A 46,255-nucleotide genomic window follows, 5' to 3' on the forward strand; every position below is an offset into this window, starting at 1 on the left:
CATCGGGACTGAAGTCCCTCCCACAGGGGCCGGGCGGCGAGAAAAATTCGCGGCGGGGTCAGAGCTCGCCGAGGCCTTCGGCGATGCCGTTGGGACCGACCTTGAGCAGGCGCAGGGTGTTGGTGGCGCCGTGCAGCTCCATGTGGTCGCCGCTGGTGATGATGACCCGGTCGTCCTCGGCCAGGAGGCCGGCGTCGAACAGCTGGCGGATCGCGCCGCGGGCGGCCTCGCGGGTGGCCAGGCCGGTGCTGTCGAAATGCACCGGGAACACGTCGCGGATCATCGCCATGCGCCGACGCGCGCCGTCGTGGCGGGACAGGCCGTAGATCGGCACCGCCGAGCGGAAGCGCGACAGGTAGCGGGCGGTGCCGCCCGATTCGGTCAGCGCGATGATGGCGCGCACCTGGATGTGCTCGGCCAGGAACATGCTGGCCATGGCGATGGCCTGGTCGGCGGCCTGCAGGTTGCGCGGCGCCTTCTCGAAGTCGGTGTCGTGGTCGAACTGGCGCTCGGCGCCCAGGCAGATGCGCACCATCGCCTCGACCGCCTTCACCGGGTAGTTGCCGGACGCGGTTTCGGCCGACAGCATCACCGCGTCGGTGCCGTCGATGACCGAGTTGGCGACGTCGAGCACCTCGGCGCGGGTCGGGATCGGGTTGTCCACCATCGACTGCAGCATCTGCGTGGCGGTGATCACCACCCGGTTGTGCTCGAGCGCGGTGCGGATGATCTTTTTCTGCAGGCCCGGCAGCTCGGCGTCGCCGATCTCCACGCCGAGGTCGCCGCGGGCCACCATCACCACGTCGGAGGCGATGGTGATCTCGACCAGGTTCTCGATCGCCTCGGCGCGCTCGATCTTGGCGACGATGAAGGCATCGCTGCCGGCGGCACGGGCCAGGGCGCGGGCCTCGTCCATGTCGGCGGCGGAGCGGCAGAACGACACCGCCAGGAAGTCGACGCCCAGCTTGGCGGCGATCTCGATGTGCTCCTTGTCCTGGTCGGTGAGCGCGCCCAGCGACAGGCCGCCGCCGAGGCGGTTGAGGCCCTTGCGGTTCGACAGCACGCCGTCGGTCAGCACGCGGGTGCGGATGTGGGCGCCCTCCACCGCGGTGACCTCGACCGCCATCAGGCCGTCGTCGAGCAGCAGGGTGTCGCCCGGGTGCACGTCGTTGACCAGGCCCAGGTAGCTGACGCCGACCTGGCGGGCGTCGCCCAACGGCGCGTCGGCGCGGCAGACCAGGGTGAAGTCCTGGCCGGCCTTGAGCAGCACCTTGTCTTCCTCGAACTTCTCGATGCGGATCTTCGGGCCCTGCAGGTCGGCCAGGATGCCGACCTCGCGCCCGGCGCGCGCGGCGGCCTCGCGCACCGCGGCCACGCGCGCGGCGTGGTGGGCGGGCGTGCCGTGCGAGAAGTTCAGGCGGACCACGTTGACGCCGGCGCGCACCAGCTCGTCGAGCACGCCCGGGGCGTCGGTGGCGGGGCCGAGGGTGGCGAGGATCTTGGTGCGGCGCAGGGCGTGGCTCATGGGCTTCGCGGGTGTCGTTGTTGTCTCGCTGCCACGCTAGCACACCGGCATGGCGGCGCCGCGGGGTTCAGCCGACGAAGAACTGCACCAGCTGGCCGGGCCTCTCCGCGAGCCGGGTGGCGCCGGCGTGGCGCAGCTCGTCCTCGCCGCCGAAGCCCCAGAGCACGCCCACCGAGCCCATGCCGTGGTGCCGGGCGCCGTCGACGTCCATGTGCCGGTCGCCGATCATCCACGCGCCCTCGGGCGACAGGCCGAGGCGCTGCAGCGCTTCGGCGATCAGCTCCGGCTTGTGGCTGAGCCGGCCGCAGTGGGTGGCGCCGATGACGTCCTCGAAGGCGTGGCCGAACGGCAGGTGGTCGATGATCTTGCGCGCGTGCGGTTCGTTCTTGGCAGTGACCACGGCCAGGCGGTGGCCGGCCGCGGACAGCGCCAGCACGGCCTCGCCGATGCCTTCGTAGACGTCGTGCTCGGCCCAGCCGTGGGTTTCGAAGCGGTCGCGGTAATGCTGCACCGCGGCCTCGGTGCGCTCGGCATCGCCCAGCAGTGGGCCAAAGCTGTCGCGCAGCGGCGGGCCGATCCAGCGGCGCAGCGCCGCATCATCGGGCACCGGCTCGCCCAGCTGCTCGAGCGCATGCGCGACGCAGCGGGTGATGCCGACGGCCGAGTCGATCAGGGTGCCGTCGAGGTCGAAGAACAGCGTGGCCATCAGCCCGCGCGCGCCTTCAGCGCCGCGACCGCCGGCAGCTCCTTGCCTTCGCAGAACTCGAGGAAGGCGCCGCCGCCGGTGGAGATGTAGCTGATGCCGGCCTCGACGCCGTACTTGTCGACCGCGGCCAGGGTGTCGCCGCCGCCGGCGATCGAGAACGCGTCGGAGTCAGCGATGGCACGGGCCAGGGTCTCGGTGCCCTTGCCAAAGGCATCGAACTCGAACACGCCGACCGGGCCGTTCCAGATCACGCTGCCGGCCTGGCGGATCATCCCGGCGTAGCGCGCGGCGGTTTCAGGGCCGATGTCGAGGATCATGTCGTCGGGGCCGACGTCGGCGACCTTTTTCACCGTGGCCGGCGCATCGGCGGCGAAGGCCGGGGCAACCACCACGTCGGTCGGCACCGGGATGTCGGCGCCGCGGGCCTTGGCGTCGGCCATGATCTGGCGCGCGGTGTCGAGCAGGTCGGCTTCGCACAGCGACTTGCCGACCGGGTGGCCCATCGCGGCGATGAAGGTGTTGGCGATGCCGCCGCCGACGATCAGCTGGTCCACCTTCGACACCAGGTTCGAGAGCAGCTCGAGCTTGGTGCTGACCTTGGAGCCGGCGACGATCGCGATCAGCGGGCGCGCGGGCGCGAGCAGCGCCTTGGCCAGCGCGTCGAGTTCGGCCATCAGCAGCGGGCCGCCGCAGGCGACCTTGGCGAAGCGGATCGCGCCGTGGGTGGAGGCCTGGGCGCGGTGCGCGGTGCCGAAGGCGTCCATGACGTAAACGTCGCAGAGCGCGGCGTACTTCTTCGACAGCGCCTCGTCGTCGGACTTCTCGCCGACGTTCATGCGGCAGTTCTCCAGCAGCACCAGCTGGCCGGGCGCGACCTGCACGCCGTCCACCCAGTCCTTCACCAGCGGCACTTCGCGACCCAGCAGTTCGCCCAGGCGCGCGGCGACCGGCGCCAGCGAATCCTCGACCGTCCACACGCCCTCCTTCGGGCGGCCCAGGTGCGAGGTGACCATCACCGCGGCGCCCTTCTCCAGCGCCAGCCGGATCGTCGGCAGGGCGGCGGTGATGCGCTGCTCGGAGGTGATCACGCCGTCCTTGACCGGCACGTTGAGGTCTTCGCGGATGAGCACGCGCTTGCCGGCCAGGTCGAGGTCGGCCATGCGGAGGAGGGTCATGGGTGGCTCCGGGAACGGGGAAGACCGGCATTTTCCCCCGCCCGCACCGCCCGGGGCAAACCCGGCGGCGACCGTGGGAGAATGCGCCATGCCCGACCGGTCCCTGCCCCTGCCCGTCCTGGAGAGCGAGCGCCTGCGCCTGCGGCCGCTGCGCGCGGACGACGTGGACGCCGTGTTCGCGCTCTACAGTTCGCCCGAAGTCACGCGCTACTGGAGTTTCGGCACCTGGACCGAGCGCGCCCAGGCCGAGGCCTGGCTGGCCGAACGCATGCCCTGGGGGCCGCCCTCGGTTTATGGCTGGGCCGTGGCCGACCGGGGCGACGACCGCCTCATCGGCACCACCGCGCTGTTCGCGCTGGCCGGGCCGATGCACCGGGCCGAGCTGGGCTATTCCCTGCTGCCCGCGCGCCAGGGCCAGGGCCTGGCGACCGAGGCGGTGCGCCTGGCCCTGGGCCACGCCTTCGGCGTGCTGGGGCTGGAGCGCATCGAGGCCGACGTGGATCCGCGCAATACGCCCTCCTGCCGCCTGCTCGAGAAGCTGGGCTTCCGGCGCGAAGGCGTGCTGCGCGACCGCTGGCGCGTGGGCGGCGAATTCGCCGATTCCGTGATCTTCGGCCTGCTGCGCCGCGAATACGCGGGGGCCGCATGAGCACGCTCGACCGGGCGCTCGCGGCCCTGCGCGCCGGCGAGGCCATCGGCCTGCCGACCGAAACCGTCTACGGCCTCGCCGCCGACGCGGCGCGCCCGGACGCGGTGCGCAAGATCTTCGCCCTGAAGGGCCGGCCCGCCGACCATCCGCTGATCGTGCACGTGGCCGGCGCGGACGCGCTCGATGCCTGGGCCCGCGAAGTCCCCGACGCGGCCCGCGGATTGGCCGCGCGTTTCTGGCCCGGCCCGCTGACCCTGATCCTGCGCAAGCAGCCCCACGTGCCCGACGAGGTCACCGGCGGCCAGGCCACGGTGGGCCTGCGCTGCCCCGCGCATCCGCTGGCGCTGGAATTGCTGCGCGCCTTCGGCGGCGGCCTCGCGGCGCCGTCCGCGAACCGTTTCGGCCGCATCAGCCCCACCACCGCCGCGCACGTGCGCGAGGAATTCGGCGCCGCGGTGCCGGTGGTGCTCGACGGCGGCGAGTGCGAGGTCGGCATCGAGAGCACGATCCTGGACTTGTCCGGCGAGACCCCGCGCATCCTCCGGCCCGGCCGGATCTCGCGGGCCGAGCTCGAGGCCATCATCGGCCCGGTCGAGGCCGGCGCCGACGCGCACAGCCCGCGCGCCTCGGGCACGCTCGAAGCCCATTACGCGCCGCGCACGCCGCTGCTGATGCTGGCGCGCGCCGCGCTGGAATCCGAAGCGACGGAGCAACAAGCGCTGGGCAAGCGCGTGGCGGTGCTGGCGCTCGGCACGCTGCCAAGCGGTGTCGAAGGCCTGGCCCTGCCCACCGACGCCACCGGCTACGCCCACGGCCTCTACGCCGGATTGCGCGAACTCGACGCCCGCGGCGTCAACCTGCTGCTCGCCGAACGCCCGCCCGAAGGCGAGGCCTGGCTGGCGGTGCACGACCGCCTCCGCCGCTCCGCCGCCGGCGCCGGCCTGCCCGACGACGCCCCCTGAAAAAATTGTGGGAGGGACTTCAGTCCCGATGCTTTTGATCCAAAAGCATCGGGACTGAAGTCCCTCCCACAAGCCTTGCGCGTCTGACAGGATTACTTGGCGGCCATCAGGGCCAGGGTGGTGTCGAGCATGCGGTTGGAGAAGCCCCACTCGTTGTCGTACCACGAGCAGACCTTCACCAGCGTGCCGCCCATGACCTGGGTCAGGGTGCTGTCGTAGACCGAGCTGTGCGGGTCGTGGTTGAAGTCGATCGAGACCAGCGGCTTGCTGTTGAAGCCGAGGATGCCCTTGAGCTTGCCCTCGCTGGCTTCCTTGATGATCGCGTCGATCTCTTCCTTGGTGGTGTTGCGCGCGGCCACGAACGACAGGTCGACCACCGAGACGTTGATGGTCGGCACGCGCATCGAGAAGCCGGTGAGCTTGCCGTTGAGCTCCGGCAGCACCAGGCCGACCGCGGCGGCGGCGCCGGTCTTGGTCGGGATCTGCGACTGCGTGGCCGAGCGGGCGCGGCGCAGGTCGCTGTGGAAGACGTCGGTGAGCACCTGGTCGTTGGTGTAGGCGTGGATGGTGGTCATCAGGCCGTGCACCATGCCGATCTTCTCGTGCAGCACCATCGCCAGCGGCGCGAGGCAGTTGGTGGTGCACGACGCGTTCGAGATGACCGTGTCCGAGGCCTTGAGGTTGCCGTGGTTGACGCCAAAGACGACGGTGTTGTCCACGTCGGCGCCGCCCGGGGCCGAGATGATCACCTTCTTGGCGCCGGCGGTGAGGTGCGCCGAGGCCTTGGCCTTCGAGGTGAACAGGCCGGTGCACTCCAGCACCACGTCCACGCCCAGCGCGCCCCAGGGCAGCTTGGACGGGTCGCGCTCGGCGCAGACCTTGATGCGGTCGCCGTTGACGATCAGGTCGCCGCCGTCCACCGACACGGTGCCCGGGAACTTGCCGTGGGCGGTGTCGTACTGGGTCAGGTGCGCATTGGTCTCGGCATCGCCCAGGTCGTTGATGGCCACGATGGTGATCTCGTGGTTGCGCTTGGCTTCGTAGAGCGCGCGCAGGATGTTGCGGCCGATGCGGCCGTAGCCATTGATGGCGACCTTGATGGACATGGAGGCTCCTGGTGCCGGCGACGCGCCGGGGGGGTTGGGGTGGAAAGCCCGGCATTTTAGCAATCCCGGGCGCCCGGCACGACCCGCGGGCGATTTGACCCGCCTCAAATGGCCCGGCCCGCCCCGGGAGGACACTGGCGCCCGTTCCCCACTGGAGTGCTCCGAATGCGCCTTTCCACCCGTTTCGCCCCGCTGGCCGCGCTCGCGGCCCTGGCCCTCGCCCCCGCCGCCATGGCCCAGGAGGCCGGCGACTGGACCTTCTCGGTCGGCGCCCATGTCGTGGATCCGGCCTCGGACAACGGCACCCTCGCGGGCGGCGCGCTGGCCACCGACGTCGGCAGCGACTGGCGCCCGACGATCACCGCCGAGTACTTCTTCAGCCCGCGCCTGGGCCTGGAGGTCCTGGCCTCGCTGCCGTTCGAGCACGCGATCCGGCTCAATGGCGCCAACGCCGGCTCGACCAAGCACCTGCCGCCGACCGTGACCCTGCAGTACCACTTCGAAGGCAGCCCGCGGGTCAAGCCTTTCATCGGCGCCGGCCTGAACTACACGCTGTTCTTCGAGGAAGAGACCCGCGGCCCGCTGGCCGGCACCAAGCTCGCGCTCGACGATTCCCTCGGCCTGGCCGCGCACGCGGGCCTCGACTTCGCCGTCGGCAAGGCCAAGTGGCTGCGCGTGGACGCCCGCTGGATCGACATCGACACCGACGTGAAGGTCAACGGCGCCGACGTCGGCACGGTGGACATCGACCCGGTGGTGTACGGCGCCGCCTTCGTCTGGGCGTTCTGAGCCGCTCGGGATAGCCGGATTCATGGCCGCTGGCGTAAAGTCGGCGGCCATGAAAAAGACCCTTTCCGCACTTCTGCTCCTGGCCCTGTCGGGCCAGGCCCTGGCCTGGAGCAAGCAGGGCCACCAGCTGGTCGGCGAACTGGCCGAGCGCGAACTCGACCCGGTGGCGCTGGCCGAGGTCCGACGCCTGCTGGCAGGCGAGCCCGACCCCACCCTCGCCGGCGTCTCGGTCTGGGCCGACGAGATCCGCGCCGAAAGCCGCACCACCGGCAACAAGCTGGGCGAACTCAGCAGCCGCTGGCACTACGTCAACTTCCCCAGCGAAGGCTGCGATTACCAGCCCGCGCGCGACTGCCCCGACGGCAACTGCGTCATCGGCGCCATCAACGCGCAGGCCGCCATCCTGGCCGACCGCGGCCGCAGCGACGAAGACCGCCGCAATGCGCTGAAGTTCGTCGTGCACTTCGTCGGCGATGCGCACCAGCCGATGCATGCCGGGTTCGCGCACGACCGCGGTGGCAATAATTTCCAGGTCAACTACCGCGGCAAGGCGCTGCCCGAGGGCCAGGGCACCAACCTGCATGGCGTCTGGGATTACTGGATCCTGCAGAGCGCCGGGCTGGACAACGCCGCCTACATCGAACGCCTGCTCCAGTCACCGGTGCCGGCCGATCCGGCGCGCGCGGCGCTGAATCCGGCGCTCGAATGGACGCTGGAATCCTGCCGCCTGATCGCCAGCGAGCAGGCCTATCCGCCCAAGCGCCGCCGTAACCTCGGCGATGCCTACCTCGACAAGCATCGCCCCACCGCCGAGCGCCGCGTGCGCCAGGCCGGCGACCGGCTGGCGAAGCTGATCAACGCCGCGCTCGCCCCGAAGCCCTGAGATGCCGGCGATGGGCGAGGTGGAATGGATCCTCGCCGGGCTGTTCCTGCTGGTCGCGGTGCTCTACTCCTCGGTTGGCCACGCCGGCGCCAGCGGCTACCTCGCGGCCATGGCCCTGCTGGGCTTCGCGCCCGAGCAAATGCGCCCCACCGCACTCGCGCTGAACCTGCTGGTCGGCGGCATCGGGCTTTACCGGTTCCATCGCGCCGGGCTGGTGGATTTCCGCAAGGTGCTGCCCTTCGTGCTGGCCTCGGCGCCAGCGGCCTATTTCGCAGCCCGCTACCCGATCGACAAGGCCAGCTATTCGCTGCTGCTGGGCGGCCTGCTGCTGGTCTCCGCGGTCGCGGTATGGCGCAGCGCCGCCCGGCTGAGCGAAGACGATGCCGGCGTCGTGCTGCGTCCCGTGCGCTGGCTGCCGGCGCTGGCCGCGGGCGCGGCGATCGGCACGCTGTCCGGCCTCACCGGCACCGGTGGCGCGATATTCTTGACTCCCCTGCTGCTGCTGATGCGCTGGACCCACTCGCGCGAAGCCTCCGGCGTCTCGGTGGCCTTTGTCTGGATCAACTCGGCGCTGGGCCTGGCCGGCCTGTGGTCGGCCACCGGCGCCTTGCCCGCCGCCCTGCCGGGGTGGCTGCTGGCCGTCGGCGTCGGCGCCCTGCTCGGCACGCAGCTTGGCATCCACCGCCTGCCGCTGAAGGGCCTGCGCCAGGCCCTCGCGCTCGTGCTGCTGGTGGCTGCGGGCAAGCTGCTGCTGGGCTGACGGCCGGCGCGCGGTGCGATACTGCCGGCAACGCCCGGGGAGAAGGCAGGCATGCACCGACCGCTCGCACTGGAATCGCTCGACGCCTGCGTGGATGCGCTGCTCGCCGCGACCGGCCCTTCGCTGGTACTCGCCGCGCCGCTGGGGCTGGGCAAGCCGCACCGGCTGCTCAACGCGATCACCCGGCGCGTGGCCGCCGATTCGTCGCTGTCCCTGAAGCTGCTTACGGCGCTTTCGCTGACGCCGCCGCCCGCCGGCCAGGGGCTGCAGAAGCGCTTCCTCGCGCCCTTCCTCTCCCGCCACTTCGGCGATGACTTCCCGGCGCTCGATTACGCGCAGGCGATGCGCCGCGACGTACTGCCGCCGAACCTGGTGGTCGAGGAGTTCTACATGCAGTCGGGCGCCCTGCTCGGCTCTCGGCAGGCGCAACGGCACTACACCAGCCTCAACTACACGCACGTGGCGCGCGCCGTGGCCGAGCGCGGCGCGAACGCCGTCGTCCAGAAGGTCGCGCGCGAACCCGGCGGCACCCGGCTGAGCCTGAGCTGCAACCCCGACCTGACCTTCGACCTCCTCGACGAAACGGCGCGGCTGGGCAAGCCGCGGCCCTACCTGGTGGCCGAAGTGGATCCGAACCTGCCCTGGCTGGACGGGCCGTGCGCGGTGCAGGCGCACTTCTTCGACGCCGTGCTCGACCTGCCGGGCGAGGCGCCGAAGCTGTTCGCGCTGGTGCGCGAGCCCGTGGGCGACGCCGACTACGCCATCGGCCTCTACGCCAGCACCCTGGTGCGCGACGGCGGCACGCTGCAGATCGGCATCGGCTCGCTGTCGGATGCGCTCTGCCACGCGCTGGTGCTGCGCCACACGCGCAACGCCGACTACCTGGCCGCACTCGAGGCACTGTCGCCCGGGCTGGCGGCGTCGGAACTCGTGCGGAGCTCCGGCGGCACCGAACCCTTCCGCCTCGGCCTGTACGGCGCCAGCGAAATGGTGAACGACGGCTTCCGCCGGCTGGCCGAAGCCGGCGTGCTGTCGCGCAAGGTGATCGACGAGACCGCGGCCATGGCGCGCCTCAACCGCGGCCAGGCCACGCCGCATGACCTCGAACGCCTCGACGCCGAGGGCCGCTACCTCGACGGCGCCTTCTACCTCGGCTCGCATGCGCTCTACGGCTGGCTGCGCGGGCTGTCGCCGGCGCAGGCGCGCGGCATCGGCATGACCCGCGTCTCGCACATCAACGAGCTGTACGGCAACAACGAGGCACTCGAGCGCGAACAGCGCCGCGACGCGCGCTTCTTCAACACCTGCATGATGATGACCGCGCTCGGCGCGGCGGTGTCCGACGGCCTGGCCGATGGCCGCGTGGTCTCCGGCGTCGGCGGCCAGTACAACTTCGTGGCGATGGCGCACGCGCTGCACGATTCGCGCTCGGTGCTGATGCTGCGCGCCACCCGCGGCAAGGCCGCCAACATCGTCTGGAACTACGGCCACGCCACCATCCCGCGCCACCTGCGCGACGTCGCGATCACCGAGTACGGCATCGCCGACCTGCGCGGCCGCAACGACGAGGACTGCGTGCGCGCGATGCTGGCCATCACCGACGCCGCGCACCAGGCCGCGCTGGCCGGCGCGGCACTAAAGGCCGGCAAGCTGGGCGAAGGGCGCGCGCTGGTGATCCCGGAGAACAACGCCGCCGCCCTCTCGCGCCGCCTGGCGCCGCTGCGCCGCGCCGGCGTGCTGCCCGACTACCCGATGGGCAGCGACTTCACCGAGGTGGAGCAGCGGCTGGTTCGCGCCCTGGCCTGGCTCAAGCCGCGCGCCGCGGGCCTGTCCAAAGTCCGCCTGCTGCTGCAGGCGCTGGCCGGCGGTGCGTCGACCGATGCCGAAGCGATGGCGCGCATGGCCCTCGACGCGCCGCGCGGCCTGTCGGAGAAACTCGAGGCGCGCGTGCTGGCGCTGGCGCTGCGCCGCACCGCCGCCGACTGACGACCCGGCATCGCGACGGCCACTGGCAGGGCGCCCGCGGCTCGACGGCATTAGACTGGCCACCAGCCGAAACAGGAGCCGCCGCCATGCCCGCGCCCGACGTCCAGCCCTTCTTCCACGAAGACAGCGGCACCTGGACCTACCTGGTCACCGACCCGGCCACGAACGAAGCGGCGGTCATCGATCCGGTGCTCGACTTCGATCCCAAGTCGGGGCGCACGTCCACCGCGTCGGCGGAAAGCCTGCTCGCGGCGATACGCGAGCGCGGCGCCACGGTCCGCTGGCTCCTGGAGACCCACGCCCACGCCGACCACCTCAGTGCCGGCCACTGGCTGAAGGCCGCGCTGCCGGACGCGCGCCTCGGCATCGGCCAGGGCATCCGCATGGTGCAGAAGACCTTCCGGCCGATCTTCAACCTCGGCGAACACTTCCCGGTGGACGGGTCGCAGTTCGACCATCTGTTCACCGACGACGAGCGCTTCGCCATCGGCGTGCTCGAGGCGCGGGTGATCCCGGTGCCCGGCCACACCAGCGACTCGGTGGCCTACCTGGTCGGCGACGCGCTGTTCACCGGCGACTCGCTGTTCATGCCCGACGGCGGCACCGCGCGCTGCGATTTCCCGGGCGGCGACGCAGCCACGCTGTACCGGTCCATCCAGCGCCTGTTCGAACTGCCCGGCGACACCCGCGTCTTCGTCTGCCACGACTACGGCCCCGGCGGCCGCGACGTGCGCTGCGAAACCAGCATCGCCGAACAGAAGCGCGCCAACATCCACGTCCGCGAGGGCACCAGCGAGGCGCAGTACGTGCAGATGCGCACCGCGCGCGACGCGACCCTGGCCATGCCGACGCTGATCCTGCCGGCGGTGCAGGTGAACATCCGCGCCGGCGCCCTGCCCGAGCCCGAGGACAACGGCGTGCGCTACCTCAAGCTGCCGATCGACGCGCTTTAGGCACCCAACTGCTGCCGCGTCCAGCGCACGATGCCGTTGGCGTCCATCGCGCCGGACTGCCGCGCGATCTCGCGGCCGGCCTGGAACAACACCAGCGTGGGGATGCTGCGGATGCCGTAGCGCTGGCCCAGGGTCGGCTGCGCCTGGGTATCGACCTTGGCCAGCCGGACGTGCGGCTCGAGCATCGCCGCGGCGCGCTCGAACTGCGGCGCCATCATCTGGCAGGGGCCGCACCACGGTGCCCAAAAATCCACCAGCAGCGGCAGTTCGCTGCGGTCGGCGTGGATGCGGAAGTCGTCCACGCCCAGCGCCATCGGCTGGCCGGTGAACAACGGCGCGCGGCAATGGCCGCAAGTCGGCCCCTCGCCCAGCCGCGCCGGCGGCACGCGGTTCATGCCGTGGCAGTGCGGGCAGGCCAGCACCAGGTTGTCGTTCATGCGGGGGCTCCTTGCTTGCGGGCGCGCGCGCTGAGCAGCACGAAGTACAGCAGCGGGATCACGACCAGCGTCAGCAGGGTCGAGACCAGGATGCCGAAGATCAGCGCGATCGCCAGGCCGTTGAAGATCGGGTCGTCGAGGATGAAGAACGCGCCCGCCATGGCCGCCAGGCCGGTCAGCGCGATCGGCTGCGCGCGCACCGCGCAGGCCTCGATCACCGCGTCGGCCAGCGGCTGGCCTTCGGCGATCGACTGGTTGATGAAGTCCACCAGCAGGATCGAGTTGCGCACGATGATGCCAGCCAGCGCGATCATGCCGATCATGCTGGTGGCGGTGAACTGCGCGCCCAGCAGCGCGTGGCCGGGCATTACGCCGATCACGGTGAGCGGGATCGGCGCCATGATCACCAGCGGCACCAAGTAATCACGGAACTGCGCCACCACCAGCAGGTAGATCAGCAGCAGGCCGACCGAATAGGCCAGGCCCATGTCGCGGAAGGTCTCGTAGGTGATCTGCCACTCGCCGTCCCACTTGATGGCGAAGCCCAGACCCGAATCCGGCGCCGACAGGAAGCGTTGCTCCAACGGGGTGCCGGCCAACGGCGGGTCGCCCACCTGCCCCACCAGTTCGAACATGCCGTACAGCGGGCTGTCGAGTTCGCCGGCTTCGTCGCCGGTCACGTAGACCACGGGCAGCAGGTCCTTGTGGTGGATCACCGGCTCCCAGGGCAGGCGCACCACCTGCACCAGTTCCGACAGCGGCACCAGGCGCCCATCGCCGGCGCGCACGCGCAGGGTGAGCAGCTGCTCGAGGCTGGCCTGGTCGCCGGCCGGCAGGCGCAGGCGCACCGGCACGGCGTACTTCGACGCACCGTCGCGCAGGTAGGTGGCGTCGCGGCCGCCGACGCCAAGCTGCAGCGCCTGCGCGATCGCCGCCTGGCTCACGCCCAGCTTCGCGGCCAGGCCGCGGTCGATGAGGGCGAGCTCGCGCGGCGCGTCGGCCTCCAGCGAGCTGTCCACGTCGACGATGCCTTCGGTCGCGGCGAAGCGCGCCTGCAGGTCGCGGGCGATGGCGCGGGCGCGGGCGCCGTCGGGACCGTAGACCTCGGCCACCAGCGGCGACATCACCGGCGGGCCGGGCGGCACCTCCACGACCTTCACCGAGGCGCCGTAGCTCGCACCGATCGCGGCCAGCGCCGGCCTCACCGCGCGGGCGATCTCGTGGCTCTGGCGGTCGCGCTCATGCTTGTCGACCAGGTTCACCTGCAGGTCGCCCACGTTCGCGCCGGCGCGCAGGTAGTACTGGCGCACCAGGCCGTTGAAGTTCACCGGGCCCGACGTGCCGGCGTAGCCCTGCATGTCCAGCACCTCGGGCACCGTCGAGAGTTCCTGCGCCAGTTCGAGCAGCAGCGCGTTGGTGCGTTCGAGCGGCGTGCCCTCGGGCAGGTCCACCACCACCTGGAACTCGGACTTGTTGTCGAAGGGCAGCATCTTCAGCACCACCAGCTGCACGACCGCCAGGCCGGCGGCGGCAACCACCGCCGCGCCAATGCCCAGGAACAACCTCTTCCGGCGCCGCGCGCCCTGCTGCTCATGCAGGAAGGGCCGCAGCACGCGCTCGAACAGGCGGCGCAGGCGAGCGGACTGGCCCTCCGCGGCGTGGCCCCCGGAGGGGCCGTGCGGGCCGCCGTGCGCATGGCGCGACAGCAGCTTCAGCGACAGCCACGGCGTGACCGTCAGCGCGATCGCCAGCGACAGCAGCATGCCGACCGAGGCGTTGATCGGGATCGGCCGCATGTACGGCCCCATCAGGCCGGACACGAAGGCCATTGGCAGCAGCGCCGCGATGACGGTGAAGGTGGCCAGGATGGTCGGGCTGCCGACTTCATCCACCGCTGGCGGGATCGCTTCGCGCAGCGACTTGCCGCCCAGGCGCATGTGCCGGTGGATGTTCTCGACGATCACGATGGCGTCGTCCACGAGGATACCAATCGAAAAGATCAGCGCGAACAGCGACACCCGGTTGATGGTGAAGCCCATTGCCCACGACGCGAACAGCGTGAGCGCGAGCGTGAGGACGACGGCGCTGCCGACCACGATGGCCTCGCGCCAGCCCAGCGCGAACAGCACCAGCAGCACCACCGACAGCGTTGCGAACACCAGCTTCTGGATCAGCTTCATCGCCTTGTCATTGGCGGTGTAGCCGTAGTCACGGGTCAGGCTGACGTTCACGCCCTCGGGGATGTGGGTGGTCTTGAGGCCTTCGAGCCGATCGCTGATGGCGCGGGTGATGTCCACTGCGTTCGCGCCCGGCTTCTTGGCCACGGCGATCGTGACTGCGGGCGCCACGCCACCGGCCGGGCGCGCCTTGCCCGCGGGCGCGGTGTACCAGGCGTACTGCGTCGGCAGGTCGGCGCCGCGGCGGATCTCCGCGACATCGGAAAGATAGACCGGGCGGCCGCCGGCCAGGCCGATCACCAGTTCGGATACTTGCTGCGCATCGGCGAGGTACTGGCCCGCCGTCAGCGGCAGCACCTCGCCCGCGGCGACGCGGTCCCCGGCCTGCGTAACGGTATTGGCGGCGGCCAGGGCGCCGGCCAGGTCGTCCACGGTCATGCCGTGCGAGGCCAGGCGCGTGGCGTCGAGTTCGACCACCACCGCACGTTCGGGCGCGCCGAGGGTGTAGACGTCGCGGGTGCCGGGCACGCGCTTGATCTCGGCTTCGAGCGAGTGCGCGACCTCGGCGAGTTCGGTGGCGCCGCGCGCCGGGTCTTCGGTCCAGAGCGTCAGCGCCATCACCGGCACGTCGTCGATGCCCATCGGCCGCACCAGGGGCTGGCCGACGCCGAGGCCGGCCGGCGCCCAATCGGCGTTGGAATAGACCTGGTTGTATAGCCGCACCAGCGCCTCCTGGCGCGGCACGCCCACCGCGAACTCCACCGTGATCAGGGCCGAGCCGGTGCGGCTGGTGGAATAGACGTGCTTGACGCCTTCGATCTCGGACAGCACTTGCTCGAGCGGATAGCTGACCAGGTTCTCCACGTCCTCGGCCGGCGCGCCCGGGAAGGGCACGATCACGTTGGCCATGGTCACGTCGATCTGCGGCTCTTCCTCGCGCGGCGTGATCACCGTGGCGAACAGGCCCAGCAGCAGGCCCGCGATCGCCAGCACCGGCGTCAGCGGATTGGCCTGGAAGGCGCGGGCAAGGCGGCCCGAGAGGCCGAGGCGCGACTCAGCCATCGTCGCGCGCCCCCGTCGCGGCGAGGTGGGCCAATGCGGCCACCGGGTCGGCGGCGATGCGGTCGCCGTCGGCCAGGCCCGCCAGCACTTCCACGTCATCGCCCTCGCGATGGCCCAGGCGCACCTGGCGCAGCGCCACGCGGTCGCGCGCGTCCACCACGTACACCGCCGTCACTTCGCTGCGCGTCACCAGCGCCGAGCGCGGCACCCACAGGTGGCGCGCATCGCCGGTCTTGAAGGCGGTCTTCACCGTCATGCCGGGCTGCAGGCCGGTGTCGGCCTGCGGCAGCTCGACCCGAACCTTGAAACTGTGAGTCGCCGGATCGGCATAGGGGAAGACGACCACGCGCTCGGCGTCGATGCGGCGCCCGTCGGGCAGCAGCACCGCGGCGGCACCGTGCTCGCGGATCGCGGCGATGTCGCTCTGCGGCACTTCGACATGGATCCGCAGGCGATCGAGCGACAGGCCCGACACCAGCGGCTGGCCCGGGCGCACCGCCTCGCCGACCTCGACGTGGCGCTCGGTCAGGATGCCGGAGTACGGGGCGCGGATCACGGTGTAGTCGACCTGCTCGCCGGCCTCGCTGACGCCGGCGCGGGCCGCCTCGAGCGCGGCGCGCGCGGCGTCGCGGCGGGCGCGGGCCTGGTCGAGCGAGGCGCGGGCCAGCAGCTGCTTCGCCACCAGCGCCTCGGTCCGCCTGAACTCGGCCTCCGCCTCGGCGGCGGCGGCCTGCGCGGCGCTCACGGCCGCGGAGGCGCGGCGCTGCGCCGAGACCTGCTCGACGTCGGTGAAGCGAACCACCACCTGGCCCGCCTCGACGTAATCGTTCACGTCGAAGGGCAGCTCCAGCACGCGGCCGGCGGTCTGCGCCGACAGCGTGGCCTGGTTCACCGCCTCCACCACGCCGTCCCAGCGGCGCTCGCGCGCGCTGTCGCGCGCCTGGACGACGAGGGTTTCGAAGGCCACCGGAGCGGCCGTAGCGGGCGCAGCCGGCTCCCCACGGCAGCCTGCGAGGGCCGCGGCTGCGACTGCGGCGAGCACGAACGGGCGCAGGGGCGTCATGGTCTCAACTCACCTGAAGGCGCAGCCGGACTTGAGGCCCAGCTTGCCGAAGAACATGGCCGCCGGGCAGAAGCCGGTGAACGCCGCCTGCAGCAGGTTGAGGCCGACGAAGGCGGTGAGCAGCAGCCACAGCGGGCTGAAGAAGTAGGACAGCGCCACGCTGGCGAGGATCATCACGCCGGCGAAGGCCATCACGGCACGGTCGATGTTCATGGGAGGGGCTCCGGAATAGGCGGGACCGGCGACTGCACCGGCGCCACGTATATTAGTGATATCTTAATTAGGCTTCAAGCATAATGTGGCCGTCCCCATCGAGGTGCCCCGACATGCGTCAAACCGTCCAACAGCTGCTGGCCGAGGCCAAGGCCAAGATCCGGGAAATCGACGCGGCCGAGCTGCGCGCCCTGCAGGCGCGCGGCGTCCCGGTCGTGGATGTGCGAGAACCGGCCGAATTCGGCGCCGGGCGCATCCCGGGAGCCAGCAACATCCCGCGCGGCGTGCTCGAGTTCGAGATCGACGGCCATCCGGCCGTGAATGGCACGCGCGACCCGGCCCTGGCCCATCGCGACCAGCCGATCGTGCTGTATTGCCGCAGCGGCGGCCGTTCGGCGCTGGCGGCCGAGGCGCTCAAGCGCCTGGGCTTCGCCGAGCCGTTGTCGCTCGCCGGCGGCTACCTCGGCTGGACCGAAGGCGGCGGCAAGGTGGAAGGCGCATGAGCCCTTCCCGCGCCAAGGCCCCGGCCACCAGTCCCGGCCAGCAGATGCAGGCCCAGGCCGAAGCGGCGTCAGAGCTGCTCAAGGCCATGGCCAATCCGCAGCGCCTGCGGGTGCTTTGCCTGCTGATCGAGCGCGAGATGTCGGTGGGCGAGATCAACGCCCTGGTCGACCTGAGCCAGTCGGCGCTCTCGCAGCACCTGGCGGTGCTGCGCGAGAAGAACCTGGTCAGCACCCGGCGCGAGGCCCAGACGGTGTACTACGCGGTCAGCGACGGCCTGGTGCACGACATCATCGAGACCCTGCACGCCGCCTTCTGTTCACCCGGCCGGACCGGCTGAGCCGGCCCGCCGGGCGCGCCTTCAAAGCGCCTTCGCGGCGGCGACGACGGCGTCCGCGGAGATGCCGAAGTGCGCGTACAGCTGGTCGGCCGGCGCGGAGGCACCAAAGGTATCGATGCCCACCACGGCACCGTCCAGGCCCACGTATTTGTGCCAGAAGCCGGTGACGCCGGCCTCGACCGCCACGCGCTTGCGGCACCACGACGGCAGCACCGCCTCGCGCCACTCCAGCGGCTGGCGGTCGAACACCTCGGTGCTGGGCATGGAGACCACGCGCGCCTTGATGCCGTCACCGGCGAGGCGGCGCATCGCCTCCATCGCCAGCTCGACCTCGGAGCCGGTGGCGATGAGCAGCACGTCGAAACGCGCCTCGCCCGGGTCCGACAGCACGTAGCCGCCGCGGGCGATGTCGGCCACCTGCTGTGCGGTGCGCGGCTGGTGCGCCAGGTTCTGGCGGCTGAAGACCAGGCAGCTCGGGCCATCCGCCCGCGCGATTGCGGCCTGCCAGGACACGGCCGACTCGACCGCGTCACAGGGGCGCCAGACGTCGTTGTTCGGGATATAGCGCAGCGCGGCCAGGTGCTCGACCGGCTGGTGGGTGGGGCCGTCCTCGCCCAGGCCGATCGAGTCGTGGGTGAACACGTGGATGGCGCGGGTCGGGATCAGGGCCGACATGCGCAGCGCATTGCGCGAGTAGTCGGAGAACACCAGGAAGGTGGCGTCGTAGGGAATGAAGCCTCCGTGCAGCGCCAGGCCATTGGCGATGGCGCTCATGCCGAACTCGCGCACGCCGTAGTGCACGTAGTTGGCGTTGGCGTCGTCGGACGTCACCGACTTGCTGCCCTTCCAGAGCGTGAGGTTGGAGTGCGCGAGGTCGGCTGAGCCACCGATCAGCTCCGGCAGCAGCGGCGCGAAGGCCTCGATCGCCATCTGGGAGGCCTTGCGCGAGGCCACGACCGGGCCGTCGAGCTGCAGCTTCTCGATGTAGGCCCGGGCGGCCGCCTCGAACTCCTCCGGCAGCTCGCCGCGCGAGCGGCGCACCAGCTCGGCGGCCTGCGCGGGGTAGGCCTTGGCGTAGGCATCGAACAGGCGGTTCCACTGCTCCTCGCGCACCAGCCCGCTGTTGCCCGCGCGCCAGCCATCGGAGATCGCCTGCGGGATGTCGAACGGCGCGTGCGGCCAGCCGAGCGCAGCGCGGGTCGCGGCCACCTCGTCCTTGCCCAGCGGCGCGCCGTGGCTCGATTCCTTGCCGGCCTTGCCCGGGGAACCGAAACCAATGGTCGTGCGACAGCAAATCAGGGTCGGCTTGCCGGTCTCGGCCTGCGCGGTCTTGATGGCCTGGGTGATCTCGACCGGGTCATGGCCATCCACCTTGCGGATCACCTGCCAGCCGTAGGCCTCGAAGCGCGCGGCGGTGTCGTCGGTGAACCAGCCCGAGGTATCGCCGTCGATCGAGATGCGGTTGTCGTCCCAGAACGCGATCAGCTTGCCCAGGCCCCAGGTGCCGGCCAGCGAGGCGGCCTCGTGCGACACGCCTTCCATCAGGCAGCCGTCGCCCAGGAAGACCCAGGTGTGGTGGTCGACGATGTCGAACTCGGGGCGGTTGTAGCGCTGCGCCAGCAGCTTTTCCGCCAGCGCCATGCCGACCGCATTGGCCAGGCCCTGGCCGAGCGGACCGGTGGTGGTCTCGACGCCCGGCGTGTGGCCGAATTCGGGGTGGCCCGCGGTCTTGCTGTGCAGCTGGCGGAAGCGCTTGAGCTGCTCGATCGGCAGGTCGTAGCCGCTCAGGTGCAGCAGGGCGTAGATCAGCATCGAGCCGTGGCCATTGGACAGCACGAAGCGGTCGCGGTTGAACCACTTCGGGTTGTTCGGGCTGTGGCTCAGGAAATCGTTCCAGAGCACCTCGGCGATGTCGGCCATGCCCATCGGCATGCCGGGATGGCCCGACTTGGCGGCCTCCACGGCGTCGATGGCCAGGAAGCGGATGGCGTTGGCGAGCTCGCGACGGGAAGGCGTGGTCATGGGGGCGTCCAGATCGGGGCCCGGGGCCGGGCCGACGGGGCGCTATTGTCGCCGACCCGGCGGCCCGTGTCTCCGTTGCGCCGGGCCGGCCGCGGGTGCTACGCGGGGCCGGTCGCGCCCCGGTCGACCGGCTCGCTGCGGCCGATGACGACCGAGCCGACCATGTCGCCGCCGACGTTCACCACCGTGCGGCACATGTCCAGCAGGCGGTCAACGCCCAGGATCAGGCCGATGCCCTCGGGCGGAATGCCGAACATCGCCAGGATCATCGCGATCACCGGCAGCGAGCCCCCGGGCACGCCGGCCGCGCCCACGCCGCCGAGGATGCACATCACCAGCACCAGCCCCTGCTGGAAGAGGGTGAGCTCGACGCCGAAGAACTGGGCCAGGAACAACACCGTGATGCCCTCGAACAGGGCGGTGCCGTTCATGTTGGCCGTCGCACCCAGCGTGCAGACGAAGCGCGCCACGCGCCGCGGCACGCCCAGCGCCTCCTCGGTCACCTTGAGGGTCGTGGGCAGTGTGGCGCTGGAGGACGAGGTGGAAAAGGCCGTCAGGATCGCCGGCTGGGCGTTGCGGAAGAACACCAGCGGCGACATGCCGCCGAATACCCGCAGCAGGATCGGGAACACCACGAAGAAGTGGATGCCCAGCGCCAGCAGCACCGTGAACACGAACCGGGCCAGCTGCACCAGCACGTCGAAACCCAGCTTCGAGGTGATCGAGAAGAGCAGCGCGGCCACCGCGTACGGCGCCAGCTGGATGATCCAGTCGATCAGCTTGAGGCAGATGTCGTAGACACCCTGCGTGGCGGCCACGAAGGCGCGGGTGCCGTCGCTGCGGATGACCGTGGCGGCGATGCCGAACATCAGGGCGAAGAACATGACCGCGATCAGGTCGCCGTTGGCCGCGGCCTGCACGGGATTGCGCGGGACGATGTTGAGCAGCACGTCGAGGCCGGACACGGCCTCGCGGCCGGCGGCGATCTGCGAGGCGCGCTCGCTGGTCTGCGCCATCAGCTCCTGCGCGAGCTCGGGTGGGATGCCGCGCCCGGGCTGGATCACGTTCACGGTGACCATGCCGATCAGCACCGCGATCGTGGTGACCGCGAGGATCCACGCGAGGGTCTTGCCGCCGATGCGACCCAGTGACTTCGGGTCGCCGATCTCGACCACGCCCAGCACCAGGGCCGAGAACACCAGCGGAATCACCAACATGAACAACAGCCGCAGGAACACCTGGCCCACCGGGTCGGCGACGTACTTCACCAGCGCCTCGAGCCAGGCGGCCTCGGCGAACAGCAGGTTGGCGACCAGGCCGAGGCAGACGCCCACGACGAACCCGATGAGCATGCGGGTGTGCAGCGGCAAAGATGGCATCGGCAATCCTCCGGCGGGAACCCTTGGGAGATTACACCAAGGACGCCGGATCCCAGGGATTCGCGAGCAGCTGCGCCAGCGTTTGCGGGCGACCCACGAGGTAACCTTGCGCGTATCGGCATCCGAGCTCGCGCAAGGCCTGCAGTTGCGCCGGCGTCTCGATGCCCTCCACCACGATCTCCGCACCGAGCGCACGACCGAGGTGGACCGCACTTTCGACGATCGCCATCGCGCGCGGCGAGTCGAGCATGTCGTGCGAGAACGACTGGTCCACCTTGATGGTGTCGAACGGCAGCCGGTGCAGGTGGCAGAGGTTGGCGTAGCCGGTGCCGAAGTCGTCCAGCGCCACCCGGATGCCATGGCGATGGCACAGTTCGATCAGTCCCGCGGCAAGCCCGTAGTCGAGCACGCCGCTCTCGGTGATCTCGAGCTTGAGGCTGCCTCGCGGCAACCCGGCGGCATCGACGCGGGCGACGATGCGTTCGATCAGTCCTGGATGCGCCAGCTGGCGCGCGGACACGTTTACCGCCACGAACGGCGACGGGTCGGCGCCGGCGTCCACCAGGCGCGCAATGGCCAGGCAGGCGGTGTCGATCACGTACTCACCCACCGGCACGATGAGCGAGGTCTCCTCCGCCAGCGCGACGAATTCCGCCGCCGAGATCGGGCCGCGTTCGGGATGGTCCCACCGCACCAGGGCCTCGTAGCCGGCGATGCGGCCCAGCGGCACATCCAGCAGCGGCTGCAGGCTGAGTTCGAGCTGGCCCTCGGCCAGGGCCTCGCGCAGCTGTGCCTCCAGCCGGATGCGGCTGATGCCAAGCCGCTCGGACGCGGACAGCGCATCCGGCGCGGCCTGCTTGCCCTGCAGCGCAGCCAGGGCGCCGCGGTAGCGCTTGAGCTGGCCCTCCAGCAGGGAGCGGATGATCGGATCGGTGGCGGCGAGGCGCTCGGCGATCTGGTGACGGTCGATGGCGAACAGCACGCAGTCGTCCAGCGCCCGGGCCGTGGCCGTGCGCGGGGACTCGTCGATGACGGCCATTTCGCCCACCAGCTCGCCCGGACCCAGGACGCTCAGGATCACGTCGCGACCGCGCTGGCGGGTTCGTACCTCGATCTCGCCGGACTCGATCAGGAACGCCGTCCCCGGCTCCTCGCCCTCGCGGAACAGCACCTCGCCGCGAGCCAGCCGGATCCTGAGCTTGGTCATTCTTGGTTTCCGTCCGCCATGCCCTGCATAACGAAACAGGGCCGCTTGCGCGGCCCTGTCCGTGGCTCGATGCGAGGCTGGAATCAGCCGCCGCGCGACACCGGCAGGATGCGCGGGGTCACGAAGATCAGCAGTTCGGCCTTGTCGCTGCTCTTGGACTTGTTCTTGAACAGGTTGCCTAGGACCGGCAGGTCGCCCAGGAAGGGCACCTTGCGCAGGTCTTCGCGCGAGCTGAACTCGTACACGCCGCCGACCACGACCGTCTGGCCGTTGTCGATCAGCACCGCGGTGCTGACTTCGCGCTTGGAGATCTGCGGCACGAAGCCACCGGCGGGGTTGGAAATCAGCTCGTCGACTTCGTCCTTCTTCACCATCAGGTTGAGGTAGACGCGGCCGTCCTGGGTGATGGTCGGGGTGACCTTGAGTTCAAGCAGCACTTCCTTGAACTCGACGGTCGCCGTGGCCACCGCGCCCGGCGTGGTGGCCGGCTGGATGGTCAGGTAGCCAACCTCGTCGCCCTGGCGGATGACCGCCTCGCGCTGGTTGGCGGTGATCACGCGCGGGTTCGACACCACTTCGCCGCGGCCCTCTTCCTCGAGCGCGGACAGCTCGAGGTCAAGCGAGATGTCGCTGCGCAGGATGCTGAGGTTCAGCAGGCCGGCCGGCGTGCCCACCGGCAGCCCGACCTGGAAGCCGGAGTCGGTGGTGGTCTCGCCGGCGGCGGCACCGGCCGGCAGCGTGCCGACGCGGTCCTGGACGCCGAAGATCACGCCGAGCTCGCGGGCGAACACCTCGGACGCGACCACGATCCGGGCCTCGATCAGCACCTGGTCGACCGGACGGTCGAGGGTGGCGAGCAGGGTACGGATTTCTTCGATCTTCTTGGCGGTGTCGATCAGCAGCAGGGTGTTGGTGCGGTTGTCGAAGCTGACGCTGCCGCGGGAGGACAGGAAGCCCTTGGTCTGCGGGGCGCTGCCGCTGCTGGTGCCGCCGGAGCTGGAGCGGCTGTCCTCGGTGAGGAGGCGGGCGATGTCCTCGGCGTTGCCGTAGTTGACCGGGATGTACTCGGTGACGAGCACTTCACGCTCTTCGTTGGCGATGCGGGCGTCGGCCTTGGCCTTCTCGAAGTCGGCGATTTCCTTCTGCGGGGCGACCCAGACCACGTTGCCGTCACGGCGCTGGTCGAGCTGCTTGGCGCGAAGGACGATCTCCATGGCCTGGTCCCAGGGCACGTTGATAAGGCGCAGGGTGACGTTGCCGGCGACGGTGTCGGAGGCGACGATGTTGAGGCCCGACTCCTCGGCGATCAGCTGCAGCACGGTGCGCACCGGCACGTCCTGGAAGTTGAACGTGACCGGGCGCCCCGCGTAGCGCTGCGGCGCCGACGGACCCGCCACGGCACCCGCGGCGCGGGCCGGGGTGGCGGCGGCGATCACGGAACCGCGCTTGGGCGCGATCTCGATCACGTACTCGTTGCCGGTCTGGTAGGCCATCGACTCGTAGGCACCGTTGGTGTTGATCACCAGGCGGGTGCTGCCGGCGTTGGCGTTCGGCTCGAGGCTCTCCACCGGGGTGGCGAAGTCGGTCACGTCCAGGCGCCGGCGCAGGTTCTCCGGGATGCTGGCGTTGGCGACGTCGACCACGACGCGGTTGCCCTCGTTGCGCATGTCGGCCGTGGCGCCGTCGTTGTTGAAGCGCAGGACCACGCGACCGGCGCCGTTCTCGCCGCGACGGAAGTCGATGTTGGCGACCTCGATATCGGAGGCGACTCGCTTGGTCGGGTCGGCGACGCCGGCCAGGGCGTTGGTCTGCTGGGCGCCGGCATCCACCGTCAGGACCAGCAGGTTGCCGGCGCTGCGGGTTGTGTAGGACGCCGGGCGGAACAGGTCCACCACCACGCGGGTGCGGCCGTCGGCTTCCACCGCGGAGACCGCGGAAGTGGCGCCGCTGCCGATCACCACGCGGCGCTGGGTCATGCCGTTGGTGGTGTCGGGGATATCCACGGCGATTCGCGGCGGAGTATCCGTCGTGAACGCCTGGACGTCGCCCACCGGCTCTGCGAACTGCAGGGTGATGTCGACCTTGCCCCCGGGGGCCGATGCGTAGCGGACGTCCTGGAGGACGTTCGCCGCCATGGCCGACAGCGACGTCGTCAGGCCGACGGCGAGCGCTCCCATGGCCAGCAACCAAGTGCGCTTGGTGCCCATCCCCTCGCCGATCGTTTTATTCGCGGTCATCGTGCATTCCCCCAATCAATTGTCTTCAAGGGCGATTTTGGCTTGACGCTCAAGCCAACCGCCGGCCCCATCAGGTACGAGTTCGACCATCTCAATTCGGTCCTCGAAGACCGCCGTGATGCGACCGTCGCTGAGCCCCATGTAGTTGCCCGGCCGGACCCGGTAGGTAACGCGGTCCGGACCCATCACCAGGCCAATCACCGCGTCGCCGGCGCCGATCGTGCCCACCATGTCCAGGCTGTCGAGCGGGAAGGCCTCGAGGACCTCCTTGCGGCGGTTCGGATCCGGGCGCAGGCCGTTCTCGCCGTCCTGGTCCGCGCTGGGCTGGCTGAACGGATCGCGCAGGTTCTGCGCGGCGTATTCAAAGGTCTCGAACTGCTTCATCACCGGGAGCGGATCCAGCGGCGGCGCCGGGCGCGCCTTGACCTCGGCCACCCAGGCCTCGAGGTCGCGACTGCCGCGGGTGCAGGCGGAGAGGGAGACCACGACCGCGGCCAGCAGCAGGCCTTGGGCGATCTTGCTGTAGTTCGGAGCAGCCATTACTTCACCTCCCCGGTGGAGCCCGCGCCGGCGGCGGCTTCCTCTTCCTCGTCCAGGTAACGGTAAGTCTTGACCGTTCCCTCCAGGACCAGGGTGGTGTCGCCATCACCGCGCGGCTTCAGCTGGATGTCGTGCATGGTCATGATGACCACGCGCGGCAGCGAGGCCACGCCGCTGACGAAAGCGCCGAACTGGTGGTAGGTGCCCACCATGCGCAGCGAGATCGGCTTCTCGGCGTAGAACTCGAGCTGGGTCTCGGCGCCCGGCTGGAACAGTTCGTTGTTGATGCCGCTGGCCAGCGCCGTCTGCGAGACGTCGACGATCAGGTCCGGCATTTCGTTCTTGCTGGGCAGTTGGCGAAGCATCTGCTGCAGCATCACTTCCATCTGGGCCAGCTGCTGCTTGAGCGGCTCGAGGTTGGCGGCGCGGCCCTGCTTGCCCTGGAACTCCTCGCGCAGGGTGAGCTCGGTGTTCTCCTCGGACTGCAGCGTCAGGCGCTGGCCGCTGACCTTCAGGTACCAGACCAGGCCCACCACGACCACGATCAGCAGGATGCAGGCGCCGATCTTGACCTGGAACGGCCAGGCCCCCGAATTATTGAAGTCCAGGTTGCGGAGGTCGACTTTCTTGCTGCTCACGGCGCACCTCCGGCGACGGCCGGCGCCGGGGCGGCCGCGGGCGCGGCTTCCTCTTCCACGGCGCTGGGATTCTTCAGGGTCACCTTGAGCGAGAACATGTTGGGCAAGCCCTTGTCCTCGCCCTTGGCCTCGATGATGCTCAGGTCGGGGCTGGCCATCCAGCCGGACGACTCCAGGTTGCGCATGTACGAGCTGACGCGGGCATTGGACTGCGCGCGACCCTCGAGCGTCAGGCTCTGGCCGTTCTGCTTGATCGAGGTGAGGCGGACGCCCTCGGGGATGGTGCGCACCAGCTCATCGAACAGGTGCACCATCTGCGAACGGCTGGCCTGCAGCTGCTCGATGACCTGCTTGCGGGCGAGCAGGTTGGCCTTCTTCTTGTCGAGCTCCTCGATTTCCTTGATCTGCTGGTCGACGAGCACGATCTGCTGGCGCAGGTACTCGTTGCGATTTTGCTGACCTTCGATCTGGCCGCTGTAGTACATGACGATGAGGAAGCTAAGGAGCAGCGCGACCACGGCCGCGAGGCCGAGCATGCTGACGAATTCCTTCTGGCGCTGCTTGCGCCGCTCCGCGCGCCAGGGGAGTAGGTTGATTCTGGCCATTAGTCGAAGCTCCTCAGGGCCAGGCCGCAGGCGATCATGAGCGCGGGGGCGTCCTGCGCCAGGGCATGGGCCTGGACGCGGGGGCCGAGCGCCATGTTGGCGAGCGGGTTAGCGATGACGGTGGGCACGCCCAGCTGCTCCTCCACGAGGTTGGCGATGCCGGCGATCGACGCGCAGCCGCCGGCCAGAACCACCTGGTCGACGCGGTTGAAGTCGCTGCCGGCGTAGAAGAACTGCAGCAGGCGGCTGACCTGCTGGACCAGCGCTTCCTTGAACGGCTCGAGCACCTCAACCTCGTAGCTCTCCGGGAGGCCGCCCTGGCGCTTGGCCAGGCCCGCCTCGTCGTAGCTCAGCCCGTAGCGGCGCATGACTTCGTCGGTCAGCTGCTTGCCGCCGAAGACCTGCTCGCGGGTGTAGATGCTGCGCTGGTTGCGCAGGACGTTCAGGGTGGTCATGGTCGCGCCGATGTCCACCAGGGCGACGATCGCGTCCTTGGGCACCGACAGCTGGTCGGCGACCAGCTTGAAGGCGTTCTCCATCGCGAAGGCCTCGACGTCGATGACCTTGGCGGTGAGGTTGCCCAGCTCGAGCGCCGACTGGCGCAGCTCGACGTTCTCGGTGCGGGAGGCGGCCAGCATGACCTGGACCATCTCCGGGTTGCCGGGCGCCGGGCCCAGGACCTCGAAGTCGATGCTGACTTCGTCGATCGGGTACGGGATGTAGTTGGCGGCCTCGAGCTGCACCTGGTCCTCGAGGTCGTCCTCGTCCAGGTCGCCCTGGATCGGGATCACCTTGGTGATCACGGACGAACCCGAGACCGCGGCCGCGGCGTGCCGGGCCTTGGTCCCGGAGCGGGCCACGGCCCGCTTGATCGCCTCGCCGACGGCCTCGACCTCGACGATGTTCTTTTCGACCACGGCGTTGGGAGGCAGGGGCTCGACCGCGTAGTGCTCGACGCGATAGCGCCCGCCCGACTCGGTGAGCTGCAGAAGCTTGACGGCCGTGGAACTGATGTCCAGGCCGACGAGCGGTGTCTTGGTATTTCCGAAAAGACCCACGGTTTCTCCCCTTCCGACGGGCGCTTACAAGCGATAGGTGCGCCGTTACATTAAATAACGAAAAATTGCCAAATGGCAATGCCCCCCCGTTTTTGGACGTCGGGACCCCTGTTCAGCTTGCTTCGCGCTCCCCTTCCTAGACGCAATCGGACCCGGAAACCGGCCTCCCCCAAGGCGGCTCCCGGCCATGCCTCGTTCTATACTCCCTGCCCCATGTCGATGTAAACCTCGGGAGAGGCCCTGGATGGCCCGTTTCGTTCGCCTGCTGCGCCGGTTGCTCTACTTTTTCGCCGGCCTGGCCCTGTTGGGCATCCTCGCCCTCGGGGTCCTCTACTGGCTCATCGCCCCCCGCCTGCCGGACGTCCAGGAGCTGCGCAACGTGCAGCTGCAGGTACCCCTGAGCATCTACACCCGCGACGGCCAGCTGATCGCGCTGATCGGCGAGACCCGCCGATTCCCGGTCGACATCGAGGAGGTGCCGGAGCCGGTGAAGCAGGCCTTCATCGCCATCGAGGACGCGCGCTTCTACGAGCACCCCGGCATCGACTGGCGGGGCATCACCCGCGCGGTCTGGCTGCTGGCGACCACCAGTGACCAGCGCGTGCCCGGCGGCAGCACCATCACCCAGCAGGTCGCCCGGCAGTTCTTCCTGAGCGCGGAGTATTCCTACACGCGCAAGCTCACCGAGATATTCCTGGCGCTGAAAATGGAGCGCGAGCTGTCCAAGGACGAGATCCTCGAGCTCTACCTGAACAAGAGTTTCTTCGGGAACCGGGCCTATGGCGTCGCCGCCGCCGCGGATTACTACTACGGCAAGTCGCTCGACCAACTGACCCTGGCGCAGGCCGCGACGCTGGCCTCGATCCCGAAGTTCCCGTCCAGCGGCAACCCGATCATCAACCCGGACCGCGCGCTGGTGCGCCGCAACTACGTGCTGCTGCGCATGCGCGAGGAAGGCATGATCACCGTGGCGCAGGAGCGCGCGGCCCAGGCCGAACCGATGGACGCCAGCCCGCATGAACCCAAGGTCGAGGTCGAGGCACCTTACGTCGCCGAGATGGTGCGCGCCGAGATGGAGCAGCGCTACGGCGCCGAAGCCACGACCAGCGGCCTGAGCGTCTACACGACGCTCGACGGGGCGCACCAGCTCGCCGCGGCGCAGTCGGTGCAGTCGGGCCTGCTCGAGTACGACCGCCGCCACGGATACCGCGGCCCCGAGGCCCAGCTCGACCTGGCCGACGGCGAAGACGAGGCCGCGCTGCGCCAGCGCCTGCGCCAGTACCCGTCCCTGGGCGGGCTGCGCGCCGGCATCGTCACCGGCTTCGAGGGCGAGGCCGCCCGCCTGTTCGTGGCTGGTGCCGAGCCGGTGCTGCTGGACGCCAAGGCCACGCGCTGGGCCGGCAAGCCGCCGCGGCAGTTGCTCAAGCGCGGTGACGTGGTGCGCTACGCGGCGCTGCCGGTGCCGACGCCGGCCAAGCCCGCGGCCGACGCCGATGCCGACGCCGACGTGCCGCCGCCCGCGACCGAATGGGTGTTGGCCCAGGTGCCGCTGGCGCAGGCCGCGCTGGTGTCGCTGCAGCCCGAGGACGGCGCCATCCGCGCCCTGGTCGGCGGCTTCAGCTTCGGCCTGAACAAGTTCAACCGCGCCACCCAGGCCCAGCGCCTGCCGGGCTCGAGCTTCAAGCCCTTCGTCTACGCGGCGGCGTTCGAACGGGGCTTCTCGCCGTCCAGCATCGTGCTCGACGCGCCGGTGGTGTTCCGCGACCGGGCGGGCAACGTCTGGCGCCCGCAGAACGACGCCGGCAACTTCGCCGGCCCGATGCGCCTGCGCGAGGCGTTGGTGCAGTCGCGCAACCTGGTGTCGGTGCGCCTGCTCGATGCCATCGGCGTGGATTTCGCCAGCCGCTACATCACGCAGTTTGGCTTCAGCCAGGAGAGCCTGCCGCCGAACCTGTCGATGTCGCTGGGCACGTCGTCGCTGACGCCGCTGTCGATCGCGCGGGGCTATGCGGTGTTTTCCAACGGCGGCTTCCGCATCGACCCGTGGTTCATCGACAAGGTGCTCGACCGGAATGGCCAGGTCCTGAGCCAGGCCACGCCGGCGCGCGCCTGCCGCGGCTGCCCGGGACGGGCCGCCGGCGAGGCCCGCGCCACCACCGTGGTCGACGGTTTTGACTTCGGCAACGCGCCCGCCCCGGCCCCGGCGCCCGAAGCCCCGGCGGCTGCGGAGACCGTGCCCGTGCCCGAGGGCGAACTGGTGCTGGCGCCGCGCGCGATCGACGAGCGCACGGCGTTCCTGGTCCGCTCGCTGATGAAGGACGTGGTCAAGCGCGGCACCGCCACTGCCGCGCGCGTGCTCGAGCGCGAGGACATTGGCGGCAAGACCGGTTCGACCAACGATTACCGGGACGCCTGGTTCTCGGGCTTCGGCGGCGACCTTGTCACCACCGTCTGGGTCGGCAAGGACGACTTCAACCCGCTGGGCCGGGGTGAGTACGGCGGCCGCGCGGCGCTGCCCATCTGGATCGGCTACATGCGTGCGGCGCTCGACGGCGTGCCGGTGCAGGAGCCGGCGGTGCCCGCGGGCATCGTCGTCGCTTCGGTGGACGCCGGCAGCGGCCGCATCGTGCCCGAGGGCACGCCCGGCTCGATCGTCGACTACTTCAAGACCGAGGAGTACGACCGCGTCAGCAGCAGCGGCTTCGACCTCGATCCGGAGCTGAGCAACGAAGAGGCCTTCGACATCTTTTGAGGGCCCGGACGAACGCCATGAGTCCCCGCCGCCCCGATGATCCCCGCACGCGCCAGCGCCGTCAGCAACTGGCGCAGGAGGCCGCGAGGCTGCTGGCGACCGGGGCCCAGCACGACCCGGCCCGCGCGCTGCGCAAGGCCGCCGAGCGGCTCGGCGTCCGCGACGAAGCGATGTTCCCGGGCGGCGACGAGATCCGCGAGGCGCTGCAGGTGCACCAGCGCCTGTTCGGCGGGGACGCCCCGCCCACGCGCCAACAGGCCCTGCGCGAGGCGGCGCTGGAGGCGATGGCCTTCTTCACCGCCTTCGACCCGCGCCTGGCCGGCGCGGCGCTGGAGGGCCCCGTGGATTCGCACGCACCGGTCTGCCTGCACCTGCATGCCGACGACCCCGACGAGATCGCCCGCTTCCTGCACGACCAGCGCATCCCCGCCGCGCAGGCCACGCGCAGGCTGCGGCTGTCGCGCGACCCGGCCACGCCCCTGCCCTGCTGGGAGTTCGAGGCCGGCGGCATCGCGTTCGAGCTATGGGTGCTGCCCGCCTCGGCGCTGCGGCAGCCACCGCTGGAGCCGCTGGAAGACCGCCCGATGCGCCGCGCCACCGCCAGCGCCCTCCGCCAGCTAATCGCGACCGCGCCAAACAGCTGAAACAAATGAACCAGGTTCATTTGCCACCCTCGCCGGGCTTTCGCCGGGCCTTGGCTGCAAATGAACCTGGTTCAGTTGTTTGGCCCGGTGGCGGGCTTCCGGGTTAGCGCTTTTCGAGCGGGACGTAGTCGCGGTTCGCGGCGCCGGTGTAGATCTGGCGCGGGCGGCCGATCTTGGCTTCCGGGTCGGTCTGCTGCTCGAGCCAGTGCGAGACCCAGCCGGCGGTGCGGGCGATGGCGAACATCACCGTGAACATCTCCGTCGGGATGCCCAACGCCTTGTAGATGATGCCGGAGTAGAAATCGACGTTCGGATAGAGCTTGCGCTGGATGAAGTAATCGTCCTTGAGCGCGGCCTCTTCCAGGCGCATCGCCACTTCCAGCATCGGGTCGTTGACGCCCAGGTCGGCGAGGACCTTGTGGCACATCTCGCGGATGATGGTCGCGCGCGGGTCGAAGTTCTTGTACACGCGGTGGCCGAAGCCCATCAGGCGGAAGCCCGAGTTCTTGTCCTTGGCGCGGTCGACGGCCTTGGCCACGTCTTCCGGGCGGCCAATCTCGGCCAGCATCTTGAGCACGGCCTCGTTGGCGCCGCCGTGCGCCGGGCCCCAGAGCGCGGCCACGCCGGCGGCGACGCAGGCGTAGGGATTGGCGCCGGTGGAGCCGACCAGGCGGACGGTCGAGGTGGAGGCATTCTGCTCGTGGTCGGCGTGCAGGATGAAGAGCAGGTCGAGCGCCTTGGCGGCGACCGGCTTGAGCATCAGCGGCTCGCTGGGCACTTCGAACATCATGTGCAGGAAGCGCTCGACGTACTCGAGGTTGTTGCGCGGGTAGCGCACCGGCCAGCCGATCGAATAGCGGTAGCAGGCCGCGGCGATCGTCGGCACCTTGGCCAGCAGGCGGATGGCCGCCATGCGGCGCTGCTCGGGATCCTCGAGGTCGAGGTCGCTGTGGTAGAACGCGGCCAGCGAGCCGATCATGCCGCACAACATCGCCATCGGATGCGCATCGTGGCGGAAGCCGCCGAGGAAGCCCTTGAAGGCCTCGTGCATCATCGTGTGGTGGGTGACTTCATGCTCGAACTTGGCGAACTGGGCCGGGTTCGGCAGCTCGCCGTTCATCAGCAGGTAGCTGGTCTCGAGGAAGTTCGAGTGCTTGGCCAGCTGCTCGATCGGGTAGCCGCGGTACAGCAGCACGCCCTCGTCGCCGTCGATGTAGGTCACCGCGCTGCGGCAGCTGGCGGTCGCCACGAAGCCGGGGTCGTAGGTGAACATGCCGGTTTCTTTCGGCAGCCGGGTGATGTCGACGCAAGGCGCGCCAAGGGTGCCGGAATAGACGGGAAGCTCGACGTTCTTGCCGGCGGCGTTGAGCACGACGCTCTTGTTGTCGGACACGGGCTGACTCCTTTCAGGGGGCGCGATCCGCATCCTCGAAGGGCTCTGGCGCGGCGTTCGCTGGTATCGAATCGAAGGCGCCGCCGGGGCGGTCACCATGCGCCGAAGTATCTCACAGCGCCCGCGGACAAGTCAGTGACGAAGGTATGAACCTTGGTCGGGGGGCCGCCCACGAAAAAGGCCGCCCGGGGGCGGCCTTTTCCTCGCCTTGCCCGGGACCGGCCCGGGCGGCGCGCTTACTTGGCGTAGCGCTGGCGGAAGCGGTCGATGCGGCCGCCGGTGTCCATGACCTTCTGCTTGCCCGTGTAGAACGGATGCGAGGCGGAGGTGATGTCGACCTTGATCAGGGCGTATTCCTTGCCGTCGGTCCACTTGATCGTCTCCTTCGAGGAGAGCGTGGAGCGGGTCAGGAAAGCGAAGTCGGAGGACAGGTCCTGGAAGACGACTTCTTTGTAGTTCGGATGGATGTCGGCCTTCATGGCTATAGCTCCGCCGGGTTTGCGTGGGGAAAGACCGGAATTATAGGCCGGGCCCGGGGCCCGTCGCAAGCCCGGCGCTCAGGCGCCCAGGGCAGACCGGATCAGGGCCTCGAACCGGGCCTGGTCGTAGGCCATCACGATCCGGGCATTGGCCGGGCGGCCGGTGCGCTGCTGCCAGTCCACCAGGGTGGCGCCCCGGCTGAGCCGGCCCTCCAGCTCGACCGCCAGGTAGCGCGATTCGGCCCGGGCCACGCCGTCCGGGTGCAGGGCCGCCGCCATCGCCAGGGCATCGGCGCTGTGCCAGAGCGCGCCGCGGCGGCCTTCCGACCACTGGCGGGTGAAGCGGGAGATGCCGTCGTAGAACCGGGCCCGGTGGTCGCCCGCGGCCAGCCAGGCCTCGAAATCGCGGTGAGGGAAGCCATGGCGCACCACCGCCTCCCAATCCGCCAGCTCGAATGCCGGGAAGCCCCGGAACACCACGTCCGCCGCCTCCGGGTCGAAGGCGATGTTGAATTCGGCGGGGATCGAGGTGTTGCCCTGCCCCGTCACCGCGCCGCCCATCACCACCAGGCGACCGACCCGCGAGGGCAGCGTGGGGTCGAGGCGCAGCGCCAGCGCAAGGTTGGTCAGCGGGCCCAGGGTGACCAGCAACAGGCGCCCGGCGTGTTCATGCGAGAGGCGGATAATGGCGAGCGCGGCGTGCTCGGCCTCGGCCGCGCGCGCGGCCGGGGCGTAGCCGGTATCGCCGAAGCCATCCTGGCCGTGTACGTAGGCCGCGTCGGCCGCGTCGTGCACCAGCGGCACCGGGCAGCCCGCGTACACCGGCACGTCCACGCCCGCGATCTCGCAGAGCTTGAGCGCGTTGGCCACGGTGTGCCGCAGGCCGACGTTGCCGGCGGCGATGGTCAGGCCCAGCAGCCGGTGGCGCGGGTCGTGGAAAGCCATCAGCAGGGCCAGGGCGTCGTCGACGCCGGGGTCGGTGTCGATCAGCAGCGGGATGCGGTCGTCGGTCATGCCGCGATTATGCCGCCTCAGGCGCCGGCGAAGCGCGCGGCACCGCCGACCCAGCGCTGCACCAGCCGGTCGGCGGTGTCCGGCGCCTCGGCCAGGAGCTGGTCCGCGGCGGCGTGCACTTCCGGCAACAGGTCGGCGTCGCGCACCAGGTCGGCGACGCGGAAGCTGGCCAGGCCCGTCTGGCGCGTGCCGAGCAATTCGCCTGGTCCGCGCAGTTCGAGGTCCTTTTCGGCGATGAGGAAGCCGTCGGTGCTGGCGCGCATCACCTCCAGCCGCTCGCGCGCCATCTGCGACAGCGGCGGCTTGAACATCAGCACGCAGCTCGACGCGGCCGCGCCACGACCCACGCGGCCGCGCAGCTGGTGCAGCTGGGCCAGGCCCAGGCGCTCGGCGTTCTCGATCACCATCAGGCTGGCGTTGGGCACGTCCACGCCGACCTCGATCACGGTGGTGGCCACCAGCAGGTTCAGCGCGCCGGCCTTGAACGCGGCCATCACCGCCTGCTTCTCGGCCGGCTTCATGCGCCCGTGCAGCAGGCCCAGGCGCAGCTCGGGCAGCGCGGCGCCCAACTGCTCGAAGGTGGTTTGCGCGGCCTGCGCCTCCACTTCCTCGCTGTCCTCGATCAGCGTGCAGACCCAGTAGGCCTGGCGGCCCTCGGCGCAGGCGGCGCGGATGCGCTCGACCACGTCGCCGCGGCGGTCGCCGCTGATCGCGACGGTCTGCACCGGCGTGCGGCCGGGCGGCATCTCGTCGATCACCGATACGTCGAGGTCGGCGTAGGCCGACATCGCCAGCGTGCGCGGGATCGGCGTGGCAGTCATCACCAGCTGGTGCGGCACCTGCGCGCCGCTCAGGCCCTTGTCGCGCAGCGCGAGCCGCTGGTGCACGCCGAACCGGTGCTGCTCGTCGACGATGGCCAGCGCCAGGCTCGAGAACAGCACCTTGTCCTGCATCAGCGCGTGCGTGCCCACCACCACCTGGGCGCGGCCCGAGGCGATCTCGTCGAGCACGGCCGCGCGAGCCTTGCCGGTGACCTTGCCGGCCAGCCACGCGACCTGCAGGCCCAGCGGCTCGAGCCAGGCGCGGAAGTTGGCCAGGTGCTGCTCGGCCAGCAGCTCGGTCGGCGCCATCAGCGCGACCTGCCGGCCGGCCTCCACGGCGTTGGCGGCCGCCAGCGCCGCCACCACGGTCTTGCCGCTGCCGACGTCGCCCTGCACCAGCCGCAGCATCGGCTCGGGGCGCGCCATGTCCCGGGCCACTTCAGCCAGCACGCGCTGCTGCGCGCCGGTGAGCTTGAACTTCAGGCCACCGCGCAGCGCGGCGGCGAGCCTGCCCTTGGGCCGCACCGGCATCGCGCCGTGAGCGCGCAGGGCGATGCGCTGGCGGCGCAGGCTCAGGTGGTGGGCCAGCAGCTCCTCGAGCGCCAGCCGGCGCTGCGCCGGATGGATGCCGAGCTCGAATTCGCGCAGGTCGGCATCGGGCGGCGGACGGTGCGCGGTCAGCAGCGCCTCGCGCAGCGTCGGCAGCTGCAGGCGCTGGCGCAGGCCCGACGGCAGCAGTTCGAGCTCGTCGGCGGGCGGCAGCCGCTGCAGCGCCTCGCCCACCAGCCGCGACAGCGACTGCGGGCCGAGGCCGTCGACCGCGGGATAAACGGGATCGAGGCGGTCGCGGACGACCGTGTCGGCCTCGTCGGCCAGCAGTTTGTAGCTGGGGTGGACCATCTCCAGCCCGTGCTGCCCTGGTCTCGCCTCGCCGTACGCGAGCAGGCGGCGACCGGGCACGAACTGCGCCAGCTGCGCCCGGTTGAAGTGGAAGAAGCGCAGCACCAGCCCGCCGAACGAGCCGTCGCGGATCACCACGCGCAGCGTCGGCCGGAACCGGAAGCTGCGCTCGACTGCCTCGACGCGGCCCTCGACCTGCGCCGACTCGCCCGGCTGCAGCGCGCCGATCGGCGTCACCCGGGTGCGGTCTTCATAGCGCAGCGGCAGGTGCAGCCAGAGGTCCTGAAGGCTCAGCAGCCCGCGCGCGGCGAGCTTTTCAGCCACCTTCGGGCCCACGCCCGGCAGGGTCGACAGGGCCGCGGCCCCGGACGGCGCCAGCGCCGGCTCCGGGCCGCGGATGCCGCGGCGGCGCGGCGGCGCGGCCATCGGCTCAGCCGGTGACCAGGACCGCGTCGACTTCGACCCGGGCGCCCTTGGGCAGGCCGGCGACCTGGATGGTCGAGCGCGCCGGGTAAGGCGCCTGGAAATACTCGGCCATCACGGCGTTGACCTGGGCGAAGTCGGACAGGTCCATCACGTAGATGCCCACCCGCACCACGCCGTCGAGCGAGCCGCCCGCGGCCTCGCACACGGCCTTGAGGTTCTCGAACACGCGCCGGGTCTGGGTGCTGATGTCGCCGGTGACCAGCTCGCCGGTGGCCGGGTCCAGCGGGATCTGGCCCGAGAGGTAGACGGTCTGACCGGCGCGCACGGCCTGGGAATACGGACCGATGGCGGCGGGCGCGCGCTCGGTGCTGATCGGATCGCGGGACATGGCGTGCCTCGTCAGGATGGGAAACCCGGATTGTAGGAGCCGCGCGCCGCAGCGGCCAGCGCGGTCAGACCCGCTGCACCCCGTGCACCACGCCCAGGCGGCGGATGCGGCGGATCACGTCGGCCAGGTGCTTGCGGTTGCGGACCTCGATCGCGAACTCCATCACCGACACCGCCACGTCGCGTTCGCGGTACTCGACCGCATCGATGTTGGAGTTGCTCTCGGCCACGGCGGCGGCGACCTGGGCCAGTACGCCGGGCTTGTTCTCGACCTCGATCTTCAGCGCCACCCGGTAATCGCCCTCGACGTTGCGGTCCCAGGCCATCGGCACGCAGCGCTCGGGGAACTTGCGGTATTCGGCCACGTTCGGGCAGTCGAGCCGGTGCACCACCACGCCCTTGCCGGCGCTGAGGTAGCCCATGATCTCGTCGCCCGGGATCGGGTGGCAGCAGGCCGCGAAGCTGAGCACGCCGCGCTCGCTGCCGGTGATCATGATCCGCTCGGAGGTGCCCGCCGGCAGCACGGCGCCGTCCAGCGGCAGCACGTCCTGCCCGTGCACCATCAGGCGCGCCACCTGCGCCGGCATGCGGTTGCCCAGCGCGATGTCGGCCAGCAGCTCCTCCAGGCGCCGGTAGCGCAGGTCGGCCAGCAGCTGCTCGATGCGCTCGGCCGACACGCGGTCGAGCGAACTCTCCAGCGCCTCCAGCGCGCGGTCGAGCATGCGGTGGCCCAGGTCGACGGCATCCTCGTGCTCGAGCCGCTTCAGGAAATGGCGGATCGCCGTGCGCGCCTTGCTCGAGACCACGAACTCCAGCCACTGCGGCCCCGGCGTGGCCGAGGGCGCCGTGATGACCTCGACGCTCTGGCCGCTGCTGAGCTTGGTGCGCAGCGGCACCAGCTTCTTGTCCACCCGCGCGGCGACCGCGTGGTTGCCCACGTCGGTGTGCACGGCGTAGGCGAAGTCGAGCGCGGTGGCGTTGCGCGGCAGCGCCAGGATGTCGCCCTTGGGCGTGAACAGGTAGACCTCGTCCGGGAACAGGTCGACCTTGACGTTTTCCAGGAACTCCAGCGACGAGCCGGCGCTCTGCTGCGCGTCCATCAGGTTGCGCACCCAGTCCTGCGCGCGCGCCTGCGCGGCGCTGCCGCCGGCGCCGGCGCTCTTGTAGACCCAGTGCGCGGCGATGCCGCGCTCGGCCACGAGGTCCATGTCCTCGGTGCGGATCTGCACTTCCACCGGCGCGCCGTAGGGCCCGAACAGCACCGTGTGCAGGCTCTGGTAGCCGTTGGCCTTGGGAATGGCGATGAAGTCGCGGAAGCGCGCGTCCAGCGGCTTGTAGATCGAGTGCACGGCGCCGAGCGCGTGGTAGCACTGCATCACGGTCGGCACCACGATGCGGAAGCCGAAGACGTCGAGCACCTGCTCGAGGCTTTTGTTCTCCTGCTTCATCTTGGTGTAGATGCTCCAGGGCGACTTCACCCGGCTCACCAGGTGGTTGCGCAGGCCTTCCTGCGCCAGCCGCTGCGCCATCTGCGCCTCGATGGTGGCCAGGGCCTCGCGCCGCATGACGGGCTGGGCCGAAATGCGCTTGGAAATGACCCGGTGCCGCATCGGGTGCAGCGCGCGGAAGCCCAGGTCCTGCAGCTCGGCCTTGATCTTGTTCATGCCCAGGCGCTGGGCGATCGGCGCGTAGATCTCGAGCGTCTCGCGGGCGATGCGGCGGCGCGACTCGGCCGCCATCGCATCGAGCGTGCGCATGTTGTGCAGGCGGTCGGCGAGCTTGATCAGGATGACGCGCAGGTCGCGCGCCATCGCCAGCATCATCTTGCGGAAGCTTTCCGCGGCGGCCTCCTGCCGGTCGCGGAAGTGCAGCTTGTCGAGCTTGGTGACGCCGTCCACCAGCTCGGCCACGGTGACCGAGAACTCGCGCTCGATCTCGCTGCGCGGCAGCGGCGTGTCTTCGAGCGCGTCGTGCAGGATCGCGGCGCAGAGCGTCTCGGCGTCGAGCCGAAGCTCGGCCAGGATGCCGGCCACGGCCACCGGGTGGGTGATGTAGGCCTCGCCGCTCTTGCGCGTCTGGCCCTCGTGGGCCCGGGCGCCGATCTCGTAGGCGCGGCGGACCTGGCGCACCTGGTCGGGCGGGAGGTAGTCGGCCAGCCGCTTCTCGAGCGCCAGCACGGCGTCCGGACACGGGTCCGGGCCGATGTCGGCGACTTTCTGCGGCTTGGTGAAGGAAGACATGGAGCCAGACTACGCGGGCACGGGAAACCCATCAATGCCGCGGCTTTCCGGTCGCTAAACGAACTGTGGGAGGGAACGTAGGAGGGCCTTCAGGCCCGAAGCTTCTGTGCGAGGAGCTTCGGGCCTGAAGGCCCTCCTACGTTCCCTCCCACGGAGGGTTGGGCGAGGGGCGGGGCCCCCTCGCGCCGGGATTCAGAGGTCGTCGCCGCCCTTCGAGAGGTCGTCGTCGACGACTTCCGCGGCGGCCCACTCCAGGGCCTCGCGCTCGGCGCGCTCGCGCTCGGCCTTCTCGACGTCATCGATCAGCTGCTGGTCGATGCGGCGGGCGGCGATCTCGCGCAGGGCCAGCACGGTCGGCTTGTCCTGGTGCTCGCTGTTGTCGAGGGTGGGCTCGACGCCCTTGGCCAGCTGGCGGGCGCGCTTGGACGCCATCAAGACCAGCTCGAAGCGGTTGTCGACGACGGACAGGCAGTCTTCCACGGTGATGCGGGCCATTGGATCTCCTCACCGGAGGCCGCCCGGCCGGGGCGCCTACGGAAAATCAAGGGGTTACGCGAACCGCGCATTCTACGCCCGGGCCGGGGGCCGGCGCAAATCGGGGGGGCGGCTCAGGCCAGCAGGTCGCGGATCAGGGCGGCGTGGCGGGCGGCCTGGGTGGCCCGCTTCAGGCGCTGGGCCACGAAGATGGCCCGCAGCTCGGCCGCCGCGGCGTCGAAATGCTCGTTGACGATGACGTAGTCGAACTCGTCGTAGTGCGACATCTCCTCGCGGGCCGCCGCCAGCCGCCGGGCGATGGTTTCCTCGCTGTCCTGGCCGCGGTTGCGCATCCGGGTCTCGAGCGCGTCCTTGGACGGCGGCAGGATGAAGACGCTCAGGCAGTCGGGCATCTTCTCGCGCACCTGGCGGGCGCCCTGCCAGTCGATCTCGAGCAGCACGTCCTTGCCGGCCGCCAGCTGCGGCTCCACCGACTGCCGGGCGGTGCCCTTGTAGTCGCCGTGCACCAGCGCGTGCTCGAAGAAATCGCCGGCCGCGATCATCCGCTCGAATTCGGCCTTGTCGACGAAGTGGTAGTGCTGGGCGTGGCGCTCGCCCGGCCGCGGCGCGCGCGAGGTGAAGGAGATCGACAGCGCGATGCCCGGCTCCTTCGCCAGCACCGCGTTGACCAGGCTGGACTTGCCGGCGCCCGAGGGCGCGGCGACGACGTAGAGGGTGCCGCGGATCGCGTTCATTCGAGGTTCTGCACCTGTTCGCGCAGCTGTTCGATCAGGACCTTGAGCTCGACCGCCGCCTGCGTGGTGCGGCTGTCCACCGACTTGGAGCCCAGGGTGTTGGCCTCGCGGTTGAACTCCTGCATCAGGAAGTCGAGCCGACGGCCCACGGCCTCGGGCAGCGCGAACACGCGGCGTGCCTCGGCGACATGGCTGGCGAGGCGGTCGAGCTCCTCGTCCACGTCGATCTTCTGCAGGTTCAGCACCACTTCCTGCTCGAGCCGGCCGGGCTCCAGCGGCAGCTTGAGGTCGGCCAGCCTCGCGTCGAGCTTCGCCCGCAGCGCGGCGCGGATCTCGGGCAGCCACTCGCGGACCTGGCGGGTGATGCGCTCGATGCCGTCCACGCGCTCGGCCATCACGGCCGCCAGCTTGGCGCCTTCACGCTCGCGCGCGGCCACGAACTCGGCCAGGGTCTCGTCGAGCAGGGCCAGGGCCTCGGCCTGCAGGCCGGCCTGGTCCAGCGCGTCCTCCTCGACCACGCCCGGGAAGCGCAGCAGCTCGGTGAACTCGGTGCGCAGGCCGGGGAAGCGCCCGTCCAGGGCCTGGGCCGACGCGGCCAGCTGGTCCAGCAGGCCCTGGTTGACGCGCAGCCCGGCGCGGCCGCCCGCGGCCGGGCGGAAGCGCAGCACCAGGTCGACCTTGCCGCGCGACACCTTCTGGGCGACGCGCTCGCGCAGGGCCGGCTCGATCGCGCGCAGCTCCTCGGGGGCGCGCACGCTGAGTTCGTGGAAGCGGTGGTTCACGGCGCGCAGCTCGCAGCCCAGCGTGCCGCCAGTGGCGGCGCGCTCGCAGGCGGCGAAGGCAGTCATGCTGCGGATCATGGGCGGTCCCGGGTCTGGAGGGGTCGAATGGTAATCTAGCCGGCCAAAGATTGCCGGATGTGCCCCATGACCCACGCCCCCCGCCCCGACGGCCGCGCTCCCGACCAGCTGCGCGCGGTCCGCATCGAGCGCAACTACACCAAGCACGCCGAGGGTTCGGTGCTGGTCTGCTTCGGCGACACCAAGGTGCTGTGCACCGCCAGCATCGACAACAAGGCGCCGGGTTTCCTGCGCGGCAAGGGCGAGGGCTGGGTCACCGCCGAGTACGGCATGCTGCCGCGCGCCACCAACACCCGCAACGACCGCGAGGCCGCGCGCGGCAAGCAGGGCGGCCGCACGCTGGAGATCCAGCGCCTGATCGGCCGCGCGCTGCGCGCCTGCATCGACCGCAAGGCGCTGGGCGAGCGCACCATCACCCTCGACTGCGACGTGCTGCAGGCCGACGGCGGCACCCGCACCGCGGCGATCACCGGCGCCTACGTGGCGCTGTGCGACGCGGTGGCGGTGCTGCGCGCCCGCGGCGACGTGACCCGCGACCCGATCCTGGGCGCGGTGGCGGCGGTCTCGGTAGGCATCTGCCAGGGCGTGCCGGTGCTCGACCTCGACTACCGCGAGGACAGCACCTGCGACACCGACATGAACGTGGTGATGAACGACGGCGGCGGCTTCATCGAGGTCCAGGGCACGGCCGAAGGCCACGCCTTCCGCCGCCCCGAACTCGACGCCCTCCTCGCCCTGGCCGAAAAGGGCATCGCCGAACTCGTCGCCCTCCAGCGCGCCGCCTTGGCGGGCTGAGAGCGTTTTTTGCCACGGATGAACACAGATGAACACTGATCAAGCAAAAGGCAGGATGTAGCTCGTTGGCTGGAGGCGGCCAGCAAATTCAACGCCGTTTTCCTTATCCGTGTTCATCTGTGTTCATCCGTGGCTAAAAACCTGGCTCGCCAATCCATGCCAAGACACCTGGTCCTCGCGACATCGAACAAGGGCAAGCTCGCGGAGCTGCAGCCGCTGTTGGCCGATGCCGGCTATGCGTTGGTGACGCAGGGCGAGCTCGGGGTCGAGGATGCGGTCGAGGATGGGCTGACGTTCATCGAGAACGCGATGCTCAAGGCACGGCACGCCTGCGCGGCGACCGGGCTGCCGGCGCTGGCGGATGATTCGGGGCTGGTGGTGGAGGCGCTGGACGGCGAGCCCGGCCTGTACAGCGCGCGCTATGCCGGCGCGCACGGCGACTCGGCCGCGAACATCGCCAGGCTGCTCGGGCGCATGCAGGGGCTCGAGGGCGAACAGCGGCGCGCGCACTTCCACTGCGTCATCGTGCTGATGCGGCACGCCCGCGACCCGCAGCCGCTGGTGGTCGAGGGGCGCTGGCCGGGCTACGTGCTGGACGCACCGCGCGGCGAAGGCGGCTTCGGCTACGACCCGGTGTTCCTGGTGCCGGACCAGCAGCTCACCGCCGCCGAGCTCGACCCGGCGCTGAAGAACCGCATCAGCCACCGCGGCCTGGCGCTGGCCGCCCTGCGCGCGCGCCTGCACGAACTGTGAGCGCGCTGATCCCGCCGCCGCTGTCGCTTTATATCCACATCCCGTGGTGCGTGAAGAAGTGCCCCTACTGCGACTTCAATTCGCACGGGCAGAGCGGCGCGCTGCCGGTGGACGACTACATCGCCGCGCTCGTGCGCGACCTCGAGCAGGACCTGCCGCTGGTCTGGGGCCGCACGGTGCACAGCGTGTTCTTCGGGGGCGGCACGCCCAGCCTGTTCGCGCCGGCCGCGATCGGCGCCATCCTCGACGCGTGCACGTCGCGGCTGCGCTTCGCGCCCGGCGCCGAGATCACGATGGAGTGCAACCCGGGCACGGCCGAGCACGGCCGCTTCGAGCAGTACCGCGCCGCCGGCGTGAACCGCATCAGCTTCGGCATCCAGAGCTTCGACGACGGCTGCCTGCAGCGGCTGGGGCGCATCCATGACAGCGGCGAGGCCGAGCGCGCGGTGAAGCTGGCCCAGGACGCCGGCTACGACAACCTCAACCTCGACCTGATGTACGCCCTGCCCGGCCAGGACCTGGCGATGGCCCTGCACGACGTCGAGCGCGCGATCGCGCTGCAGCCCGCGCACCTCTCGCACTACCAGCTGACGATGGAGCCCAACACCGCCTTCGCCGTGAAACCGCCCGAGGGCCTGCCCGGCGAAGACGACGCCTGGGACATCCAGGAGCGCTGCATCGAGGCCATGGCCGCCGCGGGCTACGCCCAGTACGAAGTCTCCGCCTATGCCCGCCCGGGCCGGCAGTGCGCGCACAACCTCAACTACTGGCGCTTCGGCGACTACCTGGGCATCGGCGCGGGCGCGCACGGCAAGATCAGCAGCGGCGCCACCGGCGAGGTGCGCCGGCGCTGGAAGCCCAAGAACCCGCGCGATTTCATCGCCCACGCCGGCACCGCGCGCGGCATCGGCGGCGACGACCCGATCACGCCGGCCAGCCTGCCCTTCGACTACATGCTCAATGCCCTGCGTCTGGTCGAGGGCTTCCGCCTGGCGGATTTCGAGGCGCGCACCGGGCTGGACCGCGCGGTCATCGCCGCGCAGCTCGAGGACGCGCGCGGGCGTGGCTGGCTGGAGCAGGACGGCGGGTATTGGCGGCCGACGGAGCTGGGGCGGCGGTTCACGAATGACGTGATCGGGTTGTTCCTGAACTGACGCCGGAAGAGCGAGGAGTTAGTGGATAGGAGTTAGGAGTTAGAGGAAAGCCGGAACCCTGCCCCTACTAACTCCTGACTCCTATCCACTACCTCCTGGCTCCATCCGTTCACCCCCCGCTCCCACCCCACCCCCTACCCTCGCACCATGCTCGACACCATCCTCCTCACCTGCCCCCACTGCGGGGAAACCTTCGAAACCGTCGCCGATCCCTCCGGCGGCGACGCGGAGTATGTCGAGGACTGCTACGTCTGCTGCCGCCCGATCACGGTGCGGCTTCGGGTCGGCGGGGACGGGGAACTCGACGGCTACGACGCCGACCGCGACGACTGACCCCGTCTTGATCTAGACTTCACGCGCCCCAGGTGTTCGGGAAGCCGGTCCAAGTCCGGCGCTGCCCCCGCAACGGTAGGCCAGGAATCCCCTCCAGCAAGCCACTGTGCCCCCCGGGCATGGGAAGGCGGAAGGGAGGCGAGGTGCCCCGCGCACCCCGCCACTGGCGAGTCCGGAGACCGGCCTGGTGCCTGGCCACCCCCACGGGTGGCCACCACGGCACGTTGCGGAGGGCGACGGGGCGGCGTCATGGCCTGCGCCCGTTCGCGCCCGGCCGCGTCGTTTCCCCGGTCCCACCCGCGCGTGCTTCCCGCGGGTGAGCGTTCCAGGAGAAACCATCAGATGAACCCCGTTGCACGCCGTTCCGCGCTTTGCGCGGCGATTTCCCTCTTGCTGTCCCCCGCCGCCCTGGCCCAGGACGCGGCCACGCTGGACGCCGTCCAGGTCACCGCCACCCGCATCGAGCGCCCGCTGGACGAAGCCCTCGCTTCGGTCACCGTGATCACGCGCGAGGACATCGAGGCCAGCCAGGCCCCGGACCTGATCGACCTGCTGGGCCGCCAGGCCGGCATCGACGTCGCCCGCACCGGCGGCCCGGGCGCGGGCAGCGCGCTGTTCCTGCGCGGCAGCAATTCCACCCAGAGCCTGATCCTGGTGGACGGCATCCGCGTCACGTCCACCGGCCAGGGCGTGTTCGACTTCGCCCACCTGCCGCTGGAGCAGATCGAGCGGATCGAGATCGTGCGCGGCCCGCGCGCATCCATGTGGGGCTCGGACGCGATCGGCGGCGTCGTGCATGTCTTCACCCGCGACCCGTCCGCGCCCTCCGCGCGCGTCACCGCGGGCAGCTACGGCCGGGCCGGCGCCAGCGCCGCCTTCGGCACCGGCGACGCCCGGCGCGGCTTCGGCATCACGGCCGGTGCGCAGCGCGTGCGCGGTTTCTCGGCCACCAACCCGAACTCGGTGTTCTCCTACGACCCCGACGATGACGGCTACCGCAACCGCAACCTCAGCCTGCGCGGCCGCACCGCCGTCGGCACCCTTGTGCTGTCCTTCAACGCCATTGCCACCGACGCCGAGGTCGAGTTCGACCGCGGCATCACCGACGCCCGCAATGCGTCGGGCGGCGTGACCCTGGCGGGCGAACTCGGCGCGCGCTGGAGCCACCAGTTCACCGTCGGCCACGCCCGCGAGGACCTCGACACCGTCAGCTCTTTCTCGAACGCCTTCCGCAGCCGCCGGACCAGCGCCGACTGGCTGCACACGCTGGCCATGGGCACCGACGCCAACCTGCGCTTCGGCCTGAACTGGCAGCGCGAGACCGGGGAGTCGGAGAACGTCTTCAACGGCCCGCTGTTCGACGACACCCGCCGCAGCCAGGCCGCCTTCGTCGGCTACGGCGGCCGCTTCGGCCGGCACGTGCTCGACCTGTCCCTGCGCCGCGACCACAGCAACCAGTACGGCGGCGTGACCACGGGCAACGCCGGCTGGGGCGTCGACCTGGGCGAGCGCGTGCAGTGGCGCCTTTCGTGGGGCCAGGGCTTCCGCGCGCCCAACTTCAACGAGCTCTACTACCCCGACACCGGCTTCGGCTTCGCCGGCAACCCCGACCTGCGGCCGGAGCATTCGCGCACCTGGGAGACGGGCTTGTACTACGCACCGGCCGCCGGCCAGCGGCTGGAGTTGTCGGTGTACCGCACCCGCGTGCGCGACCTCGTCGCGTTCGCCGCACCGCTGACCAACAACGCGATCAACATCAACCGCGCCGCGCTGGAAGGCGTGGAGCTCGGCTACCGCTTCGACCGCGGCGGCTGGAGCGGTGGCGGCAACCTGACCTGGCAGGACGCGATCGATGCCGGCACCGGCCGCCCGCTGCTGCGCCGGGCCAAGCGCAAGGCCCACGTCGACCTGGGCCATGCCTGGGCCAACGGCCTGTCGGTCGCGCTGGAGGGAGACTATTTCTCGGGTCGCCCCGATTTCGGCGCCCAGCTGCCCTCGCATGCCCTCGCCCACCTGCGGCTGGCCTGGCAGTTCAGCCCGGCCTGGCGCCTCGAGGGCAGGCTGGAAAACCTGACCGATCGCGAGTACGAGCTGGTGCGCGGCTACAACACCCCGGGCCGCAGCGGCCTGGTCAGCCTGGTCTGGAACGGCAGGTGACGACGCGCCGGGCCAGTCCCCCCGGACTGGCCCGGCCCTATGCGCCGGGCCGCGCGTGTGCCTAGAATCGCGCTGGGGAATTCACACGGAGCGCCGCATGCCCGCATCGGCCAAACCTCCGCACGCGTCCGCACCGACGCTGGCGACGCGGCCATTGCCTGAACGAGTCCGTGGGCTGCTGGGAGGCATCCTCGAGTATTCCTCCGACGAGATCGAACGCACGCTGGTCTCGACGCTCAACGAATTCGAGCAGCAACTCTTCAAGTTCGCCGAACAGGCCCGCAGCAACATCGTCCAGACCCGCTGGCTCGAAGCCCAGCGCCTCGTCAAGCGCACCCGTCCCGACCTGGTGCCGCGCTTCCTGATCGCGCTCGAGGCCGAACTGGCCTGCATCAAGGACCCGCCGGGCGCGAAGTCGATCACCGGCGGCTTCCGGCTCACCCGCGACGAGCTCTCCCTGGTCGAGAACCTCGACCTCGACGAATCAACCGTGCTGTCGGAGATCGCCAGCCGCGCCGAAGTCCGCAACAGCCTGCCGCTGTACCTGCTGGGCCAGCGCTTTGGCGTGCTGGCCGGCAAGCCGGCCTTCGACGCCGAGAACCTGCCGATCGGCCCGCAGGCGCTTTGCCGCATGCTGCGCCAGGCGGCCGACTGCCTCGAGCTCGCGGGCGAACACCGCAGCCTGCTGTTCCGCACCTTCGAGCGGCATCTGATGCCGCTCTACGGCGGCTTCATCGAATCGGTGAACACCTACCTCTCGCGCAACGGCGTGCTGCCGAACCTGCACTACGTGCCGGTGCGCGCGCGCCCGGCCAGTGCGCCGGCCGCGAAGCTCCGCATGCCGGGCGACGGCGGCGGCGCCGCGGAGGGCTCCAGCGCGGGCCCGGGCAGCGGCCCCGGCTCCGGCACCGCCGGCGGCCCGGGCGCGGGCGCACCCGGCGCACC

General features: G+C 70.5%; 42 protein-coding genes and 1 riboswitch. Of the genes, 17 read left to right on the forward strand and 25 right to left on the reverse strand.

The window, feature by feature from the left end; genetic code table 11:
- Positions 1–58: 58 nt before the first annotated feature.
- From pyk to VFV21_RS00015, 3 genes are all read right to left on the reverse strand, one after another.
- The gene (gene pyk / locus VFV21_RS00005; RefSeq protein WP_329667530.1) at positions 59–1,525 is read right to left on the reverse strand and encodes a pyruvate kinase; all 1,467 of its coding nucleotides are present in this window, start codon (positions 1,523–1,525) and stop codon (positions 59–61) included.
- Positions 1,526–1,592: 67 nt separating this feature from the next.
- Positions 1,593–2,231, reverse strand: coding sequence for an HAD hydrolase-like protein (locus VFV21_RS00010; RefSeq protein ID WP_329667531.1), 639 nt, complete (start codon positions 2,229–2,231; stop codon positions 1,593–1,595).
- Positions 2,231–3,406 (reverse strand): phosphoglycerate kinase, encoded by a 1,176-nt coding sequence (locus VFV21_RS00015; protein WP_329667532.1) that lies wholly within the window; start codon positions 3,404–3,406, stop codon positions 2,231–2,233. Before VFV21_RS00015 ends, VFV21_RS00010 begins: the two co-directional genes overlap by 1 nt.
- Positions 3,407–3,494: 88 nt before the next feature.
- Between VFV21_RS00015 and VFV21_RS00020 the strand changes: the two genes are divergently transcribed.
- Both VFV21_RS00020 and VFV21_RS00025 read left to right on the forward strand, forming a co-directional pair.
- A complete protein-coding gene (locus VFV21_RS00020; RefSeq protein WP_329667533.1) occupies positions 3,495–4,055 on the forward strand; it encodes a GNAT family protein in 561 nt (186 codons plus the stop codon).
- The gene (locus VFV21_RS00025) at positions 4,052–5,017 is read left to right on the forward strand and encodes an L-threonylcarbamoyladenylate synthase (RefSeq protein WP_329667534.1); all 966 of its coding nucleotides are present in this window, start codon (positions 4,052–4,054) and stop codon (positions 5,015–5,017) included. The genes VFV21_RS00020 and VFV21_RS00025 overlap by 4 nt, the downstream gene beginning before the upstream one ends.
- Before the next feature lie 92 nt (positions 5,018–5,109).
- On the opposite strand, the gene gap is transcribed toward VFV21_RS00025, so the two are convergent.
- On the reverse strand, positions 5,110–6,123 hold the full coding sequence (gene gap / locus VFV21_RS00030) for a type I glyceraldehyde-3-phosphate dehydrogenase (protein ID WP_329667535.1): 1,014 nt from the start codon (positions 6,121–6,123) through the stop codon (positions 5,110–5,112).
- Between the two features lie 165 nt (positions 6,124–6,288).
- Between gap and VFV21_RS00035 the strand changes: the two genes are divergently transcribed.
- The 5 genes from VFV21_RS00035 (at position 6,289) to VFV21_RS00055 (ending at position 11,494) form a co-directional block, all read left to right on the forward strand.
- Positions 6,289–6,912, forward strand: a complete 624-nt coding sequence (locus VFV21_RS00035; protein WP_329667536.1) for an OmpW/AlkL family protein — start codon at positions 6,289–6,291, stop codon at positions 6,910–6,912.
- A gap of 49 nt (positions 6,913–6,961) precedes the next feature.
- Complete coding sequence (locus VFV21_RS00040; protein WP_329667537.1) at positions 6,962–7,795, forward strand: S1/P1 nuclease; 834 nt, start codon at positions 6,962–6,964, stop codon at positions 7,793–7,795.
- A 1-nt stretch (position 7,796) separates the two neighbouring features.
- Positions 7,797–8,555: a sulfite exporter TauE/SafE family protein gene (locus tag VFV21_RS00045; RefSeq protein WP_329667538.1), complete on the forward strand. Its 759-nt coding sequence runs from the start codon at positions 7,797–7,799 to the stop codon at positions 8,553–8,555.
- A gap of 51 nt (positions 8,556–8,606) precedes the next feature.
- Positions 8,607–10,541 (forward strand): acetyl-CoA hydrolase/transferase C-terminal domain-containing protein, encoded by a 1,935-nt coding sequence (locus tag VFV21_RS00050; RefSeq protein WP_329667539.1) that lies wholly within the window; start codon positions 8,607–8,609, stop codon positions 10,539–10,541.
- Between the two features lie 86 nt (positions 10,542–10,627).
- Positions 10,628–11,494 (forward strand): MBL fold metallo-hydrolase, encoded by an 867-nt coding sequence (locus VFV21_RS00055; RefSeq protein ID WP_329667540.1) that lies wholly within the window; start codon positions 10,628–10,630, stop codon positions 11,492–11,494.
- Here VFV21_RS00055 and trxC read toward each other — a convergent pair.
- The 4 genes from trxC to VFV21_RS00075 all read right to left on the reverse strand — a co-directional run bounded on the left by trxC (position 11,491) and on the right by VFV21_RS00075 (position 16,446).
- Positions 11,491–11,931: a thioredoxin TrxC gene (trxC, locus tag VFV21_RS00060; RefSeq protein ID WP_329667541.1), complete on the reverse strand. Its 441-nt coding sequence runs from the start codon at positions 11,929–11,931 to the stop codon at positions 11,491–11,493. The two genes, VFV21_RS00055 and trxC, sit on opposite strands and share 4 nt — an antisense overlap.
- Positions 11,928–15,170: an efflux RND transporter permease subunit gene (locus tag VFV21_RS00065; protein ID WP_329667542.1), complete on the reverse strand. Its 3,243-nt coding sequence runs from the start codon at positions 15,168–15,170 to the stop codon at positions 11,928–11,930. Before VFV21_RS00065 ends, trxC begins: the two co-directional genes overlap by 4 nt.
- Entirely contained in the window at positions 15,163–16,137 is a 975-nt protein-coding gene (locus tag VFV21_RS00070) for an efflux RND transporter periplasmic adaptor subunit (RefSeq protein ID WP_329667543.1), read from the reverse strand. The genes VFV21_RS00065 and VFV21_RS00070 overlap by 8 nt, the downstream gene beginning before the upstream one ends.
- A gap of 105 nt (positions 16,138–16,242) precedes the next feature.
- Positions 16,243–16,446 carry a DUF2892 domain-containing protein gene (locus VFV21_RS00075; RefSeq protein WP_329667544.1) on the reverse strand — a complete coding sequence of 68 codons (204 nt, stop codon included), beginning with the start codon at positions 16,444–16,446 and terminating at the stop codon, positions 16,243–16,245.
- Between the two features lie 113 nt (positions 16,447–16,559).
- Here VFV21_RS00075 and VFV21_RS00080 point away from each other — a divergent pair, with 113 nt between their 5' ends.
- Positions 16,560–16,949: a rhodanese-like domain-containing protein gene (locus VFV21_RS00080; RefSeq protein WP_329667545.1), complete on the forward strand. Its 390-nt coding sequence runs from the start codon at positions 16,560–16,562 to the stop codon at positions 16,947–16,949.
- The gene (locus VFV21_RS00085) at positions 16,946–17,287 is read left to right on the forward strand and encodes a metalloregulator ArsR/SmtB family transcription factor (protein WP_329667546.1); all 342 of its coding nucleotides are present in this window, start codon (positions 16,946–16,948) and stop codon (positions 17,285–17,287) included. Before VFV21_RS00080 ends, VFV21_RS00085 begins: the two co-directional genes overlap by 4 nt.
- A gap of 21 nt (positions 17,288–17,308) precedes the next feature.
- On the opposite strand, the gene tkt is transcribed toward VFV21_RS00085, so the two are convergent.
- From tkt to VFV21_RS00125, 8 genes are all read right to left on the reverse strand, one after another.
- A complete protein-coding gene (gene tkt / locus VFV21_RS00090; RefSeq protein ID WP_329667547.1) occupies positions 17,309–19,309 on the reverse strand; it encodes a transketolase in 2,001 nt (666 codons plus the stop codon).
- 98 nt (positions 19,310–19,407) lie between these two features.
- Positions 19,408–20,688 carry a dicarboxylate/amino acid:cation symporter gene (locus VFV21_RS00095; RefSeq protein WP_329667548.1) on the reverse strand — a complete coding sequence of 427 codons (1,281 nt, stop codon included), beginning with the start codon at positions 20,686–20,688 and terminating at the stop codon, positions 19,408–19,410.
- Positions 20,689–20,719: 31 nt separating this feature from the next.
- Positions 20,720–21,895: an EAL domain-containing protein gene (locus VFV21_RS00100; RefSeq protein WP_329667549.1), complete on the reverse strand. Its 1,176-nt coding sequence runs from the start codon at positions 21,893–21,895 to the stop codon at positions 20,720–20,722.
- Positions 21,896–21,978: 83 nt separating this feature from the next.
- Complete coding sequence (gene pilQ, locus VFV21_RS00105) at positions 21,979–24,132, reverse strand: type IV pilus secretin PilQ (protein ID WP_329667550.1); 2,154 nt, start codon at positions 24,130–24,132, stop codon at positions 21,979–21,981.
- A 15-nt stretch (positions 24,133–24,147) separates the two neighbouring features.
- A complete protein-coding gene (locus VFV21_RS00110; protein ID WP_329667551.1) occupies positions 24,148–24,672 on the reverse strand; it encodes a pilus assembly protein PilP in 525 nt (174 codons plus the stop codon).
- On the reverse strand, positions 24,672–25,310 hold the full coding sequence (locus tag VFV21_RS00115) for a type 4a pilus biogenesis protein PilO (RefSeq protein WP_329667552.1): 639 nt from the start codon (positions 25,308–25,310) through the stop codon (positions 24,672–24,674). Before VFV21_RS00115 ends, VFV21_RS00110 begins: the two co-directional genes overlap by 1 nt.
- Positions 25,307–25,915, reverse strand: a complete 609-nt coding sequence (locus VFV21_RS00120) for a PilN domain-containing protein (RefSeq protein ID WP_329667553.1) — start codon at positions 25,913–25,915, stop codon at positions 25,307–25,309. The genes VFV21_RS00115 and VFV21_RS00120 overlap by 4 nt, the downstream gene beginning before the upstream one ends.
- The gene (locus tag VFV21_RS00125) at positions 25,915–26,973 is read right to left on the reverse strand and encodes a pilus assembly protein PilM (RefSeq protein WP_329667554.1); all 1,059 of its coding nucleotides are present in this window, start codon (positions 26,971–26,973) and stop codon (positions 25,915–25,917) included. Before VFV21_RS00125 ends, VFV21_RS00120 begins: the two co-directional genes overlap by 1 nt.
- Positions 26,974–27,217: 244 nt before the next feature.
- On the opposite strand from VFV21_RS00125, the gene VFV21_RS00130 reads away from it, so the two are divergent.
- Both VFV21_RS00130 and VFV21_RS00135 read left to right on the forward strand, forming a co-directional pair.
- Complete coding sequence (locus VFV21_RS00130; RefSeq protein ID WP_329667555.1) at positions 27,218–29,725, forward strand: penicillin-binding protein 1A; 2,508 nt, start codon at positions 27,218–27,220, stop codon at positions 29,723–29,725.
- Between the two features lie 17 nt (positions 29,726–29,742).
- Entirely contained in the window at positions 29,743–30,369 is a 627-nt protein-coding gene (locus VFV21_RS00135; RefSeq protein WP_329667556.1) for a hypothetical protein, read from the forward strand.
- 103 nt (positions 30,370–30,472) lie between these two features.
- Here the strand turns inward: VFV21_RS00135 and VFV21_RS00140 are convergent, their stop codons facing one another.
- The 9 genes from VFV21_RS00140 to VFV21_RS00180 form a co-directional block, all read right to left on the reverse strand.
- The gene (locus VFV21_RS00140; RefSeq protein ID WP_329667557.1) at positions 30,473–31,762 is read right to left on the reverse strand and encodes a citrate synthase; all 1,290 of its coding nucleotides are present in this window, start codon (positions 31,760–31,762) and stop codon (positions 30,473–30,475) included.
- A gap of 236 nt (positions 31,763–31,998) precedes the next feature.
- Entirely contained in the window at positions 31,999–32,241 is a 243-nt protein-coding gene (locus VFV21_RS00145) for a type B 50S ribosomal protein L31 (RefSeq protein ID WP_034214594.1), read from the reverse strand.
- 78 nt (positions 32,242–32,319) lie between these two features.
- On the reverse strand, positions 32,320–33,255 hold the full coding sequence (locus tag VFV21_RS00150) for a nucleoside hydrolase (RefSeq protein ID WP_329667558.1): 936 nt from the start codon (positions 33,253–33,255) through the stop codon (positions 32,320–32,322).
- Between the two features lie 17 nt (positions 33,256–33,272).
- Positions 33,273–35,402, reverse strand: coding sequence for an ATP-dependent DNA helicase RecG (gene recG / locus VFV21_RS00155; protein WP_329667559.1), 2,130 nt, complete (start codon positions 35,400–35,402; stop codon positions 33,273–33,275).
- A 4-nt stretch (positions 35,403–35,406) separates the two neighbouring features.
- Positions 35,407–35,790, reverse strand: a complete 384-nt coding sequence (locus VFV21_RS00160) for a RidA family protein (RefSeq protein WP_034214588.1) — start codon at positions 35,788–35,790, stop codon at positions 35,407–35,409.
- Between the two features lie 64 nt (positions 35,791–35,854).
- Positions 35,855–38,029, reverse strand: coding sequence for a bifunctional (p)ppGpp synthetase/guanosine-3',5'-bis(diphosphate) 3'-pyrophosphohydrolase (locus VFV21_RS00165; protein ID WP_329667560.1), 2,175 nt, complete (start codon positions 38,027–38,029; stop codon positions 35,855–35,857).
- A gap of 192 nt (positions 38,030–38,221) precedes the next feature.
- Positions 38,222–38,524: a DNA-directed RNA polymerase subunit omega gene (gene rpoZ, locus VFV21_RS00170; RefSeq protein ID WP_034214583.1), complete on the reverse strand. Its 303-nt coding sequence runs from the start codon at positions 38,522–38,524 to the stop codon at positions 38,222–38,224.
- A 113-nt stretch (positions 38,525–38,637) separates the two neighbouring features.
- The gene (gene gmk, locus VFV21_RS00175) at positions 38,638–39,249 is read right to left on the reverse strand and encodes a guanylate kinase (RefSeq protein WP_329667568.1); all 612 of its coding nucleotides are present in this window, start codon (positions 39,247–39,249) and stop codon (positions 38,638–38,640) included.
- Between the two features lie 5 nt (positions 39,250–39,254).
- Positions 39,255–40,118 carry a YicC/YloC family endoribonuclease gene (locus VFV21_RS00180; protein WP_329667561.1) on the reverse strand — a complete coding sequence of 288 codons (864 nt, stop codon included), beginning with the start codon at positions 40,116–40,118 and terminating at the stop codon, positions 39,255–39,257.
- Positions 40,119–40,184: 66 nt separating this feature from the next.
- Between VFV21_RS00180 and rph the strand changes: the two genes are divergently transcribed.
- From rph to VFV21_RS00210, 6 genes are all read left to right on the forward strand, one after another.
- Positions 40,185–40,913: a ribonuclease PH gene (gene rph, locus VFV21_RS00185; protein ID WP_329667562.1), complete on the forward strand. Its 729-nt coding sequence runs from the start codon at positions 40,185–40,187 to the stop codon at positions 40,911–40,913.
- A gap of 156 nt (positions 40,914–41,069) precedes the next feature.
- Positions 41,070–41,666: an RdgB/HAM1 family non-canonical purine NTP pyrophosphatase gene (gene rdgB / locus VFV21_RS00190; protein WP_329667563.1), complete on the forward strand. Its 597-nt coding sequence runs from the start codon at positions 41,070–41,072 to the stop codon at positions 41,664–41,666.
- Positions 41,663–42,820, forward strand: coding sequence for a radical SAM family heme chaperone HemW (gene hemW, locus VFV21_RS00195; protein WP_329667564.1), 1,158 nt, complete (start codon positions 41,663–41,665; stop codon positions 42,818–42,820). Before rdgB ends, hemW begins: the two co-directional genes overlap by 4 nt.
- 147 nt (positions 42,821–42,967) lie before the next feature.
- On the forward strand, positions 42,968–43,153 hold the full coding sequence (locus tag VFV21_RS00200) for a CPXCG motif-containing cysteine-rich protein (protein ID WP_329667565.1): 186 nt from the start codon (positions 42,968–42,970) through the stop codon (positions 43,151–43,153).
- Positions 43,154–43,166: 13 nt separating this feature from the next.
- Positions 43,167–43,355: riboswitch (cobalamin riboswitch) on the forward strand.
- Positions 43,356–43,495: 140 nt separating this feature from the next.
- A complete protein-coding gene (locus tag VFV21_RS00205) occupies positions 43,496–45,310 on the forward strand; it encodes a TonB-dependent receptor domain-containing protein (protein ID WP_329667566.1) in 1,815 nt (604 codons plus the stop codon).
- 154 nt (positions 45,311–45,464) lie between these two features.
- Positions 45,465–46,255: DUF1631 family protein (locus VFV21_RS00210; RefSeq protein ID WP_329667567.1), on the forward strand; the 791-nt coding region annotated here is incomplete at its 3' end.

It is taken from the genome of Arenimonas sp., assembly GCF_036275555.1.
Lineage (GTDB): Bacteria > Pseudomonadota > Gammaproteobacteria > Xanthomonadales > Xanthomonadaceae > Arenimonas.

What these genes read in the sequence shown, in the direction of transcription:
- VFV21_RS00075 (WP_329667544.1), bottom strand. Translation starts at nt 16,446, where the DNA reads ATGAACATCGACCGTGCCGTGATGGCCTTCGCCGGCGTGATGATCCTC.
- VFV21_RS00040 (WP_329667537.1), top strand. Translation starts at nt 6,962, where the DNA reads ATGAAAAAGACCCTTTCCGCACTTCTGCTCCTGGCCCTGTCGGGCCAG.
- VFV21_RS00100 (WP_329667549.1), bottom strand. Translation starts at nt 21,895, where the DNA reads ATGACCAAGCTCAGGATCCGGCTGGCTCGCGGCGAGGTGCTGTTCCGC.
- VFV21_RS00180 (WP_329667561.1), bottom strand. Translation starts at nt 40,118, where the DNA reads ATGATCCGCAGCATGACTGCCTTCGCCGCCTGCGAGCGCGCCGCCACT.
- tkt (WP_329667547.1), bottom strand. Translation starts at nt 19,309, where the DNA reads ATGACCACGCCTTCCCGTCGCGAGCTCGCCAACGCCATCCGCTTCCTG.
- trxC (WP_329667541.1), bottom strand. Translation starts at nt 11,931, where the DNA reads ATGAACGACAACCTGGTGCTGGCCTGCCCGCACTGCCACGGCATGAAC.
- VFV21_RS00020 (WP_329667533.1), top strand. Translation starts at nt 3,495, where the DNA reads ATGCCCGACCGGTCCCTGCCCCTGCCCGTCCTGGAGAGCGAGCGCCTG.
- rpoZ (WP_034214583.1), bottom strand. Translation starts at nt 38,524, where the DNA reads ATGGCCCGCATCACCGTGGAAGACTGCCTGTCCGTCGTCGACAACCGC.
- pyk (WP_329667530.1), bottom strand. Translation starts at nt 1,525, where the DNA reads ATGAGCCACGCCCTGCGCCGCACCAAGATCCTCGCCACCCTCGGCCCC.
- recG (WP_329667559.1), bottom strand. Translation starts at nt 35,402, where the DNA reads ATGGCCGCGCCGCCGCGCCGCCGCGGCATCCGCGGCCCGGAGCCGGCG.
- VFV21_RS00085 (WP_329667546.1), top strand. Translation starts at nt 16,946, where the DNA reads ATGAGCCCTTCCCGCGCCAAGGCCCCGGCCACCAGTCCCGGCCAGCAG.
- VFV21_RS00055 (WP_329667540.1), top strand. Translation starts at nt 10,628, where the DNA reads ATGCCCGCGCCCGACGTCCAGCCCTTCTTCCACGAAGACAGCGGCACC.
- rdgB (WP_329667563.1), top strand. Translation starts at nt 41,070, where the DNA reads ATGCCAAGACACCTGGTCCTCGCGACATCGAACAAGGGCAAGCTCGCG.
- VFV21_RS00130 (WP_329667555.1), top strand. Translation starts at nt 27,218, where the DNA reads ATGGCCCGTTTCGTTCGCCTGCTGCGCCGGTTGCTCTACTTTTTCGCC.
- VFV21_RS00145 (WP_034214594.1), bottom strand. Translation starts at nt 32,241, where the DNA reads ATGAAGGCCGACATCCATCCGAACTACAAAGAAGTCGTCTTCCAGGAC.
- VFV21_RS00095 (WP_329667548.1), bottom strand. Translation starts at nt 20,688, where the DNA reads ATGCCATCTTTGCCGCTGCACACCCGCATGCTCATCGGGTTCGTCGTG.
- VFV21_RS00150 (WP_329667558.1), bottom strand. Translation starts at nt 33,255, where the DNA reads ATGACCGACGACCGCATCCCGCTGCTGATCGACACCGACCCCGGCGTC.
- pilQ (WP_329667550.1), bottom strand. Translation starts at nt 24,132, where the DNA reads ATGACCGCGAATAAAACGATCGGCGAGGGGATGGGCACCAAGCGCACT.
- VFV21_RS00200 (WP_329667565.1), top strand. Translation starts at nt 42,968, where the DNA reads ATGCTCGACACCATCCTCCTCACCTGCCCCCACTGCGGGGAAACCTTC.
- VFV21_RS00045 (WP_329667538.1), top strand. Translation starts at nt 7,797, where the DNA reads ATGCCGGCGATGGGCGAGGTGGAATGGATCCTCGCCGGGCTGTTCCTG.
- VFV21_RS00010 (WP_329667531.1), bottom strand. Translation starts at nt 2,231, where the DNA reads ATGGCCACGCTGTTCTTCGACCTCGACGGCACCCTGATCGACTCGGCC.
- VFV21_RS00080 (WP_329667545.1), top strand. Translation starts at nt 16,560, where the DNA reads ATGCGTCAAACCGTCCAACAGCTGCTGGCCGAGGCCAAGGCCAAGATC.
- VFV21_RS00160 (WP_034214588.1), bottom strand. Translation starts at nt 35,790, where the DNA reads ATGTCCCGCGATCCGATCAGCACCGAGCGCGCGCCCGCCGCCATCGGT.
- VFV21_RS00165 (WP_329667560.1), bottom strand. Translation starts at nt 38,029, where the DNA reads ATGTCTTCCTTCACCAAGCCGCAGAAAGTCGCCGACATCGGCCCGGAC.
- VFV21_RS00035 (WP_329667536.1), top strand. Translation starts at nt 6,289, where the DNA reads ATGCGCCTTTCCACCCGTTTCGCCCCGCTGGCCGCGCTCGCGGCCCTG.
- gap (WP_329667535.1), bottom strand. Translation starts at nt 6,123, where the DNA reads ATGTCCATCAAGGTCGCCATCAATGGCTACGGCCGCATCGGCCGCAAC.
- VFV21_RS00205 (WP_329667566.1), top strand. Translation starts at nt 43,496, where the DNA reads ATGAACCCCGTTGCACGCCGTTCCGCGCTTTGCGCGGCGATTTCCCTC.
- VFV21_RS00135 (WP_329667556.1), top strand. Translation starts at nt 29,743, where the DNA reads ATGAGTCCCCGCCGCCCCGATGATCCCCGCACGCGCCAGCGCCGTCAG.
- VFV21_RS00065 (WP_329667542.1), bottom strand. Translation starts at nt 15,170, where the DNA reads ATGGCTGAGTCGCGCCTCGGCCTCTCGGGCCGCCTTGCCCGCGCCTTC.
- VFV21_RS00120 (WP_329667553.1), bottom strand. Translation starts at nt 25,915, where the DNA reads ATGGCCAGAATCAACCTACTCCCCTGGCGCGCGGAGCGGCGCAAGCAG.
- rph (WP_329667562.1), top strand. Translation starts at nt 40,185, where the DNA reads ATGACCCACGCCCCCCGCCCCGACGGCCGCGCTCCCGACCAGCTGCGC.
- VFV21_RS00050 (WP_329667539.1), top strand. Translation starts at nt 8,607, where the DNA reads ATGCACCGACCGCTCGCACTGGAATCGCTCGACGCCTGCGTGGATGCG.
- VFV21_RS00025 (WP_329667534.1), top strand. Translation starts at nt 4,052, where the DNA reads ATGAGCACGCTCGACCGGGCGCTCGCGGCCCTGCGCGCCGGCGAGGCC.
- VFV21_RS00110 (WP_329667551.1), bottom strand. Translation starts at nt 24,672, where the DNA reads ATGGCTGCTCCGAACTACAGCAAGATCGCCCAAGGCCTGCTGCTGGCC.
- VFV21_RS00015 (WP_329667532.1), bottom strand. Translation starts at nt 3,406, where the DNA reads ATGACCCTCCTCCGCATGGCCGACCTCGACCTGGCCGGCAAGCGCGTG.